The following is a 51,700-nucleotide window of genomic DNA, read 5'->3' on the forward strand; positions in this document are numbered from 1 at the left end:
ACGAATTAAACGAAATCTTGCACTCTTCTTCTTTATGAAGAAAGCGCATCGAGAAAGGGAAGCTTAGGCTTCCCTTTTTTATATCTAAATTATATTTGGTTATAAGTGTTCGTAGGAAATGCGTTAATTTTTTAATTTAAAAACAGAATATTACCGGCTCTATTTTTCAACACCTTTGGTCGTAGCACCTAACTCTCTGATCTTTGACTACTGTCCCCAAATCTATATAACAAAATATTCTGAATAGGCCTATCAATGCGACTGGTAACAAGAACTATTCTTGTTTATATTGGTTGCCACAGGTTAATTTAATAGGTTTTTGAGTATGTACGTTTGTCTTTGCCATGGGGTCTCCGACAAGAAAATTAGGAAGTTGGCGATAGATGAAGGCGTAACGGATATTAAAGGAATCAAAAAATGCACAGCATTGGGTAGCCAATGTGGTAAGTGCATCAGACAGGCCAAGGATATTTTAGCGGAAACCAGTTACACGGTATTCAAACAAGCTAGCTAATTACTGTGAGCATGCAGTAATTAAGTAATTATTTGCCTAGCGTTTTGACACCTTCTCATTTGCTTCTACATTTAAATGAAGCCAAAGAGGAGGTTTTTGTCATGAAAGGCGATCCAATCATCATCCAACATCTCAATAAAGTGCTCGGAAATGAGCTCATCGCTATTAATCAGTATTTTCTTCATGCTCGAATGTATAAGGACTGGGGGTTAAAGCACCTAGCAGATAAGGAATATCACGAATCTATCGATGAGATGAAACATGCCGATCATCTGATTGAGCGTATTTTGTTTCTTGAGGGCTTACCTAATCTACAAGATTTAGGCAAGTTGATGATAGGTGAAGACACTAAAGAAATGCTCGAGTGTGACTTAAAGCTTGAAATGGCCGCCATTCCAGATTTAAAAGATGCGATTGCTTATGCTGAAGACATTCGAGACTATGTGTCTCGCGATCTGTTTCAAGATATTCTTGAAGATGAAGAAGAGCATGTTGATTGGCTAGAGACGCAACTTGGCTTGATTGAAATGTCTGGCATTGAGAACTACCTCCAAGCGCAATACGTAGACGAAGAGTAATAGCGTCCAGGATTTTGCGCACTTCAATTGTAAGAAGAAAAGAGCACCTGACTCGAAAATCAGGTGCTTATCCCCGCTATCTGGTCTAATCTCTTTTATTATCGGCTTTTTAAGGATATTGCTCGCAATCTTGCCTATGAAGTTTGATTTCTATCCGATAGAATTTATCCCCCCTTACCTAAAAATAAAAAAGAGAAACGTCCATGTCTGAAGACAATCGCCAAGCAGCCACTCCAGAAGAAGAACATCGCCAAAAAGCATTGGATTACCATGCTTATCCAACTCCAGGGAAGATTGCTGTCGAATTGACAAAACCTGCGGAAACGGCGGGTGATCTTGCCCTTGCTTACAGCCCAGGTGTTGCAGAACCAGTGCGTGAAATCGCACAAAACCCTGATAACGTGTACAAGTACACAGCGAAAGGCAACATGGTTGCTGTTATTTCTAACGGTACCGCTATCCTGGGTTTAGGTAACCTAGGTCCACTTGCATCTAAGCCAGTGATGGAAGGTAAAGCGTTACTGTTTAAACGTTTTGCTGGCCTTGACTCGATTGATATTGAAGTTAAGCACCGCACGATCGATGAATTTGTTGATACTGTTGCAAGCATTGCAGACACTTTTGGTGGTATCAACCTTGAAGATATTAAAGCACCAGATTGTTTTGAGATTGAAAAGCGTCTAATTGAGCGTTGTGATGTACCAGTATTCCACGATGATCAGCACGGTACTGCGATTGTAACAGCGGCAGGCATGCTGAACGCGATCGAACTTCAAGGTAAGAAGCTTGAAGACTCAACGATCGTTTGTCTTGGCGCCGGCGCTGCAGCCGTTGCGTGTATGGAGCTGCTGATTAAATGTGGTGCAATGCGCGAAAAAATTTACATGCTGGATCGTAAAGGTGTAATCCACACTCGTCGTGATGATCTTAATGAATACAAGCAGCTATTCGCAAACAACACGGACAAACGCACATTAGAAGACGTGATTGAAGGCGCGGATCTGTTCCTAGGTGTATCTGGTCCAAACCTATTGCCAGCGGAAGCGTTGAAGCTGATGGCAGATAAGCCAATCGTATTTGCATGTTCGAATCCAGATCCTGAAATTAAGCCTGAACTTGCCCACGCTGTTCGTGATGATTTGATCATGGGTACTGGCCGTAGTGATTACCCGAACCAAGTAAATAACGTATTGTGTTTCCCATTCATCTTCCGTGGTGCTCTTGATGTGCGCGCAAGTGAAATCAATGATGAAATGAAACTTGCAGCCGTTGAGGCGATTCGTGAGCTAGCAAAAGAGCCTGTACCTGAAACTGTATTGAAGGCCGCAGGCGTCGATAAGCTTGAGTTTGGTGCAGACTACATCATTCCAAAACCAATGGACTCACGTTTACTACCACGTGTTGCAAAAGCTGTGGCTCAGGCGGCAGTTGATTCAGGTGTTGCTCGTATCGAGATGCCTGAAAACTACATGGCAGAGTAATATATCTATTAGATGTGATGTACAAAAAATGGGACGCAATCGCGTCCCATTTTTTATATCATTCTTTTGGCTCGAGATAAGAATTGCTATCTGAAGCCTCCAGCCTCGCTTTTTTACTCTTCGTCAAACGACTCAAATTCGATGCCCATTTCCGTCATCAGTGCTTTTACTTCTGTTGGAATATCATCTGGACGGTCTTTACGAAGGTCTTCATCTGTTGGAAGTGGCTGACCTGTGTACGCGTGCAAAAATGCTTCGCATAGTAATTCACTATTGGTTGCATGGCGTAAGTTATTGATCTGACGGCGAGTACGCTCATCAGTTAGCACTTTTAAAACTTTTAGCGGGATAGAGACGGTAATTTTTTTTACTTGTTCGCTTTTTTTGCCGTGCTCTGCATATGGGCTAATGTATTCGCCATTCCAGTCAGCCATTGCACACCTTCATTTATGTAATCGGTTAAAAATAATTTAGGTGCTGATTTTAGCTGCATTTACCGCCATAAGCAAAGACATATAGACGTCTAGAAGTGTTGACGTCTCATTTTTTGACGAGTAAAGTGAACAGAACAGCAAAGGAAGCGTGTTGATCACTTTATTTTACTCATTAGATATAGCGCATTCCTATTTAGAAGTCATTACCCGTGAAAGGATACACCCATGAGCTCTCGCAAACCTGCGACCATTGCAGTACGCACTGGTATTGAATCAGACAGCCAATATCACGCTGTCGTTCCACCTATTTATCTTTCCACTAACTATGGTTTTCCTGCTTTTGGTGAAGTACCTAAGTATGATTACACGCGATCTGGAAATCCAAACCGCGGACTGTTGGAAAGTGCGTTATCTGAACTCGAGTCTGGAAAAGGAGCGGTTGTCACGAACTGCGGTACGTCGGCATTAAATTTATGGGTGTCCGCTTTTCTTGGCCCTGATGATCTCATTATTGCTCCTCACGATTGTTATGGCGGCACCTATCGTCTTTTTAATACCCGAGCCAACAAAGGCGATTTTAAGGTTCAGTTTGTCGATCAATCAGACGAGCAAGCTTTGGATGCAGCATTAGCACAAAAACCAAAACTCATTTTGCTAGAAACTCCGTCAAACCCTCTGGTTCGCGTAGTGGATATTGCAGCTACCTGTGAAAAAGCGAAACAAGTCGGCGCGTTAGTTGCGGTGGACAATACCTTTTTGACACCCGTGTACCAAAAACCTTTAGAGCTAGGTGCGGATTTTGTTATCCACTCCACAACGAAGTACATCAACGGTCATTCAGACGTGATTGGTGGCGTGATCATCACCAAAACAGAAGCGCATGCAGAAGAGCTTGCATGGTGGGGAAATTGCATTGGTGCGACTGGCACACCTTTCGATAGTTATATGACGTTGCGAGGCATTCGTACACTTGGTGCTCGCATGCGAGTGCATGAAGAGAGTTCACAGCAGGTACTGGCTTATCTCCAGAAGCAAGCGTTAGTTAAAACCATTTATCATCCAAGCCTGCCGGAGCACCCAGGTCATGACATTGCTAAAAAGCAGCAAACTGGTTTTGGCTCTATGTTGAGCTTTGAGTTTGCCGGTTCGTTTGAGCAGTTAAAAGTGTTCGTTAAAGAGCTCCAACTGTTTTCATTGGCTGAGTCATTAGGTGGAGTTGAAAGCTTGATTTGTCATCCGGCATCCATGACGCATCGCGCTATGGGAGAGGAAGCACTTGCAGAAGCGGGGGTGTCGCATCAACTATTGCGTTTGTCTGTCGGCTTGGAAGATGCACAAGATCTCATCACAGATTTAGAGCAAGCATTCGCTAAAGCTGCCCAACAATAGGAGACGATAATAATGACTTTACAACGTCAGCTGCATAAGTTTGGTGGCAGTAGCTTAGCAAACCCAGAATGCTATTTACGCGTTGTGGATATTCTTAAGGAGTATTCGACGGAAAATGATCTTGTGGTCGTCTCGGCGGCAGGAAAAACCACTAACCGCTTGATTGAGTTCCTGGAAGGGCTAGACAAAGATGGCCGAATCGCGCATGAAGCACTTCAAAGCCTAAGGCAGTTCCAAACGGAGCTAATAGAAAACTTGTTGGAAAATGAAGTACAAGAAGAACTATTAGCGTTACTGCATGATGAGTTCAGTACCTTATCTGAGCTGACAGCACCACTCACTGGCGCGCAAAAAGCCGCGGTACTAGGACACGGAGAAGTTTGGTCTGCTCGCCTATTGGCCGCGTTATTATCTCAACGTTCTATCCCCGCTGTTGCACAAGATGCACGAGCGTTTTTACGTGCGGAAGCCGGGACTCAACCTGAAGTTGATCGCGCTCGTTCATATCCTTTGATAAAAGAAGTTCTCGCGCAACACAATCATAAACGTGTGGTAATTACTGGCTTTATGGCTCAGAACGAGGCGGGCGAAACCATTTTACTTGGTCGTAATGGCTCTGACTATTCTGCAACTGTCATTGGTGCTCTGGCTGAAGTGAGCACAGTCACCATTTGGAGTGACGTTGCCGGTGTCTATAGTGCCGATCCGCGTTTGGTGGCAGACGCGTGTCTGTTACCGTTACTTCGATTGGATGAAGCCAGCGAACTCGCCCGTTTAGCCGCCCCAGTCCTACACAGTCGTACACTTCAGCCTGTGGCGCAAAGTACTATGGATCTCAACCTCAAGTGTAGCTATCTGCCGGAATCGGGCTCTACTCGTATTGAGCGTGTCTTAGCGTCTGGCCGTGGCGCTAAAATTATTACCTCGCTGGATGATGTTTTATTGGTGCAGCTGTCTTTCATGCATGGGCACGACTTCGAAAAAACACAGAATGATGTATTACAAGCGTTGCAGCGAGCGCAATTGGAGCCATTGGCATTTGAGGCACAGCCCGATCAACACACGTTGCGCTTGGCGTATACCGCAGAAATTGCCGGTGGCGCACTGAAACACTTACAAGAGCTTGCGGTTGAAGCGGAGATTAAGCTCAAAGAAGGCTACTCTCTCTTAGCGGCGGTAGGCGCTGGCGTTACGAAAAACGCCAACCATTGTTTTGGTTTTTATCAGAAGTTAAAACACTCTCCGGTTGAATTTATTTCTGAAACTGAGTCGGGGCTGAGTTTAGTCGCCGTTTTGCGTCGTACTGATACCGAAGTGTTGGTTCAAACGATTCATAGCCAGTTGTTCCAAGCGCAAAAGCGCGTGGCGGTGGCTTTATGTGGCAAGGGCAACATTGGTTCTAGTTGGTTAAATTTATTTGCAACTCAAAAAGGTGAGCTCGAAAAACGTCATGGCATGAGCTTCGACCTTGTCGCGGTCGTGGATAGTCAAACCTACTGGTTCGATGAGCAAGGTATTGATGCAGCAAGTGTTGCTGAACGATTTGATGATGAAAGCCTAGCAAACGATGGGTCTTGGTTGACTCAATTAGGAGCGCTAAAAAATTACGATGAAGCCGTAGTGCTTGATGTGACAGCGAGTAAAGACTTAGCTCAGCGCTATGTAGAAATTGCGCAGCAGGGCATTCATTTGATTTCCGCTAACAAAGTGGCGGGTTCGGCAGATAGCCAGTATTACCATCAGGTTCAAGATGCATTCGCTAAAATTGGTCGTTATTGGCTGTACAACGCGACGGTTGGTGCAGGGTTACCAATAAACCATACCGTGCGAGATCTACGTGAAAGTGGGGATGAGATCGTTGCTCTATCGGGTATTTTCTCAGGGACGTTATCATGGTTATTCCAACAATTTGACGGCTCAGTACCATTTAATGATTTAGTCGACCTCGCTTGGCAGCAAGGTTTAACAGAGCCTGATCCTCGTTCTGATTTAGATGGTTCAGATGTGATGCGTAAGCTGGTTATCTTAGCTCGAGAGTCTGGTCTCGATATTGAGCCGGGCAGCGTTAAGGTTGAATCTCTGGTACCAGAAGAATTAAGAAAACTTAGCATCGATGACTTCTTCGATAACGGAGGGCTGTTGAGTGAAATACTGCAAGAGCGCCTGACAAAAGCACAGAGAAACGACCAAGTGCTTCGCTACGTTGCTCGTTTAGAAAAAAATGGTAAAGCGACGGTGGGAGTAGAAGCGTTATCTCGTGAACATGCGCTCGCCAACCTACTGCCGTGCGACAACATTTTTGCCATTGAAAGTAAGTGGTACAAAGATAACCCACTCGTTATTCGAGGGCCTGGCGCAGGAAGAGAAGTGACAGCCGGCGCGATTCAATCCGACCTCAACCGATTAGCCGGTTTATTCTAAAGTTGCGAGATACCTAAAACCCTGGAACCCGACCAGGGTTTTTTATTTTGCCTTCAGTGCCATACTGAAGTATCGGCTTGTGATAAGTGGTGAAATAACGTTCAAGTAATAACTTGAACTATCCTCATTATTAACTTGAGAAAAATTCATAATTACAAGGTTGACATTAAATCGTATTCAATACATTCTGTAGACATATAGACGTCTAAACGTCGATTTAAGGAATTTGTTTTCGTGGCGGAGTGCCACAGGGAGAGTAAGATGGGATACACGCACGCAGGCCATATTGACGCCTTGAACCAGAATATTGCTGAGTTGTCAGACAACATCAATGTATCATTTGAGTTTTTTCCACCAAGCAGCGCTAAGATGGAAGAGACACTCTGGAATTCAGTGCACCGTCTTAAAACGCTCCAACCTAAATTTGTTTCTGTGACTTACGGCGCTAACTCTGGCGAGCGTGACAGAACGCACTCCATCATTAAAGAAATCAAAGCAACAACCGGATTGGTTGCTGCTCCTCACCTCACTTGTATTGATGCGACTCGCGAAGAGTTGATTAATATTGCCGATGATTACTGGAATAATGGCATTGAAAATATCGTTGCTCTGCGTGGTGATATTCCTCCTGGTGGCGGTGCGCCTGACATGTATGCCTCGGATCTGGTTGAGCTGCTGAAATCACGTCACGATTTTGATATCTCAGTAGCCGCATTTCCTGAGGTTCACCCTGAAGCTAAAAGTGCGCAGTCTGACTTATTGAACCTAAAACGTAAGGTAGATGCAGGTGCAAACCGTGCAATTACTCAGTTCTTTTTTGATGTTGAGTCTTATCTGCGATTCCGTGACCGTTGTGTAGCGGCAGGAATTGACGTAGAAATTGTGCCAGGAATTTTGCCTGTATCGAACTTTAAGCAAGCGTCTCGCTTTGCTGCGCAGAACAATGTGAAAGTACCAGGCTGGATGAGTAAACAGTTCGAAGGCTTGGATGATGATCCGGTGACTCGTCAGCTTGTAGGAGCTAGCCAAGCTATTGATATGGTGCGCGTACTTAGTCGTGAAGGCGTTAAGGATTTCCACTTCTACACCCTAAACCGTGCAGAGATGACTTACGCTTTATGTCATACGCTAGGCGTTCGTCCTCGCGTTGCAGTAGGTGCATAAATCGACCGGGTTTCAAAAAGACAAAAGGCTTGCCGAGTGGCAAGCCTTTTTCGTTGTATCAAAGTAAAAGGAAATTAACCAATCACTTCAAGTTCTGTTAGGACTTCTTCAGCCCAAGTGATCCACGTTTCACGTAACAGTAGGTTACGACGAAGCGTTAAACGCTCTAGGCGAGCTTGTTTGTCTAAAGTTGACGGCGTTGCGTAGTAAGCCGCTTCAATTTCTTTGTAGTGAGAAACCAGTTTGCGAGACTCTTCAACCAGTTCGGCGAGTTGATCACGGAAAGGTGTTGATGGTTGAACGGCACATGCCATCAATTTCGCTGAAAATTCATCACGAACAGTCGGGTGTGCAGTTGGTTGATCAAACCATTCTCCTAAAGCGCTGCGACCAGCATCTGTGATGGAGTAAACCTTACGGTCTGGTTTGCCTTCTTGGGGTTCTAATACGCAAGTAACCAGCTCTTTCTCGGCCATTTTATTGAGTTCACGGTACACTTGTTGGTGGCTTGCTTTCCAGAAGTAACCGATGCTAGCAGAGAATTCTTTAGTGATATCGTAACCGGTTGCGTCGCGAGTGCTAAGAACAGTTAAGATTACGTGTGGTAATGACATGTCTTCAATCCAAATGGTCAATAAACTTGTAAACAAGCTACTTATACTTTCAGCTGTGCTCTTTCTGGCACTTGAGTTTTTTAATGTATAAGTAGCACCAACAATGTTGGTCCTGTCACCTTAAAGCCGTTTATCACCTAGAGAGATGGGGAGTCCCATCATGGCTGGAGCAGGTATGATTGGATTTATGAGCTCTCAGCAGGCAAGTAGTATATAAATAATAAGCATGAAGTGGAATAGTAGGACAAAATTACCCTAAAAAACTAACATAATAATCAATAGTGTTAACTTGTGGTTTTTTATTCTTTTTGTGTGGTAATTTTTGGGTTTTTTATAGTTTATTAAACTGCCTTTTGGTTGTGCAATTATCCAGCGCCAAAAAAAGCTGAGCACTTGCTCAGCTTTTTTATTACAAATGAAGCGATTAGCCTGTGTTGCGCATGCCAGCTGCAATACCAGCAATTGTCACCATTAGCGCTTCTTCTAGGTTTGCAGATGCTTCTTCGGTTTGGCGTGTACGGTATAGCAACTCGGCTTGTAGCATGTTCAATGGCTCAACGTAGATGTTGCGCAAGCGAATCGATTCGAGTCCCCAAGGGTCATGCTGCATCAAGTTTTCGTTGTTCTCTACATTCAGTACTGCTTTGATATCTTCTTGAAGCTGAGCGCGAAGCTTTTCACCGAGTGGACGGAGTGATTCATCCACCAATCGCTCATCGTAATAGCGAGAAATATCGATATTACACTTCGAGTACACCATTTCTAACATGCCAAGGCGAGTCGAGAAGAACGGCCATTCACGACACATCTCTTCGAGCAGCGCTTGGTGACCTTTATCGATGGAGTATTGAATCGCTTCACCCGCACCTAACCATGCTGGAAGTACCAAACGATTTTGGCTCCACGAGAAGATCCATGGGATTGCACGTAAGCTTTCCACTCCGCCCTTCGGATTACGTTTTGCAGGACGAGAGCCAAGTGGCAACTTACCGAGCTCGAGTTCTGGTGTCGCTTGACGGAAGTAAGGCACAAAATCAGGCTCGCCGCGAACTACGTTGCGATAAGACTCGCAGCTAACTTCTGATAGCACTTCCATTAAGTCGCGCCATTCTTGTTTTGGCTCTGGTGGTGGCAATAGGTTGGCTTCTAGAATCGCGCTCGCGTAAAGGTTAAAACTGTTTACGGCGACATCTGGAAGGCCCAGTTTAAAGCGGATCATCTCGCCCTGTTCTGTTACGCGCAAACCACCTTTCAAGCTTTTTGGTGGTTGAGACAGAAGTGCTGCGTGTGCTGGCGCGCCGCCGCGGCCTACTGTACCGCCACGACCGTGGAATAGAGTCAGTTCAACACCTTCTTCTTCCGCCACTTTTACTAACGATTCCATCGCATGGTACTGAGCCCAGCCTGCAGACATGACACCCGCATCTTTCGCTGAGTCAGAGTAACCAATCATGACCATTTGGTGGTTTTGGATAAAGCCACGGTATAGGTCGATACCCATCAGCTGTTTGATGACCGATTCTGCATTGTTCAAGTCGTCTAGAGTCTCGAATAACGGGCAAACATCCATACGATATGGGCAGCCAGCTTCTTGCAGAAGTAGGTGGACTGCTAACACATCCGATGCAGTGCGTGCCATAGAAATTACGTAGGCACCGAATGCTTCACGCGGTTGTGCTGCAATAATCTTACAGGTGTCCAAAACCTCTTTGACAGGTTCTGATGGTTCCCAATCACGAGGCAGAAGAGGACGCTTAGATGCGAGTTCGTTGGTTAGGAAAGCAATCTTATCTTGCTCGCTCCATTGTTCGTAATCACCAATGCCTAAGTAGCGGGTTAATTCAGACAATACGTCTGAATGACGCGTGCTCTCTTGGCGGATATCAAGTCGAACAAGATGAATACCAAATGCTTTTACGCGGCGCAATGTATCTAGTAGAGAGCCATTTGCGATCACACCCATGCCACATTCATTTAGCGACTGGTAACAGGCATACAGAGGTTCCCAAAGTTGCTCGACTTTTTGCAACGGAGCTTTAACGGCCAGTTTTTGACCATGGATCTTAGCATCGAGAATATCTTTGGTTTCGTTCAATAGTGAGCGAAGTTGTTTCAGGATCGCACGATATGGTTCGTGCTGATCTTCGCCAGCAAGCTCACGAACTTGGTCGTTTGAAACCGTCATAGACAGTTCACTGATCAACTCGTTGATGTCATTGAGATAAAGATCTGCGGCTTTCCAACGAGACAGAAGCAATACTTCACGTGTCACGCTATGAGTGACGAACGGGTTACCGTCGCGGTCGCCCCCCATCCAAGAAGAGAAGTGCACAGGGCGCGCATCAATTGGTAAACCTTCACCCAAGTAAGACTGCAGACGATCATTCATTTCACGTAAGAAGTCTGGCACCGCTTCCCATAGTGAGTTTTCAACGACTGCAAAACCCCATTTTGCTTCATCCAGCGGAGTAGGGCGCTGTTGTCGAATTACGTCTGAATGCCAGCTTTGCGCGATCAGTTGCTCTAAACGACGCTCGGTTTTCTTGCGCTCTTTAGAAGAAAGATCACTCAGTTCCAACTTTGATAAGCACTCGTTGATCTTGACCAACTTGTTGATCATCGTGCGACGCGTGATTTCCGTTGGGTGAGCCGTCAATACCAATTCAATATTCAGATCACGAACCGCTTGCGCAGTGTCCAGTTTGCTCACATCGTTTTGTACCAGTTTAGAAAACAGCGAGTTAATCGCGTCTGGTTCACAAATGTGCTCTTCACAATGGCGTGAAATCGTGTGGTATTGCTCAGCAATATTGGTGAGATTTAGAAATTGGTTAAACGCACGGGTAACGGGCGTTAGCTGCTCATCAGGTAAATGTTTGATTTCTTCGATCAAGCTGTCCCTGTCTGCTTGATTTCCTGCTTGAGCTGATTTGGATAATTTACGAATGGTTTCCACTTTCTCGAAGATTTCTTCGCCATGGGCATCGCGAATGGTGTTACCCAATAAGTGGCCTAACATGCGCACATTACTTTTGAGTGCGGCGTATTTCTCGTTCATTGTCGTCCTGCCTCGTAAAAAAACTACATCCATTGTCCTTGTTAAGACTCCAATCTAGCGAAAAGCACCAGTTATAGTCAAATAAAGCAGACTAAGTTTGCAATTATTCCGCTGTCTCCTGATTTAGAGCAAATTTACGGCAGCTGTAGAATAAGAAGTGAAAATTAATTACAAAATAACAAGTTAAAGAAGTGTTAAGACTAGTGCTAAATTGTGAAGATAAAAAGATGCAGCTCAATCGAGCTGCACTGACTTTTGAGTTTATTCGCGTATTAACAGCAATACTTGACCATTGCCTTTGAAAGCACATCAATTGTGGGATCGATAAAATCAAATGAGAGAAACTCATCCGGTTGGTGCGCTTGGTCAATTGAACCCGGGCCAAGAACTAAGGTTGGACAGAGCTGTTGTAAGAAGGGCGCCTCAGTACAGTAGTTCACGGTTTCTGAACTGGTTTGGCAGATCTCTTCAACACCACCGATAAATGGGTGGTCATGTTGGCATTCGTAACCCGGAATTGGTTCATGTAACGGAATTATCTCCAAGCGTCCAGGCCACTTTGCTTCGACTTCTTTTAATGCTCCGCGCAGCATATTTTCTAGGCCATCCAGGCTGATCCCTGGTAGTGGGCGAACATCATAGTGCAGCTCACAGCAACCACAAATACGGTTAGCGCTGTCACCGCCGTGAATGTGTCCAAGGTTTAGGGTAGGGCTTGGAATGGCAAAACCCGGATGGTGGTATTCTTTCACCAATTTATCGCGCAGTTGCATCATGGCAAACATCACTTCATGCATGATCTCAATCGCGTTAACGCCTAAGGCAGGATCGGATGAATGGCCTGACTTACCCGTGACCCGAATTGCATTCGCCACATGACCTTTGTGGCCGCGAATAGGAACGAGGCTGGTAGGCTCACCAATAATGCAGTAATCCGGCTTAAAAGGGGCGTTTACGGTGAAATGTCGTGCACCCAACATTGTGGTTTCTTCGTCACAAGTGGCTAATACGTATAGCGGCTTGCTCTGCTTGCTCCAGTCGACTTTTTTGACGGCTTCGTAAATAAAGGCAAAAAAGCCTTTCATGTCTGCCGTGCCTAAACCGTAAAAGCGGTTGTCTTTTTCAGTCAGCTTATGTGGATCAAAGTTCCATCGCCCTTGATCGAATGGCACGGTATCACTATGGCCAGCAAGTAAAAGGCCGCCTTCACCCTCTCCCATACGTGCGATCATATTGTGCTTGCCTGGCTCGACTTCGATCACTTCAACGCTAAAACCCAGATCTTTAAACCAAGATGCGAGTTTTTCGATGACTTTTGCATTGCCCTGATCCCAGCTCGGATCCGTGGAGCTGATAGAAGAGGTGCTGATGAGTCCTTCATAGACCTCTAGAAAAGTTGGTAATTGCATGGATTCTTCAAATCTCCTGTTGACAGACAGACCACAAAAATGTAAAACACATATTAAATCATATTTAATGAATAAAAAATCAAAATAAAGCAAAAGTTAAATATGAATAGTCATTTAAGCCTTTAAGTATATGGATGTCACACAATGCTAAAAACCACGATTATTGGAGCCAGCGGTTACACCGGCGCAGAGTTAGCGTTAATGGTTAATAAACACCCACAACTCACGCTATCAGGTTTATACGTTTCCGCCAACAGTGTTGATGCAGGAAAGAATATTGCGCAGCTGCACGGTAAGTTAGCAGGCATCATTGCTATGCCGGTTTCGCCACTAACGGATCCACTGCAAATCGCTCAAGAATCGGATGTGGTGTTTTTAGCAACGGCTCATGAGGTGAGCCACGATCTAGCCCCAACTTTCTTGGAGGCCGGCTGTCAGGTATTCGATTTATCGGGGGCATTCCGCGTCCAAAGTGAAGGTTTTTACACCACCTTTTATGGCTTCGAGCATCAACATAATAACTGGCTAGATAAAGCTGCATACGGCTTAGCAGAGTGGAATCAGGAATCAATTAAAACTGCTCCCTTAGTTGCTGTAGCAGGTTGCTACCCGACTGCTTCGCAGTTAGCCATCAAACCTCTACTCGAAAATGCATTAGTGGATACCAATCAATGGCCTGTCATTAACGCGATCAGCGGTGTGTCCGGAGCTGGGCGTAAAGCTTCTATGGTGAACAGTTTCTGTGAAGTGAGCTTGCAACCTTATGGTGTATTTACTCATCGTCACCAACCAGAAATTGCTCAGCACTTAGGTTGCGATGTGATTTTTACTCCGCACCTAGGCAACTTTAAACGCGGCATTCTTGCCACTATCACCATGAAGCTTGCGCAAGGTGTGACAGAAGCACAAGTGGCACAGGCGTTTGAACAAGCTTATCAAGGCAAGCCTGCGGTGCGTCTTAAAGGCGACGGTATTCCACGTATTCAGGATGTCGAAAATACCCCTTTCTGTGATATCGGCTGGAAGGTACAAGGCGAACACATCATTGTGATTTCGGCTATCGACAATCTACTTAAAGGTGCATCGAGTCAAGCGATGCAATGTCTCAATATTCATTACGGTTACCCAGAACTGACAGCGTTGCTGTAGTCGTTGAAAGAGGGAAATGCGATGACGCAAACCAATCAAGCTCCTTTAGTCATTAAGCTAGGCGGTGCTGCTCTATCTTGCACTCAAACCTTAAGCCAACTGTTTGGTGCCATTGCGGCTTACCAAAAATCGGCACAGCGACAAATCGCCATCGTTCATGGCGGTGGCTACCTAGTTGATGAGTTGATGGCAAAGCTTCAGCTTGAAACCGTAAAGAAAAACGGTTTACGCGTAACGCCTTACGATCAAATTCCGGTGATTGCAGGTGCGCTTGCAGGTACCGCAAATAAGTTGCTTCAAGGTCAAGCGATTGCGGACGGTCTTAACGCTGTGGGTCTTAGCCTTGCGGATGGTGGTTTGTGTCTTGTTGAAGAACTTGACCCAGAACTCGGCGCGGTAGGTAAAGCATCACCGGGTGATTCAACGCTATTACAAGAGGTACTAAACACAGGTGCATTGCCGATCATCAGTTCAATTGGCTTAACCACAGATGGCCAGATGATGAATGTGAATGCTGACCAAGCCGCAGTCGCGGTGGCAGGTGCTCTCGATGCTGAATTAGTCCTGTTGTCAGATGTGAGTGGCGTACTCGATGGCAAAGGGCATTTGATCAAAACGCTATCTGAGCAAGAAGCCGATGCATTGATCAAAGGGCAGGTGATCACAGACGGCATGATCGTCAAAGTTAAAGCTGCTTTGGAGGCGGCCAATGATCTTGGTCGTCCTATCGAAGTCGCGACCTGGCGTTACCCAGAAAAATTAGTACAGCTATTCGCTGGTGAAAGTATTGGAACGCAATTTTTGCCTCAATAAGCATCAGCAAAAGAATTCAATATTAGGAAGTAGTAGTTGGCACTGACCGCCGAGCGCAGCGCCAGTTAAGTTTGGAGAATAAAGATGAGCAAAGTGAACGTAAATAAAGTGGTAGTCGCATACTCAGGCGGTCTAGATACCTCAGTAATTATCCCGTGGCTAAAAGAGAACTACGATTGTGAAGTCGTTGCTTTCGTTGCCGATGTTGGTCAAGGCGCAGAAGAGCTAGAAGGTATTGAAGAGAAAGCAAAAGCCTCAGGTGCTTCTGAGTGTTACATCGCTGATCTGAAAGAAGAGATGGTGGCGGATTACATTTACCCAACGCTAAAAACCGGCGCGTACTACGAAGGTAAGTACCTGCTGGGAACATCAATGGCGCGTCCAATTATTGCTAAAGCACAGGTTGAAGTCGCACGTAAAGTGGGCGCGGACGCATTGTGTCACGGCTGTACAGGTAAAGGTAATGACCAAGTTCGTTTCGAAGGCGCATTCGCAGCACTAGCACCAGATCTACAGGTGATTGCCCCTTGGCGTGAATGGGACCTAGTGAGCCGTGAAGAATGTTTAGATTACCTAGCTGAGCGTAACATTCCTTGTTCAGCGTCTCTTACTAAGATCTACTCACGTGATGCAAATGCATGGCATATTTCCACTGAAGGTGGCGTCCTAGAAGATACGTGGAACGCACCAAACGAAGATTGCTGGGTATGGACTGTAGACCCAGAGCAAGCACCAAACGAAGCGGAATACGTCACGCTGAAAGTAGAAAAAGGTGAAGTGGTCGAAGTTGATGGTGAAGCGATGACACCATACAACGCGTTGGTGTATCTAAACGAAAAAGGTGCGAAGCACGGTGTTGGTCGTATCGATATCGTTGAAAACCGTCTAGTAGGAATGAAATCTCGTGGCTGCTACGAAACACCGGGAGGCACCATCATGATGGAAGCGCTGCGTGCCGTTGAACAGCTAGTGCTAGACAAATCATCATTCGAATTCCGTGAAGAGCTGGGTCTAAAAGCGTCTCACCTTGTATACGATGGCCGTTGGTTTACGCCGCTATGTAAGTCGATCCTTGCCGCTTCTGAAGAGTTAGCGCAAGACGTGAATGGCGAAGTGGTTGTTAAGCTCTACAAAGGCCAAGCCACGGTAACGCAAAAACGTTCTGACAACAGCTTGTACTCAGAAGAGTTCGCGACTTTTGGTGAAGATGAGGTTTACGACCAAAGCCATGCGGGTGGTTTCATCCGTCTTTACTCGCTATCAAGCCGTATCCGTGCGTTGAACAGCCAGAAGAAATAATCTCTCCACATCTCGGATTGAGTAAAGACCTGCTATTGGATAGCAGGTCTTTTTTGTTGGCTTACGTCTACGAGCACAAAGATGCAAATGCATTCCGTTTGAATATATATGTAAAAATATTGAATTTATACTTTATTTTTTGTCGAAATTGCCGTAACGTTGACCCATAAGAAAAAGTGAGCAAATGACCATCAAATTGGTTACTACTCATTCGAGAACGTTAGAGTAAGCAATAGTCATCAGGAGAAACGCAATGGCATTATGGGGCGGAAGATTTACCCAAGCGGCAGACACTAGATTTAAAGAGTTTAACGATTCGTTGCGTTTTGACTACCGATTGGCTGAGCAAGACATCGTAGGTTCAATCGCATGGTCTAAAGCTCTGCTTTCTGTAGATGTTCTATCTGCAGAAGAACAGCAAAAGCTGGAACTTGCTTTAAACGAGCTGAAGTTAGAAGTGATGGAAGATCCTCATCAAATTCTTCGCTCAGATGCAGAAGATATCCACTCTTGGGTTGAACAGCAGCTGATTAGTAAAGTGGGAGATTTAGGTAAAAAACTCCACACTGGGCGTTCTCGTAATGACCAAGTAGCGACAGACCTAAAACTTTGGTGTCGTCAGCAAGGCCAGCAACTGTTGATTGCTTTAGATCGTCTGCAAGCACAAATGGTTCATGTTGCTAAGCAGCACCAAGGTACTGTATTGCCTGGCTATACTCATCTTCAGCGCGCTCAACCTGTCACCTTTGCTCACTGGTGTTTGGCTTATGTTGAAATGTTCGAGCGTGACTACTCTCGTCTGAATGATGCCTTACAGCGTCTCGACACTTGTCCACTTGGCTCGGGTGCTTTAGCTGGCACGGCTTATCCGATTGATCGTGAACAATTAGCTCATAACCTTGGTTTCCACCGCGCTACGCGTAATTCACTCGATTCGGTTTCGGATCGTGATCATGTGATGGAACTGATGTCGGTGGCCTCGATTTCTATGTTGCACCTTTCTCGTCTTGCAGAAGATATGATCTTCTACAACTCAGGGGAGTCTAACTTTATTGAGTTAGCGGATACGGTGACGTCTGGTTCGTCATTAATGCCACAGAAGAAAAATCCGGATGCACTTGAGTTGATCCGTGGTAAGACAGGGCGTGTCTATGGCGCATTATCGAGCATGATGATGACAGTGAAAGCCCTACCATTGGCGTACAACAAAGACATGCAAGAAGATAAAGAAGGGTTGTTTGATGCGTTAGACACATGGAATGATTGCATGGAAATGGCAGCGCTGTGTTTTGATGGCATTAAAGTGAATGGTGAGCGTACGCTTGAAGCTGCGAAGCAAGGGTATGCGAACGCGACGGAGTTAGCTGATTACTTAGTGGCGAAAGGCATCCCATTCCGTGAGGCGCACCATATTGTGGGCGTAGCGGTGGTAGGGGCAATTGACAAAGGCTGCGCGCTGGAAGAATTGTCTCTGCAAGAGCTAAAAGCCTTCTCTGAGGTGATTGAAGATGATGTGTATGACATTCTGACAATAGAGTCTTGTTTGGAAAAACGTTGTGCGCTGGGTGGCGTTTCGCCTCACCAAGTCGCTTATGCGGTAGAGCAAGCGGATAAACGTCTGAGCCAGCGTGACAGCTCGGCAGTGAAAGTGCGTCCTGCACGTTTGACGGACATTGAAACACTAGAGGGCATGGTGGCTTATTGGGCGAACCTCGGTGAGAATCTACCCCGCTCTCGAAATGAGCTCGTGAGAGATATAGGCTCCTTCGCGGTGGCTGAGCATCATGGTGAAGTGACAGGTTGCGCTTCTCTATATGTGTATGACTCAGGGTTGGCTGAAATACGCTCTCTTGGTATCGAAGCGGGCTGGCAAGGCCAAGGGCAGGGCAGTGCAATCGTAAATCACTTGGTTGAGAAAGCACGTCAAATGGCGATAAAGAAGGTCTTTGTCCTCACTCGAACGCCAGAGTTCTTTATGAAGCAGAGCTTCTTACCAACATCGAAGTCGCTGTTGCCGGAAAAAGTCTTGAAAGATTGCGATCAGTGTCCACGTCAGCACGCGTGTGATGAAGTGGCGCTAGAGATCAATTTAATGGAGCAAGTGATCCAAAAATCGCATGTGGCATGAGCTGAAATTTCGGAGTGATTTTATTAGCATTCAATGACATAGTTATTTTCTGATTCACTTACATCAGTATTTGCTAAAAAAATCGAAAAAATTTGGAACCTTTGAGAGGAAGCTCGGTCTATTAAAGTACCACTGCTTTTTCTTAGAAGAATCTAAGAGAGCCCCAGAGCTGATATTGGTTTTGGGGCTTTTTTCTATCTGCCACTTTACTCTTTTTTATCCGTCTCTTTTCGTCCTCGCCGACGTTGCCACGGCAAGATGACAAAACGCATCCATAAGTGCAAAAACAATAAAATATTGAAAGCGAAACCAGCAAAGATCAAAGCGATCGACTCGATGCTTTGTGGATCATCTTTGAACGCAAACCACCACACAATCCAGCACAGTACCGAAAGCACCGTTAACTGATCCAAGCATCGTTGGCAACGCCCAAGCTTTTTCCAAAACCAATGTTCCTCGCAACGGCGACAAGTCATAGTGTTTTCCAAGGCATCAGTGTTGCTTCAGATTATATACCCAACACAAAGAGAGAAAGCGTTTTTTGTCGCAGCTTAGAGTGCAGGAACACAACCAAAAATGGAAAGTTAGCTTTGTAGAGCTTATGTGGCACGTGATTGATGTATGGTGCGCTGTCAGTCTTTAATAGGAAAAATAATCATGTCGACAGAATTGAAATTTGCGCTGAGTATCGCTGGTGGCTTTTTTACGATCGGTGTAGTCGCGATCATCATGGTAAGTCGTTACGCAATGATGGCAGTGTAGTACTTATGTAATCGCCTCAAAGTAGTCAACAGAAAGCCTCGTTAATCACGAGGCTTTCTGTTTTGTTTGGTATGTAAAGACTGGCTCGATTGAGTATGAAAGCGTTAGCAACCAGGCCCACAGTCAAGGCAATGTTTCACCATTTCTGGCCCTAAGTGTAGTTTTGCATTCAAATCACGTAGAGCGGTGCGGACACCCTCTTCGATCACTGGATGGTAGAAGGGCATATCTAGCATCTCAGAAACCGTCATTCTATTTTGGTGTGCCCAAGCCAAAAGATGCGCGAGGTGTTCTGCGTTCGGCCCCATCATCTCTGCACCTAAAAAGCGTCCAGTACCTTGCTCGCCATAGACATGTAACATCCCTTTGTTTCGTAGCATGACACGTGAACGTCCTTGATTCTCAAACGAGACTTCGCCAGTAACAAAACAACCACAGCTTCCTAAGCGAGTTTCCAGTTGTTTGAAAGTTTCACCGACCATAGCTATTTGCGGATCGGAGAATACAGCTGAAATTGGCGAACGACGCAGACCTGCACGAATATCCGGGAAGCGAGCAGCATTATCACCAGCAATGCGACCTTGGTCAGCGGCTTCGTGCAGCAGTGGAACTTGGTTACTTGCATCACCCGCAATAAAAATACTCTCTACGGAGGTTTGCAATGTGTAGTGATCTGCGGTTGGTACACCGCGTTCATCTAATGCCACATTGGTGTTCTCGATCGCTAGCTTATCTACGTTTGGACGTCGTCCAGTGGCTGCTAAAACGTAATCAACAATAAAGGTTTCTAATTCACCGTCGTGGTTAATGAATTTGATTTCAACTTTATCTGCGCCTGCTGCATTCGATGATGGTATGCGCTTCATGCTTTCTACTTTTACATCGGCATCAAGATAGAACTCTTCTTTAAAAGTTTTATCTGCATAAGCCATCACTTCTGGATCTGTCAGTGGACCAACTTGACCACCAAGACCAAAGAGCTTCACTTTCACCCCTAGGCGGTGCAATGCTTGACCGAGTTCAAGACCGATCACTCCAGGGCCAAATACCGCAACGGACTCAGGCAAATCATCCCAATCAAAGACATCATCATTAATTACGAGACGGTCACCCAACTCATTCCAAGCTGCTGGATAAGCAGGACGAGAGCCCGTCGCGATCACAATCCGTTTTGCGGTGACCTGAGTATGATCATCTATGATGAGAGTGTGGTCATCGGCAAACTTCGCGTAGCCCGATAGTTTGTCTTCAGCGGGAATATCATCGACACTTTCAAGCACAAAGCCAACAAAACGATCGCGTTCGCGCTTTACACGATCCATAACTTCTTGTCCGTTAATGCGTATTTCACCTTGCGGATGGATCCCAAATCCAGGCGCTTTTTCGATTTGGTGGGCACTTTCTGCGGCCGCAATCAACAGCTTAGAGGGCATGCAACCGACGCGAGCACAGGTTGTTCCGTAAGGGCCGCCTTCAATCATTACTACGCTATTAGTATGAGCTTTTGCTGCTCGATAAGCGCCAAGACCAGCAGTACCACCACCAATAATCGCTACGTCGACATTAACTTGTTTCATCGTGAACTCTCGCTTTTTGTTTTTAAGCCAAGCTAGCTACATTGAGCTTGGAGAGTGAATTGGGTCGTTGAATCTGTATAAGGAGTCACCTTATCGGTAGACGACTACTTATCTAGACTGGTAGAAGAAGTGAGTTAGGGTTGGCCTCCGAGCCAAAGGCACCGGAGACCGAGGGTGTAGGCTATGGACAGCTTAGCCTAGATACGCTTCTAGCTCTTCGCTACCGCCGATGTGCTTGCCACCGATAAAGACTTGTGGAACAGTCGTGCGACCAGATATAGCTCGTAGACTAACTGTCGTTGCGTCTTTACCCAGAATCACTTCTTCATATTGAAGACCGTGGTCAATCAGGTTTTGTTTCGCTTTCATACAGAAAGGGCAGCCTGGTTTAGTGAACACCGTGATGGATTCTTGCGTTTTGTAGTCAGGCGCTATGTAATTCAGCATCGTATCTGCGTCTGACACCTTGAATGGGTCGCCTGGTTCGTTTGGCTCAATGAACATTTTTTCTACTACGCCATCTTTTACTAGCATGCTGTAACGCCATGAGCGTTTACCAAAGCCGATGTCGTTTTTATCCACTAACATGCCCATGCCATCGGTGAACTCACCATTACCGTCAGGAATGAAGGTGATGTTTTCTGCTTCTTGGTCTTGTTTCCATGCATTCATCACGAACGTATCATTGACTGAGACACAAATAATCTCATCCACTCCGTGCTCTTTAAATACAGGGAACAACTCGTTGTAACGAGGTAGATGGCTTGATGAACAGGTTGGAGTAAATGCACCTGGTAAGCTAAATACGATAACGGTCTTACCTTTAAATAGCTCATCAGTCGTTACATTCATCCAAGAGTCACCTTGACGAACTGGAAAAGTAACTTGAGGGACTTTTTGACCTTCTTTAGATACAAACATAATGATTTCCTTTAACTATTTTAAATTATGCGTATAGAGCTTAGCGTTTTTCTTTGCTCTGTTTCGTTCTGTTGAGCCCATTATTGTAAAAATTCCTTTGATAGCTCTAATCGTTTGGTGTTATGGTTTTGATAGGTATTAGCTATTGTTAAAAGAAGCGAATTGTGAGTTATGAATATTCGAGATTTTGAGTACTTAGTTGCACTTGCGGAACATAAGCACTTTCGCAAAGCGGCAGAAGCATGTTTTGTTAGCCAACCAACATTGAGTGGACAAATTCGTAAGCTAGAGGATGAACTCGGTACCACGCTTTTAGAGCGAAGCAGCCGTCGCGTTTTGTTTACCGATTCAGGGTTGCAGTTGGTGGAGCAAGCTAAGCGTATCTTAAGTGAAGTGAAAACTTTTAAAGATATGGCGAGTGGTCAGAGCGGAGCAATGACTGGGCCTATGCATATCGGTTTCATCCCGACGGTAGGTCCGTATCTACTACCCAAAATTCTGCCGCAGATAAAAGAAGCATTTCCTGAACTGGAGCTGTTCCTGCACGAAGCTCAAACACATCAGTTGGTGCGTCAATTAGAAGAAGGTAAATTGGACTGCTTAGTCTTGGCTTCGGTTGATGAAACGGCACCTTTTAAAGAAATCGAAGTGTATAACGAGCCGTTAAGCGTTGCGGTGCCATGTGATCATGAGTGGGCCTCTCTCGACCATGTTGATATGTTGGAGTTGAATGGTAAAACCGTTTTAGCGCTAGGAGACGGTCACTGTCTGCGTGATCAAGCGTTAGGTTTCTGTTTTGCTGCCGGAGCGAAAGACGATGAACGCTTTAAGGCAACCAGTTTGGAGACACTGCGGAATATGGTCGCTGCTGGTGCTGGGATTACGTTATTGCCTCAGCTTTCTATCCCCAATGAGAAGCAAAAAGATGGCGTGTGCTATGTACCAGCCGTTAACCCTACGCCTTCGCGCAATATAGTCCTTGTATATCGCCCGGGCTCACCACTGCGTGCAAGGTTTGAAGCTTTGGCGGCGAAGATTAAAGAAGTATTGGCTTCTTATCCTTCATTGAACGCCGCGGCGTAAAAGCCGACATAAAAAAGGGAGAGCGAATGCTCTCCCTTTTGCTTTAGTGATTTAGAACAGCTCTTCTGCGCCAGAGCCGGAAGAATAAATACTGTCTTCCAAACGGTCTCCAGCGTATTCGGTAGGCTCAGTGCCTTTTTCAAAGTATTCGAACATCGATGTGCTGTCTACTTTGTGCGTTAGCATGCCAGTGTTGCGATCAATACGAACACGAATGATGTTATCTGGAATATTTTTACCTTGCTCAGGTGTTTCTTCTAGTGCAACGCGCATAAAGTCAATCCAAGCGGGTTCTGCGGTTTTCGCACCCGATTCGGCACCGGAAATTTGGCCTTTGCCTAGGTTACTATTAACCGTTGTGCGACCAAGGGCGCGTGAGTGATCATCAAAACCAACCCAAGCAATGGCAACAACACCAGGACCATAGCCGTTGTACCAAGCATCTTTGGAGTCATTCGTTGTACCCGTTTTACCACCGATATCACGACGCCCCAGTTTTTGTGCACGCCAGCCAGTACCGTTCCACCCCGTACCTTCACGCCAGTTACCACCACCCCAAATGTTGCTGTACATCATCTCACGCATCAAGAATGCGTTTTGCTCAGAGATAACTTGTGGAGCATATTGAGGTTCATCATTTTCCAGTGCGTTGTCTGTTGCCAAACCATCAATCGCGACGTCTTGTTCGCCAAACTCATCGGCATAGCGATTGTCTGGCTCATCGCTCATTTGTGGGCAATCCTTATGACAAACGCTTTTTGGATTCGCTTTAAACAGCACTTCACCGAATGCATCTTCCACGCGTTCTACGTAGAACGGTTCGACGTAATAACCTCCGTTCGCAAATACAGAGTAGCCTTGTGCCACTTTCATTGGTGTTAAGCTGCCAGCTCCGAGCGCGATGGTCTCTGAACGTGGTACTTGGTTAATATCAAAGCCAAAACGAGTAAGGTACTGACGTGTTTCATCAAGGCCTACTTCACGCAGCGTACGCACTGCCATCACGTTCTTTGACTGAGCTAAGCCGAGACGAAGGCGAGTTGGACCGCCATAGGTTGGTGGTGAGTTTTTAGGTCGCCAAGCCGAACCAGAACCTGCGTCCCATTTGTTAATCGGCGCATCGTTGATCAGAGTGGCTAAGGTAAGTCCCTTGTCAATTGCTGCTGAGTAGATAAATGGTTTGATACTTGAGCCAACCTGACGCACTGACATAGTGGCACGGTTAAACTTACTATGAACAAAGTTAAAACCACCCACTAACGATAATATCGCACCATTTTCCGGGTTCATCGCGACAAACGCGGTGTTCGCTGTTGGCACTTGGCTCAGTTTCCAGCTTTGTGTCGTGTTGTCATCTTCATTGGCTTCGCTCACTTCGCGAACCCAAACTTGTTGACCCGTCGCTAGAACATCATGCGCTGATTTTGGCGTTGAGCCTTGGCGGTTTTCGGTTATGTATTTACGTGCCCAATGCATTCCAGTCCAAGGAATGGTCTGCTCTTCATGGTTTTTAACCCAAACTTGCGCAGTTTTATCATCGACTTTTGTCACGACGGCAGGGTAAAGGTCACCATAAGTTGGTTGCTTCTTAAGGTGCTTTTCTATTTGCTCGCTGTTCCAAGCGGTTTCACCTTCTTTCCAAAGCACTTTCTCCGCACCGCGGTAGCCGTGACGTTCATCGTATGACAGCAGATTATTTACCACGGATGTATTCGCGGCATCTTGCAGTTTAGAGTCCACCGTCATGTAGATATTCAAGCCAGAGGTATAGGCTTCTTCTTCACCATACTCTTTCACGGCCCATGCACGAGCTAGTTCCGCCACATAAGGAGCGGAAAGTTCAATTTCAGCACTGTGGTAACGCGCCACGATAGGTTCGTTGCGTGCATCGTCATACTGTTCTTGCGTGATGTATTTTTCATCAAGCATTCGCATTAACACGACGTTACGGCGTTTTGTCGCACGCTCAAGAGAGTAAATTGGGTTCATCGTTGATGGCGCTTTTGGCATCCCTGCGAGTGTCGCAAGTTCGCTTAACGTCAATTCATTAAGGCTCTTACCAAAGTAAACTTGAGCGGCCGCACCAAAACCATATGAGCGGTAACCAAGGAAGATTTTATTGACATAAAGTTCCATTATTTCTTGCTTACTCAGAAGCTGCTCAATGTGGATAGCAATGAAAATCTCTTTAATCTTACGCATGATCTTCTTCTCATTAGATAAGAAGAAGTTACGCGCTAGCTGTTGCGTAATGGTACTTGCGCCCTGCTTAGCTGAACCTGAAATCGCAACTACAACGGCTGCACGAGTGATGCCGATAGGATCGATACCTGGGTGTTCGTAAAAACGGCTATCTTCGGTTGCGATCAGCGCATGAATTAAGTCTTGAGGAATTTCATCATAAGTAACAGGAATACGACGCTTTTCACCGAACTGTGCGATCAGCTTCCCGTCTTGACTAAACACCTGCATAGGTGTTTGTAATTCAACGTCTTTTAGAGTTGCAACATCTGGCAATTCAGGCTTCACGTACTGATAGAAGCCAAATATTGTGGTGACTCCAAGAATTATGCAAATCAATGTTAAAAATAATAAACGCTTTATGAACTTCACCGGAGAATCCCTGATTGGTTGAGGCTGTGTAACGGCAAACCCTTGTACTCTTAGGTCAAAAATTTAGCACATAGAGATATTAACTCTTATTTGGGTGCTAATAACAACCTTTGCACGAAGAAATTTCGGAGCGAGAGTAAGAGATGGATAAGCTAATCGTTACCGGCATCGATATAGGCCATAACAGCCTCAAAGCCGTAGTACTTAAACCCACAGGCAACAATTACGCTCTGTTGGGTTACAAAGAAATATTACTAAAGGAAGGTATTGTCGCTGAAAATAACACTATAAATCATCAAGAAATTGTAAAGACCCTAAAGCTGATTAAAAAAGAACTGCCTTTTGGTGCTAAAAAGGTCGCAATTTCAGTGCCTGATAATTCGGTGATCAGTAAAAAATTGCAAATAGAACAAAACCTTGAAGATAGCGAGGTTGAGTTTGCTGTGATTCAGGCATTTTCTCATCAATCGCCATTCCCTGTCGAAGAGCTGAGTTTAGACTTCGTCCGTCTTCGTGCAGAAGATGGGTTGCGTGGGACTGATAACTATCAAGTGTTTGCGACAAGAAAAGATGTGGTCGATAGTCGCGTGGATGCATTACAAAAATCCGGACTAAAACCCGTTTTAGTGGACGTGCATTCACAAAGTCTTGGTCATATCTGGAAGCTCACTGCCGATCGCTTTCCTGACAAAAATAAGTACTGCTTACTCGATATTGGCACCTCATCGAGCTCCTTTACCATGTTTACCGAACAAGGTGAGCTGTTTCACAAAGAGTTTGCTTGCGGCACACGCGGAGCAAACAGCCCTGTTCAAGATGATTTGATGTCCGATGATGCTCAGGAGAAAACAGAGCTGTTTAATCGCCAAATTGTGGAACGGGTGAAACGTCAGATGCAGCTCTACACTTCAATTAATGGCTCGCAAAATATCAAAGGTATCTGGTTATCAGGGGAAGGAGCTTCGACACCAATGCTCGCGGAAGAGTTATCTCAGCAACTGTCACTAGAGTGTGAATTGCTAAACCCGCTAGGGCTATTTGAGATGAAGGTGTCCAAACGTAAACGTCGTGCCGCGGATTGGCAGCATTTCTCTACAGCCGCAGGACTCGCGATTCGTGGCATTCATTGGCTAGGAGGTGCGCGTGCTTTATCGCATTAATTTACTTCCTTGGCGAGAGAACCAAAGAGAAGAGCACCGACGTCGTTTCATTAGCTTGGTCGCGTTAGGCATGTTGGTCGCCATTGGTATTCAATGGGGTATTGGAAAGTTTTTTGAGTACCAACAAGATCAGCAGCAGGAGCGGCTTGATTACCTTACTCACTACATTGCTGAGCTCGACCAGCGTATTGAAGCAATGAAAATCGCCGAGCAAGAGCACAGCAAAATCCTCGAACGTTTAAAAGTGGTTGAAGGGTTACAAAACGGTCGAAACAAAACGACCGAGTTTATGAACTTGATGCCAGCCGTCATTCCTGAAGGTGTATATGTCGACAAGATCAAAATGAATGATCTGGAAATTGAGATCTCGGGGATCTCTGATAGCACTCCAAAACTTGCCACGATGCTGGACAACATGGAGCGTTCGGCCAAGTTGAATGATGTAGAAATGCACTCCATCGTTCACGGAAAAGCGCGTTTTGGAAAAGAGTTCCAAACGTTCAAAGTGTCTTTCATGTTCAAAGTGCCGGAGAAGAAAGTGGAGGCCCAGCATGGTTGATTGGCAGGATCTCGAAATAGATGAAATGGCAGAGTGGCCATTGTTGCCTCAGCTTGTGGTTATCGCGCTGCTGATTTTCCTCATTCAAGGTTTTGGCTATTGGTTTTACCTTAAGCCAAAAGAAGAGCAATTGAATAACTTGGTCCAGCAGGAGCAGACGCTCAAGGTAGCACTGAAGATCAAAGCGAACAAAGTAGCTGCATTGCCTCAGCTTCAATCTCAATTGGATGAACTCACCACGCGTTACGAGTTATTGCTACAACAACTGCCCGCGCAAAAAGAGTTGGCTACGATGCTCGCTTCGGTGAATGAACTCGGTATCGACAATAAGTTGACCTTTACCCGTATCGACTGGGGTGAGAAGCAATCAGAGCATTTCCTCTATCGTCTTCCTTTAAACATTGAGTTAACGGGAGATTTTCATGACATCGGACATTTTTCTCAGGCGATAGCAACGCTACCTCGAATCATCACGTTTAAAGATGTGACTTGGCAGCGTGTCAGCCAAGAAAGTGAAACTCTGCACTTTAGGGTACGAGCCAATACCTATCAGTTTAAGCCAGAGGAGACGAACAATGACAAGTAAGCACTTGTTACTGGTACTGATGGGGTCTCTGCTACTTGGATGTCAGGCGAATGATGAGTCATTAACGGATTTTATTCGAGGGGTGGAGAGTCAGGCGCGTCGAGATGTCGAGAAACTTAAGCCTGCAGATAAGTATGTTGCCGTCACGTACGCACCTGAAGTACAGCGTGCGCCCTTTGAGTTACCAAAAGAAGCCACGATCGCCACTCAGCCCGTTGCAAGAAAAGATTGCTGGCAACCGCCTTCAAGAAGGCGCACTGGCAAATTAGAAAAATTCCCACTAAGCCAATTACGTTTGAAAGGAGTTATGGGCATGGGTAATACGGTTTCTGGTCTCGTTCAGGCACCCAACGGCACCGTTTATAAAGTGAAGCCGGGGCAATACCTCGGACGCAACAATGGCAAAGTGACCCATGTCAGCCATTCCTATTTGTTAATTAATGAAACGTTGCCCGACGGCTTAGGGTGTTGGCAGAAGCGTAAAGTTAAGTTGGCTTTGAGATAGCCCCATTTATTTTTGATATTGAGTAATGAAAATGAGACAAGGATTAACACGTACACCAAGGATACTAACTGGGCTCTTCTCCTTATGGTTGTTTGTATTTTTAGCCCCTTTAGTGGCAGCAGAAGAAGTATCGTCTAATGCCTTAAAGAGTATCGATTTTCGCACTAATAAAGATAAAGACGCCGTTATTGTCGTTGAACTGGCGTCACCTGCCGCGATTGTTGATGTCAAACGCGTACAGGAAGGGTTAAGTATCGATTTGCTTAATACTTCGGTAAAAGACGAGCAACTGTATCTCCTAGACGTAAAAGATTTCTCGACTGTGGTTGAAAGTGTAGAGGTGTTTCGCGATACCTCAACTACGCGCTTGGTTGCGCACATTAATGAAGAATATACGCATGATTACCGTTTAACGGGGCGATTCTTGGAAATCAAAGTGGCTAAGATCAAACCCAATGAGAAAGCCCCGGATAAAAGCATTCTAGAAAAAGAAGGCAAGCTCATTTCAATTAACTTCCAAGATATTCCTGTACGTAACGTGTTACAGCTGATTGCTGACTACAACCAGTTCAACTTGGTTGTCTCAGACTCCGTAGAAGGTAACCTCACACTTCGTCTTGATGGTGTTCCGTGGCAGCAAGTGTTGGATATTATTTTGCAAGTTAAGGGGTTAGATAAGCGTGTTGATGGCAACGTGATTCTGGTTGCTCCAACAGATGAGCTTGATCTGCGCGAAAAACAGCAACTCGAAAAGCAGCAGCTAGAACAAACGATGGGAGAGCTTTCGTCTGAAATCATCAAGGTAAACTTCGCCAAAGCTTCAGACATTGCAGAGATGATCAACGGAGAGGGGAACATCAGTATGTTGTCTGAGCGAGGCAGTATGACCATTGATGAGCGGACTAACTCGTTATTGATTCGTGAGCTACCTGAAAACATTGAAGTGATTCGAGAAATTATTGAATCTTTGGATATCCCGGTGAAGCAGGTTCAAATTGAAGCGCGTATTGTGACCATTAATGAAGGCAACATGGACGAGTTGGGAATTCGCTGGGGCTTTACCTCTATTAATGGCAATAACACGGTTGGAGGCTCTATAGAAAACAACCTTGCCACGATCGGTTTATATAACGGTGGTGGTGAAGGAGAAGACGGTGGTGACGGTGATGGAGTAGGTATCGATGACTTCCTAAACGTAAACTTAGCTGCAACCAGTCCAAACGCGACCAGCATTGCTTTTCAGGTTGCAAAATTAGGCTCAGACACCTTGTTAGACCTCGAGCTTTCTGCGCTGCAACAAGAGTCCAAAGCTGAGATTATCTCAAGCCCACGTTTGATCACTACCAATAAGAAGCCTGCCTATATTGAGCAGGGTACCGAGATACCTTATTTAGAGTCCTCATCAAGTGGTGCTACGACGGTAACGTTCAAAAAAGCAGTATTGAGTTTGAAGGTGACGCCACAAATTACACCGGATAACCGTCTTGTGTTGGACTTAAGCGTTACGCAAGATAGACCTGGACAAGTCGTGAAAACAGGCACTGGTGAAGCCGTTGCGATTGATACTCAGCGTATCGGGACGCAAGTGTTAGTAAATAACGGTGAAACCGTCGTTCTTGGTGGTATTTTCCAGCACAGCATTACTAACTCGGTGGACAAAGTGCCTTTGTTAGGCGATCTGCCACTATTAGGTGCGCTTTTCCGTCGAAGTTATGAAAATGTTGGCAAAAGTGAGCTGTTAATTTTCGTCACCCCTAAGGTGGTGATTCAGTAGTTCTACCTCGTGAAAAACTGATTAAATCAAAAATAAAGTTGCAATAGTGGCACCATGCTTGGATAATTTCGGGTCTTATCACGAATTATCTGTGAGGAACTGGTGCCACAAGCCTTGTAGAACAGCGATTTAGCTGTGTTTTCTTGTGGCGATCTTATTGAATCAATGTTGTAAATTACTGCTAAACATGGCTGAGAAACGTAATATTTTCCTTGTTGGCCCAATGGGCGCCGGCAAAAGTACAATTGGTAGACATCTAGCACAGCAACTGCATATGGAGTTTGTTGACTCCGATACAGTGATCGAAGAACGCACTGGTGCAGACATCTCTTGGGTTTTTGATGTAGAAGGTGAAGAAGGCTTCCGCAAGCGTGAAGAAGCGGTACTTGAAGACCTAACACAAGAGCAAGGCATCGTGCTTGCGACTGGCGGTGGCTCTGTTAAGAGCAAAGAAAACCGTAATCGTCTTTCGGCACGTGGTGTTGTTGTTTACTTAGAAACGACGATTGAAAAGCAACTTGCGCGCACAAACCGTGACAAGAAGCGTCCTCTACTTCAAACGGACAACCCTCGCGAAGTATTGGAGCAATTAGCTGAAGAACGTAATCCTCTGTATGAAGAAGTAGCGGATTACACTGTTCGCACTGACGATCAGAGTGCAAAAGTGGTAGCCAACCAGATCGTAAAAATGCTAGAAGAGAGATAAGTTTTTATCTTTTTTTTAATTGGAGCAAACCGATGGAACGGATTACGGTCAACCTAGCTGAGCGTAGCTACCCAATCTCTATTGGCGCCGGGTTATTTGAGGACCCGGCGTACCTCTCTCAAGTTCTCTCAAACAAAAATGCAAAACAAAAAGTTGTTGTGATCAGTAATGTCACAGTGGCGCCTTTGTATGCTGACAAAATTTTAAAGCAGCTCGAGCAGCTCGGTTGTAGTGCATCCTTGTTAGAATTGCCTGACGGCGAACAGTACAAAAACTTGGATGTGTTTAACCAAGTGATGAACTTCCTCCTCGAGGGGAATTACGCTCGTGATGTTGTGATCATCGCGTTAGGTGGTGGCGTTATTGGCGACCTTGTGGGTTTTGCTTCTGCCTGTTACCAGCGTGGGGTCGACTTTATTCAAATACCAACGACATTACTATCTCAAGTGGACTCTTCGGTGGGGGGAAAAACCGCGGTTAACCATCCGTTGGGTAAGAACATGATAGGTGCGTTTTACCAACCTAAAGCCGTGATCATCGATACCAACTGTTTATCGACGTTGCCTGAGCGTGAATTCGCAGCAGGTATCGCAGAAGTCATTAAGTACGGCATCATTTACGATGCAGACTTTTTTGTATGGTTGGAAGAAAACCTTGAACGCTTGTACGCGTTGGATGAAGAAGCGCTAACTTATGCCATTGCACGTTGCTGTGAAATAAAAGCGGAAGTGGTGGCTCAGGATGAGAAAGAATCGGGCATCCGCGCTCTGCTCAACTTAGGTCACACCTTTGGTCATGCGATTGAAGCTGAGCTTGGCTACGGCAATTGGCTGCATGGTGAAGCGGTTTCTGCTGGCACGGTTATGGCGGCCAAAACTTCGCATCTGCGCGGTCTTATCTCAGCAGAGCAATTTGAGCGTATTGTTGCGATTTTACGTCGTGCCAAACTGCCTGTTCATACTCCAGAAAGTATGAGCTTCGATGACTTCCTCAAACATATGATGCGAGATAAAAAAGTCCTCTCTGGTCAATTAAGATTAGTTCTACCTACAGGCATTGGTAGTGCCGAGGTCATTGCTGATACGACACAAGACGTACTCAAACAGGCGATAGACTTCGGTCGCGATATTTAACCTTGTAATGGCGCCTTTGGGCGTCATTCTTGTAGTGTATTAAGGTTATTAGATGAGTGTTGCTCACGTTCTGGAATTAGATTCTCAAATCGAGTTGCTTGATAGGTTAGGATTGCTGACTAATTTTGGTTCCAATTTCATTGCGATTAATGGTCATGATGGTTATGGAAAATCTTGGTTAGCGCAGCGATACCTTGAAGTGGGTGCCAGTAACAAGAATCAATGTTTGTTACTTTGTCATTCTAATCAAGATGATGTGCAGCGCCGCATCCTTATTTTGAGTCAACTGGTTTCGGACGCATTGTTTAATCAGCAAGAGCCTTTACTTGATAGCCTCGAAAGACTATTGGGTGATGAGCCTTGTGATATCGCGATTGTGGTTGATGATGCGCATTTATTAAGTGAGACGCTCGTTTCTGAGCTTTGGATGCTGGTTTTAGAGGCGCATCATAAGCCGAATTGGACCATCAATGTCTTATTATTTACGCAGTCTGGGCGCTTAGAAGGATTGCTGTCACGTCTCAGTTACGGACAAGAGATAAAGCCTGTTGAGCTTGATATTGATATGTTGTCCGAAGTGGAAGCCCGTCGTTTCTTTGAATCACTTGTTGCGCGCTATGTTGATGATGAGGCGGAGAAGCGGGTTCGAGATGCATTTAAAAAAGTTGACCCAGTACCGGGTGACATCATGGCGTTAGGAGAGATGAAAGTGGAAAAAAGGATCATTATCCGCTCGATTGTCGGTTCACCGCTGAATATTGCGTTAGTGGTATTAGCATTACTGTTGCTTGCTGCTGGTGGCTATTGGTGGATGTATAATCAACCAAGCCCTGATGATAAAGCGCAGCAAATTGCTGGTAGTTTAGAGCAAACGGCTATTCCAACTTTTGAAGGTTCAGGAATCAGTGCTGCGCAGTCTTCACTACAATCTGTGACTGATGACACTAGCAGTGGTCTTGATGGCTCTGGCGCGATTGATGATTCTGATTCATTACCGCCAGCAGTAACGGAAGAAGTGGCGAGCGTTGGCAGTGATGACAATCAACAGAGAGTGGTGATTGAGTCGAATGTGGTCGATGCATTGCTTGAAGGTAAAGCTGATTCAGCAGACACAAAAGCGATTGATGATATCGTAGGTACTGATAAAGCAGAAACTGCTGATGAAACTGACTCTCCTTTGATTAAAGTCGTAAAACCAAATCAAGGTATGACGCAAACTTCTGCTCAGTCAGGAGAAGACGGTGCGAAGCAGCCTGTGGTTAAGTTTTCATTTGCTCGCGAAGAATTAAAAGCACTATCACCAAGAGCCTATACACTGCAGCTTGCTGCTATGACGTCAATGGAGGATGTACAAGCCTTCCTCGATGAGCATCGGCTGAATGATCAAGTACGAATTTATCCTACCGTTCGCAATGGCACCGAGTGGTATATCATCACATACCAAGATTATCCGACAATTCAAATGGCTCGCGATGCCGTTGCAAGCTTGCCTGATTCGGTTAAGTCGGTGAGTCCTTGGGCAAAATCACTCCGTCAGGTTCATCGCGAAATTGATCGAGTGAAATAAACCTGAGCTTCGCTGAAAAATATGTTACATTCCGCAGCCTTAATTTTTGGTCGATAGATAGAGCAGTAGATGAAAAAGCAACGAGCCTTTCTTAAATGGGCAGGAGGAAAATACGGACTGGTTGAAGACATCCAACGTCATTTACCGCCGGCTCGAAAGCTAGTTGAACCTTTTGTTGGCGCGGGCTCAGTGTTTCTGAATACCGACTATGACCATTACCTACTGGCAGATATCAATCCAGATCTGATCAATCTGTACAACCTACTAAAAGAGCGCCCTGAAGAGTATATCTCTGAAGCGAAGCGTTGGTTTGTTGCCGAGAATAACCGTAAAGAAGCCTACTTACACATTCGCGCTGAGTTTAATAAAACAGATGACGTGATGTACCGCTCTTTGGCGTTTTTGTACATGAACCGCTTTGGTTTTAATGGCCTATGCCGTTACAACAAAAAAGGCGGCTTTAACGTTCCGTTTGGTTCATATAAAAAACCTTACTTCCCAGAGGCGGAATTGGAGTTTTTTGCCGAAAAAGCCAAGAAAGCCACGTTCGCTTGTGAAGGTTATCCAGAAACTTTTCGCCGAGCACGTAAGGGGAGTGTGGTGTATTGCGATCCTCCTTATGCACCGCTTTCAAACACGGCAAATTTCACCTCATACGCAGGTAATGGTTTCACGTTGGATGACCAGGCTGCATTAGCCGACATTGCTGAAAGAACGGCGACTGAGCGTGGTATTCCGGTTCTGATTTCTAACCACGACACTACGTTGACGCGTCGGTTGTATCACGGTGCAGATCTCAATGTAGTAAAAGTAAAGCGCACCATTAGCCGCAATGGCAGTGGTCGTAATAAAGTCGATGAGCTGCTTGCGCTTTTTCATGCCCCTGAGATGGATCAACCAAGCTCTTAGTTCTCACACTATTAAATCTAAATAGTGGATCTCCCCACTGGCTTCGGTAGAATTGCGCGCAGATTGTTTGCTCATTACTACTGAGGTCAGGTATGAAAGATTTTCTTATTGCTCCATCCATTTTATCGGCAGATTTTGCTCGTCTCGGTGAAGATGTCGAGAAAGTACTCGCAGCGGGTGCGGATGTGGTACATTTCGACGTTATGGATAACCACTATGTACCAAACCTGACTTTTGGTGCACCTGTATGTAAAGCACTACGCGATTACGGCATCACAGCGCCAATCGATGTTCACCTAATGGTGAAACCGGTTGACCGCATTATTCCTGATTTCGCAAAAGCGGGTGCGTCGATGATTACATTCCATGTGGAAGCTTCCGATCATGTAGACCGTACACTGCAGTTAATTAAAGAGCACGGCTGTCAGGCTGGTGTGGTACTAAACCCAGCAACGCCACTTGCGAGCCTTGAGTTCATCATGGACAAAGTCGACATGATTCTACTAATGTCGGTTAACCCTGGCTTTGGTGGTCAATCATTCATTCCTCACACGCTAGATAAACTGCGTGCAGTTCGTAAGATGATCGATGAGTCTGGTCGCGATATCCGTTTAGAAATTGATGGCGGTGTGAAGGTTGACAACATTCGTGAAATCGCAGAAGCGGGCGCAGACATGTTTGTTGCAGGCTCGGCGATTTTCGGTCAGCCAGATTACAAACAAGTGATCGACCAAATGCGCACGGAACTGGCTGAAGTGAAATAAGTCCTGATATACGCGCGATAATGCCCTGATTTTAAAGGCTGTCACTTTATTGGCAGCCTTTGTTATTTCTAGCGTTGGATGAAATAAAATATCCCCTGCGTTGAGCAAATAATCACTTGCCTATTTTGCGCCCTTTCTGTACTATTCGTGCTCCTTAAACTCAGTCAATTATCTTTAGTTCCTTGCTTCCTCTGGACGACTGAGCCATTTGTGGAAGCTGAATAATCCGTAAGGAGCAACCAATGCGTCATTACGAAATCGTATTCATGGTGCACCCAGATCAAAGCGAGCAAGTTGCTGGCATGATCGAGCGTTACACTGGTTCAATCACTGAAGCTGGCGGTAAAATCCACCGTCTAGAAGACTGGGGCCGTCGTCAACTGGCTTACCCAATCAACAAGCTTCACAAAGCTCACTACGTTCTTATGAACGTTGAAGCTGACCAAGCTGTAATTGATGAGCTAGAAACTGCTTTCCGTTTCAACGATGCAGTTCTACGTAACATGATCATGCGTACTAAAGCAGCGATCACTGAGCAATCTATCATGCTTAAGCAAAAAGAAGAGCGTGCTCCACGTCGTGAAGAGCGTTCTGAAGCTAAGCCTGAAGCTAAGTCAGAAGCTGCTGAGTAAGTTTTCTTATGGCCAATCGAATGGAGCTGAGCGGCACCATTGCCAAACCGCCCATTCGTAGTAAAAGCCCTGGTGGCATTGAACACTGTCGGTTTTGGCTGGAGCATCGCTCTACTATTATCGAAGCTGACTTACCTCGACAAGTTTATTGTCGTATGCCGGTAGTCGTCAGCGGGCTTGGGTCACAAGCACTAACTCAGAATTTAGTTCAAGGCAGTAACATTAAGGTAAGTGGTTTTGTCACTTATCAAACCGGCCGAAATGGCGTGGGAAAATTAGTGTTACACGCCGACAACATTACTCAAATTTAAGATCAGGAGATAGCCCATGGCTCGTTTCTTCCGTCGTCGTAAATTCTGCCGTTTCACTGCAGAAGGCGTACAAGAGATTGATTACAAAGACGTAGCAACTCTTAAAAACTACATCACTGAAGCTGGTAAAATCGTACCTAGCCGTATCACTGGTACAAGCGCTAAGTACCAGCGTCAACTAGCACGTGCTATCAAGCGTTCACGCTACCTAGCTCTACTACCGTACACTGACAAGCATCAGTAATCGGTTCATTTTATTAAGAAAGAGGATTAAGCAATGCAAGTTATTCTACTTGATAAAATTGGTAACCTAGGTGGTCTTGGCGATACTGCAAACGTTAAATCTGGCTACGCTCGTAACTTCCTTATCCCACAAGGTAAAGCAGTTATGGCAACTAAAGCTAACGTTGAAATGTTTGAAGCTCGTCGTGCTGAACTAGAAGCTAAAGTTGCTGAGCAACTAGCTGCTGCAGAAGCTCGCGCAGAGAAAGTTAACGCTCTAGAAGCTGTAGTTATCGCTTCTAAAGCTGGTGACGAAGGCAAACTATTCGGTTCTATCGGTACTCGTGACATCGCTGACGCTATCACAGCTGCAGGCGTTGAAGTTGCTAAGAGCGAAGTTCGCCTTCCTGAAGGTGCTCTACGTACAACTGGTGAGTTCGAGATCAGCGTTCAACTTCACTCTGAAGTTTTCGCAACTGTGAACCTACAAGTTGTTGCTGCTGAGTAATTCAGTATCAAGACGAAATACTAAAAAGCACCTCTTCGGAGGTGCTTTTTTTATTTCTAAAACTGGGAGAAAAAACGGGTTAAAAAGCGAAGAGTAAATTAACGGAAAATACGCTATCCGCTTTGCTTAAGCCTTCAGGCACTTTATCGTGATACTGACGAGAGTGTGCCAGTTTTAGTGCGATATCTTCAGTAATATCATTGGTCACGCTGAGCTCACTATCGGCCCGAGTGTTACTTTTACCTGTTACCAACGTAATATCAGCCGCGAAACTCAAATTATCTAGTGCGTGCCAAGTCGTATTGATATTCCCTCGAAAAATGCCTTCTCGAACGATATCGGGAAAGACAATGTCGTCATCATCGATCTCATCTAAATTTGGTTCTTGATAACGAAAACCAGGACCAACTTCTACCTCTAAAATGAAGTTTTCAGTGTAGGAAAACTGGTAACCCAAACCACCTGATAAGGTGTAGTCTTTAAAATAGGCACTGTAACGAGAATCCACCCCTTTAAAGCTGCCATACAAATACGTTTTAGGACCTAACTTGTAGTCACTCTGTAGGGCGTAGGTGGATGAGCGTTTGTCTTCTTCACCGTCTTTGTACAAGTTGTAGTACTTCCATTCACCATTAGAACGGTGTCGACCTGACGTATATTCAGCACTCAAACGAGCATTCAGGGAACGAGAGTCCGTGTTACCTGTGTGAGCTTGATAGCCGAACTCCACCTCGGTTTTTAATGGGTCGGGCACATCAATATTTTGCTCTGGCTGTACTGATTCGTCAGCATACGATGCACTAGCGCATAGTAAGCTAAAGCTAAGTAACCAGTATCGGGACACATCAACCTCGAACGTAATTAAAAAGGAGGGCATGATACTGATACAGATATTTTGTTGGGTCAATGGTAGGTTAATTTTTATTAGAGCTGGGCGGAAGAACCAGGCTATTACTTGTGCGGTTCGCATGTTGATTTCTTAACAAGTAATTGTCGCTTCGGGGAAGCATCTCAGTTAGGTTAAGGTTATAATCGTGGGTCAATAGTAGTTATCGAGCAAAGTCATGGCGGAAAACAGAAATCGCAAACCTTCAGACAGTCAGGTCGACGCAATCAAAGTGCCACCTCACTCACTAGAAGCCGAGCAATCAGTAATTGGTGGTCTTTTACTGGACAATGAACGTTGGGACACCGTTGCCGAACGTGTTGTAAGCAGTGATTTCTATAGTCGTCCGCATCGCCTAATTTTTGAAGGTGTAAAAACCATTCTTGAAGCGGGCAAGCCTCTCGATCTTATTACTTTATCGGAATACCTGGAGCGTCACGAGCAATTAGAAGATGTGGGCGGTTTTGCTTACCTTGCAGATTTGGCGAAAAACACGCCAAGCGCCGCTAACATTAATGCGTACGCTGATATTGTTGCTGAACGTGCGATCGTCCGTGGTTTGATCGGTGTCGCGAATGAGATTGCGGATGCGGGTTACGATCCTCAAGGTCGAAGTTCGGAAGATCTGATTGATATGGCGGAGAGTAAAGTTTTCGCCATCGCTGAGTCACGAACCAGTGAAAACGAAGGGCCACAAAATGTTGATAACATCCTCGAAAAGACGTTAGAACGTATCGAGTTGTTATATAAAACACCGCAAGATGGTGTAACGGGTGTCGACACAGGTTTCACTGACCTCAATAAGAAAACCGCAGGTTTGCAAGGTTCTGATTTGGTGATTGTCGCGGCGCGTCCATCGATGGGTAAAACGACCTTTGCGATGAACTTGTGTGAAAATGCGGCCATGCAACAAGAGAAACCTGTTCTTATTTTCTCGCTAGAGATGCCGGCCGAGCAGTTGATGATGCGTATGTTGGCCTCTTTGTCTCGCGTTGACCAAACCAAGATCCGTACGGGTCAGTTGGATGACGAAGACTGGGCGCGTATTTCTTCTACTATGGGTATCTTGATGCAGAAGAAAAACATGTACATTGATGACAGCTCCGGTCTAACTCCGACCGAAGTGCGTTCACGCGCTCGCCGTATCGCACGTGAACATGGCGGTCTGTCGATGATCATGGTCGACTACCTTCAGCTTATGCGCGTGCCTGCACTCTCTGATAACCGTACGCTGGAAATTGCGGAGATATCGCGCTCTCTGAAAGCGCTGGCAAAAGAGCTGAATGTGCCCGTCGTGGCGCTGTCTCAGCTTAACCGTTCCCTAGAGCAACGTTCAGATAAACGCCCAGTAAACTCGGACTTGCGTGAGTCGGGCTCTATCGAGCAGGATGCCGACTTGATCATGTTCATCTACCGTGACGAGGTGTATCACCCAGATAGCCCATACAAAGGTACGGCAGAAATCATCATTGGTAAGCAACGTAACGGCCCTATCGGCTCTGTGCGTCTCACCTTCCAAGGTCAACACTCGCGCTTTGACAACTACGCGGGTCCTGCATTCGATATTGATGATGAGTAACCCCATGAGCTATATGAAAGCGGCCAAGGCGTGCATTGATTTGTCTGCGTTGCAGCACAATTTACAGCGCGTGAAAGCGCAAGCGCCCCAAAGTAAAGTGATGGCTGTAGTGAAGGCCAATGGCTATGGTCACGGATTACGTCACGTTGCAAAACATGCCAACCATGCGGATGCCTTTGGTGTTGCGCGCATTGAAGAAGCGTTGCAACTGCGCGCTTGTGGCGTGGTAAAGCCGATTCTATTGCTAGAAGGTTTTTACTCTCCAGGTGACTTACCTGTTCTTGTGACGAACAACATTCAAACCGTGGTGCATTGTGAAGAGCAGCTTATCGCTTTGGAGCAAGCCGACCTTGAAACTCCGGTTGTCGTGTGGCTTAAGATTGACAGTGGGATGCACCGTCTTGGCGTTCGCCCTGAGCAATATGATGAGTTTGTCACACGGTTGAAAGAGTGTCCAAACGTAGCCAAGCCGTTACGTTACATGAGTCACTTTGGCTGTGCAGATGAGCTGGATAGCCATATCACTCCCCAACAGGTTGAGCTGTTTAAGTCGTTGACCTCTGGTTGTCAGGGGGAGCGTTCACTTGCGGCATCTGCGGGGTTGTTGGCATGGCCTCAAAGCCATTTGGATTGGGTTCGTCCGGGCATCATCATGTATGGTGTATCGCCATTTGATGACAAGACCGCACAAGATCTGGGGTATCAACCCGTGATGACACTTAAATCCCATCTTATTGCGGTACGTGAAGTTAAGAAGGGCGAAAGTGTTGGCTACGGCGGTATGTGGACCAGTAAACGAGATACAAAAGTCGGTGTCATCGCAGTAGGGTATGGCGACGGTTACCCAAGAAGTGCCCCGAACGGCACTCCGGTTTGGGTAAATGGTCGTAAAGTACCTATCGCAGGTCGAGTTTCTATGGATATGCTGACGGTCGATTTGGGACCAGATGCAACGGATAAAGTCAGCGACGAAGCAATTCTTTGGGGGAAAGAGCTCCCAGTAGAAGAAGTGGCGGGTCACATTGGTACCATTGCGTATGAACTCGTGACTAAGCTAACGCCTCGCGTCGAGATGGAGTACTCAAAATAAACAGCGAAAGGCTAACCTAAGGTTAGCCTTTGTTTTATCTACTCACCGTTAATCGTAGCAATAACGCGGCGGCCGCCGCCAAAGTCTCGGTGCTCACCCAAGTAAATGCCCTGCCATGTCCCTAAAGCTAATCGACCATTTTGGATTGGTATCGTCACACTACTGCCAAGTAGGGATGCTTTAATGTGTGCTGGCATGTCGTCATCACCTTCATAGGTGTGCTGATAATAAGGAGCACGCTCTGGTACAAACTTGTTGAAATGCGCTTCCATGTCCATACGCACGGTTGGATCAGCATTCTCATTTAAGGTCAAACTGGCGGAGGTATGCTGAATAAATAGGTGTAATAAACCTACTGAAAGCTCGTTTATTTGTGGTAATTGTTGTTCAATTTCATCAGTTATTAGGTGAAAACCGCGGCTTCTCGCTTTTAATTGCAGTGTTTTTTGTGCCCACATACGTGTTCCTTTGGAAATTTATAAATTGGCGTCTATCCTATTCCAATTAGAGCCTGTCATTAGTAAGTGATATGATTCTTGTCATCGTAAATGAATTGTTCATTTTCAGGGCAGGGAACGTGACCTAACTCAATGTGAGTGTAAATACTCTCAGTCATAATTGGCACCTGAAAAAAAATTACAAAGACTTGTTTTGTGGCAATTCGCCCAAACATCTAATTAATATTCTATTTGCTAAATCGGGGATTCCACAGTTTTCGCTAGACTGTAAGGAATGGAACCTACTGTAACATCGGGATAAAGACCATGTTGAAAAATATCAATCCAACGCAAACACAAGCTTGGAAAGCGCTAACTGCGCATTTCGAATCTGCACAAGATATGGATCTTAAAGAGTTATTTGCTCAAGACGCAGCGCGTTTCGACAAATACTCTGCACGTTTCGGCTCAGACATCCTAGTCGATTACTCAAAGAACCTCATCAATGAGGAAACTCTGAAGCACCTGTTCGCTCTTGCGAACGAGACTGAGCTGAAATCTGCAATTGAAGCGATGTTCAGTGGCGAAGCGATCAACCAAACAGAAGGTCGCGCTGTTCTTCACACTGCACTACGTAACCGCGCGAATACACCAGTAATGGTAGACGGCGAAGACGTAATGCCAGCAGTGAACGCGGTTCTAGAAAAAATGAAATCATTCACTGAACGCGTTATCGGCGGTGAGTGGAAAGGTTACACAGGTAAAGCAATTACAGATATCGTGAACATCGGTATCGGTGGTTCTGACCTTGGTCCTTACATGGTGACGGAAGCTCTAGCACCATACAAAAATCATCTAAACCTTCACTTCGTATCTAACGTTGATGGTACTCACATCGTTGAAACGTTGAAGAAAGTTAACCCAGAAACGACGCTATTCTTGATCGCGTCTAAGACGTTCACAACGCAAGAAACCATGACTAACGCGCACACTGCTCGTGATTGGTTCCTAGAGTCTGCGGGTGATCAAGCTCACGTGGCTAAGCATTTTGCTGCGCTTTCAACGAACGCGACAGCCGTGTCTGAGTTCGGTATTGATACCGCGAACATGTTCGAATTCTGGGACTGGGTTGGTGGTCGTTACTCACTATGGTCTGCAATCGGTCTATCAATCGCATTAGCGGTAGGTTACGACAACTTCGTTGAGCTGCTTGAAGGTGCTCACGAGATGGACAAGCACTTCGTATCAACAGACCTAGAAAGCAACATCCCTGTGATCCTTGCGCTTATCGGTATTTGGTACAACAACTTCCACGGTGCGGAATCAGAAGCTATCTTACCTTACGATCAGTACATGCACCGTTTCGCGGCGTACTTCCAACAAGGTAACATGGAATCAAACGGTAAATACGTTGACCGTGAAGGCAATGCTGTGACTTACCAAACGGGCCCTATTATTTGGGGTGAACCAGGTACCAACGGTCAGCACGCGTTCTACCAACTGATTCACCAAGGCACTAAGCTGATCCCATGTGACTTCATTGCACCTGCAATCAGCCACAACCCAGCTAGCGATCATCACCAAAAACTGATGTCCAACTTCTTTGCGCAAACTGAAGCACTAGCGTTTGGTAAGAGTGAAGAAACAGTGAAAGAAGAGTTGGTGAAAGCAGGTAAGAACGCTGAAGAAGTGGCAGCGATCGCGCCATTCAAAGTGTTTGAAGGTAACCGTCCAACAAACTCTATCCTAGTGAAGCAAATCACGCCTCGTACGCTGGGTAACTTGATCGCAATGTACGAACACAAAATTTTCGTACAAGGTGTTATCTGGAATATCTTCAGCTTTGACCAATGGGGCGTGGAGCTAGGTAAACAACTGGCTAACCAAATCCTACCTGAGCTTGCAGACGAGTCTCAAATCGGCTCGCATGACAGCTCAACAAATGGTCTAATCAACGCATTTAAAGCGTTCAAAGCTTAATGTTTGGTTTGAATAGATAAAGAAAAGGTCAGCAAATGCTGACCTTTTTTATTGCCTGAGGCAAAAACAAAATAGGTTGGCCAGTGCCAACCTATTTTTTCTCTTTTATTCGAAGCAAATTTCGATAAAGGCATTTCCCCATTGGGAAGAGAAAGGCATGATGATGATTGAGCCCTCACACTTGTGGCGAATCGTATGGCCTCGGCCAGAAACCACTACCGGTGTTGCCATATCAAAATCAAAACCACTTTCCGCCAGAATGCGTTTCGCACCACCAGTCACCATGTTGGTGATCTCACCCACCATATCGGTGACCTCTTCATTGAGTCCATTTGGACGCTCACCAAGCATGTTCTGCATGATTTCTAGAGCTAGCGCTTCATCAAAGGTAATCGACATTGAACCACGAGTTTGTGGACCTACCATGCCAATCAGACCAGAAACGTCACCTCGTGCGATCTCATCTTTTTTGATTCGCGGTTTTTGTGGCTTCAGCTCAAGAGAAGCCATGGTTTTTAGCACGTTCATTAAAGAAGCTAAAAACGGGTTTACAAATTCAGCGCGCATAACGTTCTTCTATACTTTTTCTTTCGTCTCGGAGGAACAGGCCTGGCATTCACCATGAGTTTCAATAACTTGGTTGGTCAGTTTGAATCCATGCTTCTCGGCGTTTTCGGCTAACAAGGATATCAGCGTCTCATCTTCGAGTTCAACGACATCACCACATTTATCGCAAATTAGTAATTGGAAAAAGTGCTGCTGAGTATTGAAAGAACAACAAGTAATAAAGCTATTTGTCGATTCCACTCGGTGGATGAAGCCTTGCTCTAGGAGAAAATCTAATGCTCGATAAACAGTGGGAGGCTTAGCCTGAGGCTCACTCTCTTTTAGTTGCTCCAATAGCTCATACGCACTTGAGGCGCGGCGATTAGAACAAATGAGTTCAAATACGCGTCGGCGTTGCGGAGTCAAACGTACTCCACGCTCTGCGCAGATACTTTCAATTTGTTCAATGATTGTTGGGTTCAAACCTTTCACCATAACTATCGGACGTGCTCTATGATAAATCATTTCTATACGAAGTTCGTTTAGAAATGCTTCATTTTACCCACTATCAGAACGAAAATCATGAATTAAAGCAAGTCGGTGGTGGTGTGAAGTCGGAATAGTCATCACAGAATGAATCAACGAGTGACAGATTCGTATTACTGCTGCGCATTCCTAAGCATTTGGCTAGCCAGACAACCAAATCATTCTCGCTGAAACTAGCACCTAGAAGTGCTTGGGTATACAATACCCGACTTATTTTTTGAGCGTACTGCTGCGCTCGACCTTGGCAACATAAAAACGGGTGTTTATATCATGACTCATTCTTGCAGGCTCTCCGTAGCACCAATGCTCGACTGGACCGATCGTCATTGTCGCTACTTCCATCGCTTAATGACCAAAGAAACCCTGCTGTACACTGAAATGGTGACGACAGGTGCGATCATTCATGGAAAAGGAGATTTCCTGGCTTACAACGAAGAAGAGCATCCGTTGGCCCTTCAGTTGGGTGGTTCAAACCCAGAAGACTTGGCAAAGTGTGCCAAACTGGCTCAAGAGCGTGGCTACGATGAGGTTAACCTCAATGTGGGTTGCCCGTCTGACCGTGTACAAAACGGTCGCTTTGGTGCTTGCCTAATGGCGGAACCACAGTTGGTTTCGGATTGTGTCGCTGCAATGAAGGACGTGGTTGATATTCCTGTGACAGTCAAGACTCGTATTGGTATTGATGATCATGATTCTTACGAGTTCCTAACGGATTTTGTTTCTATTGTCTCAGAAAAGGGGGGCTGTGAGCAGTTCACTATCCACGCGCGTAAAGCTTGGTTAAGTGGTCTTAGTCCGAAAGAAAACCGTGAGATCCCACCATTGGATTACCCACGAGCTTACCAATTGAAGCAAGATTTTTCTCACTTAACCATTGCTATTAACGGTGGTGTAAAGTCACTAGAAGAAGCCAAAGAACATCTTCAGCATCTTGATGGTGTGATGATTGGTCGTGAGGCTTACCAAAGCCCATATCTGCTGGCATCGGTAGATCAAGAGTTATTTGGCTCTAATGCTCCAGTGAAGAAACGCAGCGAAATTGTTGAAGAAATGTACCCATACATTGAAGCGCAATTAGCGAAAGGTGCGTACCTTGGTCATATTACCCGTCATATGTTAGGTTTATTCCAAAGCATGCCAGGTGCTCGTCAATGGCGTCGTCATATCAGTGAAAATGCGCACAAGCCGGGTTCTGGTTTAGAAGTGCTGCAAGACGCGTTAGCGAAGATTCCAAAAGAATTGAATGTGTAAAATTCACCAGTGGTTGGCTAAAATTACCAACTAAAGAACAAGTAAGCCAGAGTGCAGAAATGCCTCTGGCTTTATTTTTGAATAAAAATCATTGTGTTATCGTCATCTTGGTAAGTTGGTATGGAAACTGCTCTGTTTATTAAAAACAAATGGAGAAGTGATTATGTTGGAGCTAATCTTTATTTTAGTCTTTGCGGCGACCCTATTGGTTACCGGTATCACAATGATGACCGTATTCGCAGCAACCGGTATTGCGTTAGTTGTGATGTTTTTACTGGGAATGGTCGGAGCGGTACTCAAACTATTGCCATGGTTAATCGTGATTGCATTGGGTGTTTGGTTCTTCAAGAATTACGTTGCCCAGCCCCGCTATAAATAACGAGTGACATGATTTAGTTGATAGAGAGACGTGAGAGTATGGTATATTTCCTCTCACGTCTTCAACGTGAACATCAGCTATCTCGGAGTACACACTACATGACAAATAAAGCGACCATCGCTTTAACAGCATTATCGTTGGCAGTATCTTTTCCTGTTTTTGCAGATTATTCTGTATCGACGAAAGTCGGCGCAGAGATCTGGGCTGCTGACACTAAAGTAAATGAAGTAAGACGAGATAGCAGCACAACAGGCGCATTTTACGCGGCGATTGAACATGATGTTAAATACGTTCCTAATGCGCGCCTTCGCTACTCAAGTGTTGATGCGGATTACATGGGGTTCGATAAGCTCGATTTCACCATGTACTACCAAGTTCTGGAGCATGATTTATTGCATTTTGATGCGGGTGTTACATTCAGTAATTTAAGTGACACTAAATACATTGATGCTGGCTCAAACAAGCGTATAGAAGAGTTTGATGAGCTGATTTGGGCTTGGTACGGTTACGCAGAGATTCAAGTTCCGGACACAAATTTTGATGTGATTGGTGAGATAAACTTTGGTGACAACAAAGGTATCAAAAGCACTGATTTCATGGCCGGTGTTCAATACCATGTACCGCTCGAAAAAGCTCAACTGGCTTTTCGTGGTGGTTACCGCGTGATTGATTTGGAGTCCGAGAAATTCATGTCGGATCTAGGGAAAGAGTTTATTTTTGCTAACGGCTTTTTTGTGAGTGCAGAATACGCATTCTAAATGCAGCCAGATTAGATACTCGATTTTTTTAAAACGTCGCTTTATAAGCGGCGTTTTTTATATCACTTCATTATATCCAATCGAATTTTCTGCCTATTTTGCTGACTTAGACCATGCTTACCTAGGAGCAATGTGAAAGTTAAAGCAGGGATAGCGATGACAATAAACGAACTAAGACATCTATTCCGTGAAAATCAGCTTGTCGAAGCGATTATTGAACCTGCAATCCAAGAGGGTGGCTGGGTTGTGGAGTTCAGACATGCGCGCGGTGGTTTTGTTTTTCTGACGGACAGTCATGGTGAAGAATGTCTTTATGAAGATTTGGATGCAGCGTCAAAATCGGCAATGGCAGTAGGCTTTCAACAAGTCCGCATTGAAGATCGATGAGCAAAAAGTAAGCCGTTCTTACTTCCAAAAAGTTATAAAACATTCACTTCTATTCTTTCTTGTTATTAAGGAGAGTGGGTACTCTATCGTCACGCAATGAATAGGGATGTCGTGATAATGTCTTTTCAAAAGAATGAGTATTCTCACAAGAATGTGTCTGAAGATAATAATGGGCAAGGAGGAAATCCTCCAGTCGCAAGCCCTCTGAATGACAAACAAATTAGCTCACTCCAACAAACTGTCTCTGAGTTGTCTTCACAGCAACTTGCTTGGGTCAGTGGGTATTTTTGGGGATTAGCTCAAAATCAACCAAATACAGCGGTAACGCCAATTGCACAAGCGACGGCAGCCGTATCAGCGAAGCCAGCAGGTAAGTTGAGTATTATTTTTGCTTCCCAAACTGGCAACGCTAAAGGCGTTGCTGAAGCTTTAGAGCAGGAAGCAAAAGCAGAAGGAATTGCTGTCGAACTTTTTGATGCAAGTGATTACAAAGGTAAAAACTTAGCCAAAGAAACACATGTCATTATTGTGGCATCGACGAATGGCGAAGGCGAAGCACCAGATAACGCTATAGAGCTACACGAGTTTTTGCAATCTAAGAAAGCTCCTAAGCTGTCAAACCTTCAATATGGCGTTATTGCTCTGGGTGACTCGAGCTACGAATTCTTCTGTCAAACCGGTAAAGACTTCGACGCTTACCTATCAAAGTTAGGCGCGACCCCATTTATCGATCGTCTTGATTGCGATGTGGATTATGAAGCACCAGCAGCTGAATGGCGTAAGAATGCGTTAGGTAAGGTAAAAGATACGCTTTCTTCTGGCACTGAAGCGGATGTGGTTCAACTTCCTGTGGGTCAAGCTGCGACTGCGCACTCTCCTTACAATAAACAAAACCCATACACAGCGACGTTACTGACCAGTCAAAAAATCACGGGTCGTGATTCTGGAAAGGATGTTCGTCATATAGAAATTGACTTGGAAGGTTCGGGGTTAACGTATCAGCCTGGTGATGCGCTAGGTGTGTGGTTTGAAAATAGTTCAGAACTTGCTAATGCCATTCTTGGTAAGGTCGGTTTGTCTGGGGTTGAAACCGTTGATGTTGATGGCGAAAGCTTGTCAATTCATAGTGCTCTCGTGAGTAAATATGAAATCACAACATCTAACCCACAGCTCATTACAAAGTTTGCCGAGTTATCCGGTAGCAAGAAGCTACAAAAGCTGGTTGACGATAAAGATAAACTTCGCGAGTACTCTGCAAATACTCAAATTGTTGATGTATTGGCAGAGAAGAAAACCAAGTTAACCGCAGATGAGTTGATTAGTTTGCTTCGTCGTCTTACTCCTCGCCTTTACTCTATTGCATCAAGCCAAGAAGAGGTCGATGAAGAAGTACACCTAACGGTTGCTTTGGTTGAGTACGAACAAAACGACGAAAAACGATATGGTGGTGCGTCGAGCTTCTTAGCACAGCGTCTCGAAGAGGGAGATGAAGTTAAAGTATTTGTTGAGCATAACAACAACTTTAAACTGCCGGAAGATGATAGCACTCCAATTATCATGGTTGGTCCAGGCACAGGGATCGCACCATTCCGTAGCTTTATTCAGGAACGTGAAAACCGCGATGCTGAAGGCAAAAACTGGTTGTTCTTTGGTGATCGTACTTTCACTCAAGACTTCTTATACCAAGTTGAATGGCAAAAGTACCTCAAGTCAGGAGTACTAAGCCGATTGGATGTTGCTTTTAGTCGTGATCAAGTAGAAAAAGTTTACGTACAGCACCGCATCTTAGAAAACGCAGCTCAAGTGTGGCAGTGGATCCAAGAAGGCGCTTATATCTATGTCTGCGGTGATGCAACGCGTATGGCAAAAGATGTGCACGACGCACTGGTTATCGTTGCTGAACAAGAAGGCAAGATGCCGCGTGACGATGCAGAACAATTTATTAATGACCTACGTAAAGCGAAACGTTATCAGAGGGATGTGTACTAATGACTTTTTCTACTGAAAATAACAAGCAGATTGTATTAGGCGAAGAGCTAGGGCCGCTATCTGATAACGAGCGCCTGAAGCGAGAAAGTAACTTATTACGTGGCACCATTGAGCAAGATTTACAGGACCGTATTACTGGTGGCTTTACTGCCGACAACTTCCAGTTAATTCGTTTCCACGGTATGTATCAGCAAGACGATCGTGATATCCGCAATGAACGCACAAAGCAAAAGCTAGAGCCATTGCATAACGTGATGCTTCGTGCTCGCATGCCTGGAGGCATCATCACGCCAACGCAATGGTTAGCTATCGACAAGTTCGCAACGGAGCACTCTTTATATGGAAGTATTCGTCTGACGACTCGCCAAACGTTCCAGTTTCATGGGGTATTAAAACCGAATATTAAGTTGATGCATCAAACGCTCAACAGTATTGGCATTGATTCGATTGCAACCGCGGGTGATGTAAACCGAAACGTGTTGTGTACCACGAACCCGGTGGAATCAGAACTTCATCAAGAAGCTTACGAATGGGCGAAGAAGATCAGTGAACACCTGCTTCCGAAAACACGTGCTTACGCTGAGATTTGGCTAGACGGTGAAAAAGTAGAAAGCACGGAAGAAGACGAACCGATTCTAGGCAAGAACTACTTACCACGTAAGTTTAAAACCACAGTGGTTATCCCACCGCAAAATGACGTAGATGTACACGCTAACGATCTCAACTTCGTAGCGATTGCAGATAACGGCAAGCTGGTTGGTTTTAACGTCCTGGTCGGCGGCGGCTTAGCGATGACGCATGGCGATACGTCAACCTACCCACGCCGTGCGGACGATTTCGGTTTCATCCCACTAGAAAAAACACTTGATGTGGCGGCTGCAGTTGTCACAACTCAGCGCGACTGGGGTAACCGTTCAAACCGTAAGAACGCAAAAACCAAATACACATTGGATCGTGTAGGTAGCGATGTCTTTAAAGCGGAAGTCGAGAAACGTGCTGGTGTTAAGTTTGAGCAAAGCCGTCCATATGAATTCACAGAACGTGGTGACCGTATTGGCTGGGTAGAAGGAATTGATGGTAAATATCATTTAGCGCTTTTCATCGAAAACGGTCGCTTATTAGACTTTCCAGGTAAACCACTTAAGACGGGTGTTGCTGAAATTGCCAAAATCCACAAAGGCGATTTCCGCATGACAGCAAACCAAAACCTAATTGTTGCGGGTGTACCTAAAAACGAAAAAGCGAAGATTGAAAAGATCGCTCGTGAACATGGCTTAATGGACGACGGCGTAAGTGAACAGCGTAAGAATTCAATGGCTTGTGTTGCTTTTCCAACTTGTCCGCTAGCGATGGCAGAAGCTGAACGTTTCCTTCCTCAGTTTGTTACAGATGTGGAGGGGATTCTGGAGAAGCACAACCTACCAGAAAATGACAACATCATTTTGCGTGTAACTGGGTGTCCAAATGGTTGTGGTCGCGCCATGTTGGCTGAAATTGGTCTAGTTGGTAAAGCGCCGGGTCGTTACAATTTACACCTAGGTGGTAACCGTGCCGGTACTCGAGTACCAAAAATGTATAAAGAGAACATCACGGATAAGCAAATCTTAGAAGAGATTGATCTGCTGGTGGCTCGATGGTCGAAAGAGCGTGAAGAAGGCGAAGCCTTTGGCGATTTCACTATTCGTGCTGGCATTATCCAAGAAGTGCTCGTATCAAAGAGGGACTTTCATGCTTGATTCTGTAGCGTCCAGGCTTGAGCTCACAGAGTTACTGACATTAACAAAGACGGAGCAAATCCTCCGTCTTGCTCAAATTAATGTCGAGCTCGAAAAGCTTTCAGCACAAGAGAGAGTAGCGTGGGCTTTAGATAATCTAGAAGGCGAGTTCGCGGTTTCTTCTAGTTTTGGTATTCAAGCCGCGGTTATGCTTCATTTAGTTACTCGCGCCAAAACGGACATCCCCGTCATTCTAACCGATACTGGTTACCTGTTTGCTGAGACGTACCGATTTATCGATGAGCTGACAGATGCTCTCAACCTAAATTTAAAAGTTTATCGAGCCAAAGAAAGTGCGAATTGGCAAGAAGCTCGATATGGAAAATTATGGGAGCAGGGCGTAGAGGGAATTGAAAAATACAACAAGCTCAATAAAGTTGAGCCGATGCGTCGAGCGTTAAAAGAGCTTAATGTTGGAACGTGGTTCTCTGGACTGCGTCGAGAGCAAAGTAAATCTCGTGCAGGTTTACCGATTCTATCAATTCAGAACGGTGTGTTTAAATTTCTACCAGTAATTGATTGGACTAATAAAGACGTTCATTACTACTTAGAACAACACGGCCTTAAATACCACCCATTGTGGGATGAAGGTTACCTTTCAGTTGGTGATACACATACCACTCGTAAATGGGAGCCGGGAATGTCAGAGGAAGAAACTCGATTCTTTGGCTTAAAGCGAGAATGTGGCCTACACGAAGATGATGGCTCTGAACAAGATGGGTCTGGCATATAGCCATAATGCTCTTTAAATAGAGTTTAGGTTAAGTTTAATAAAGATAGCTGCAATAAAGCAGCTATCTTTATTTATGGTACTTGAAAAACACGTCTCAAAGAACAACTCTGTGGATAAGTTGTGTGAGAGTTTGGGGTAAAGTTGAATAAATGAAGCTTTGATCGAAAACTCATCGTTTAACCATTATTTTTGCAATTTTTGAAAAATAACACTTGCCAATGTGAGCGCGATCTCTATAATGCCTCCTCGTCGACAGGGCAAGGCCTCACAAGGGTTTAAGCGAAGTTGATAAGGCTGAAAAGAAAAACGAAATAATTTGAAGAAAGTGTTTGACACAATAAATTATCTCGCTAGAATGGCCGCCTCTTCCGAAGTGATGTCAATCACAAAGAAGAGTTGCTCTTTAACAATATAGACCTATCAATCTGTGTGGGCACTCGTTGATGATAATCCAATTAGATACTTCGGTATCAAATTAGGTTTCAATGATACGAAGTGACCATTCGAATTGGGAAGCAGCCTTGAGCTGTTTTGTTTTACTTTTCTAAAGTGAAAACCAATAAGAGCACAGTCAATTCAAACATTACTTTATGTAATGTTCAGTATTCATTGAGCCGAACA

The 51,700-nt window shown here is 45.2% G+C and carries 47 protein-coding genes; 35 read left to right on the top strand and 12 right to left on the bottom strand.

Annotation, left to right across the window (positions count from 1 at the left end; genetic code table 11):
- The first annotated feature begins 325 nt into the window (after window positions 1-325).
- The 3 genes from EX191_RS20085 to EX191_RS20095 all read left to right on the top strand — a co-directional run bounded on the left by EX191_RS20085 (window position 326) and on the right by EX191_RS20095 (window position 2,573).
- Complete coding sequence (locus EX191_RS20085; protein ID WP_031780493.1) at window positions 326-514, top strand: (2Fe-2S)-binding protein; 189 nt, start codon at window positions 326-328, stop codon at window positions 512-514.
- 101 nt (window positions 515-615) lie between these two features.
- Window positions 616-1,092: a bacterioferritin gene (gene bfr / locus EX191_RS20090; RefSeq protein ID WP_005395745.1), complete on the top strand. Its 477-nt coding sequence runs from the start codon at window positions 616-618 to the stop codon at window positions 1,090-1,092.
- A gap of 203 nt (window positions 1,093-1,295) precedes the next feature.
- Window positions 1,296-2,573 carry a malic enzyme-like NAD(P)-binding protein gene (locus EX191_RS20095; protein ID WP_006742766.1) on the top strand — a complete coding sequence of 426 codons (1,278 nt, stop codon included), beginning with the start codon at window positions 1,296-1,298 and terminating at the stop codon, window positions 2,571-2,573.
- A gap of 113 nt (window positions 2,574-2,686) precedes the next feature.
- On the opposite strand, the gene metJ is transcribed toward EX191_RS20095, so the two are convergent.
- Window positions 2,687-3,007 (bottom strand): met regulon transcriptional regulator MetJ, encoded by a 321-nt coding sequence (gene metJ, locus EX191_RS20100; protein WP_005381353.1) that lies wholly within the window; start codon window positions 3,005-3,007, stop codon window positions 2,687-2,689.
- A 225-nt stretch (window positions 3,008-3,232) separates the two neighbouring features.
- On the opposite strand from metJ, the gene EX191_RS20105 reads away from it, so the two are divergent.
- The 3 genes from EX191_RS20105 to metF all read left to right on the top strand — a co-directional run bounded on the left by EX191_RS20105 (window position 3,233) and on the right by metF (window position 7,981).
- Complete coding sequence (locus EX191_RS20105) at window positions 3,233-4,396, top strand: O-succinylhomoserine (thiol)-lyase (protein WP_114324092.1); 1,164 nt, start codon at window positions 3,233-3,235, stop codon at window positions 4,394-4,396.
- A gap of 12 nt (window positions 4,397-4,408) precedes the next feature.
- Window positions 4,409-6,817, top strand: a complete 2,409-nt coding sequence (locus EX191_RS20110; RefSeq protein ID WP_164667092.1) for a bifunctional aspartate kinase/homoserine dehydrogenase II — start codon at window positions 4,409-4,411, stop codon at window positions 6,815-6,817.
- Window positions 6,818-7,078: 261 nt separating this feature from the next.
- Entirely contained in the window at window positions 7,079-7,981 is a 903-nt protein-coding gene (metF, locus tag EX191_RS20115; protein ID WP_012841345.1) for a methylenetetrahydrofolate reductase, read from the top strand.
- 74 nt (window positions 7,982-8,055) lie between these two features.
- On the opposite strand, the gene EX191_RS20120 is transcribed toward metF, so the two are convergent.
- The 3 genes from EX191_RS20120 to argE all read right to left on the bottom strand — a co-directional run bounded on the left by EX191_RS20120 (window position 8,056) and on the right by argE (window position 13,062).
- A complete protein-coding gene (locus EX191_RS20120) occupies window positions 8,056-8,595 on the bottom strand; it encodes a PadR family transcriptional regulator (protein ID WP_005395734.1) in 540 nt (179 codons plus the stop codon).
- A 424-nt stretch (window positions 8,596-9,019) separates the two neighbouring features.
- Window positions 9,020-11,653, bottom strand: a complete 2,634-nt coding sequence (gene ppc, locus EX191_RS20125; protein ID WP_193448356.1) for a phosphoenolpyruvate carboxylase — start codon at window positions 11,651-11,653, stop codon at window positions 9,020-9,022.
- A gap of 272 nt (window positions 11,654-11,925) precedes the next feature.
- Window positions 11,926-13,062, bottom strand: coding sequence for an acetylornithine deacetylase (gene argE, locus EX191_RS20130; protein WP_193448357.1), 1,137 nt, complete (start codon window positions 13,060-13,062; stop codon window positions 11,926-11,928).
- A gap of 144 nt (window positions 13,063-13,206) precedes the next feature.
- On the opposite strand from argE, the gene argC reads away from it, so the two are divergent.
- From argC to argH, 4 genes are all read left to right on the top strand, one after another.
- Window positions 13,207-14,211 (top strand): N-acetyl-gamma-glutamyl-phosphate reductase, encoded by a 1,005-nt coding sequence (gene argC / locus EX191_RS20135; RefSeq protein WP_193448358.1) that lies wholly within the window; start codon window positions 13,207-13,209, stop codon window positions 14,209-14,211.
- Window positions 14,212-14,232: 21 nt separating this feature from the next.
- Window positions 14,233-15,024 carry an acetylglutamate kinase gene (argB, locus tag EX191_RS20140; protein WP_012841348.1) on the top strand — a complete coding sequence of 264 codons (792 nt, stop codon included), beginning with the start codon at window positions 14,233-14,235 and terminating at the stop codon, window positions 15,022-15,024.
- Window positions 15,025-15,108: 84 nt separating this feature from the next.
- Window positions 15,109-16,323, top strand: a complete 1,215-nt coding sequence (locus EX191_RS20145) for an argininosuccinate synthase (RefSeq protein ID WP_065645889.1) — start codon at window positions 15,109-15,111, stop codon at window positions 16,321-16,323.
- A gap of 253 nt (window positions 16,324-16,576) precedes the next feature.
- Complete coding sequence (argH, locus tag EX191_RS20150) at window positions 16,577-18,451, top strand: argininosuccinate lyase (protein WP_104971008.1); 1,875 nt, start codon at window positions 16,577-16,579, stop codon at window positions 18,449-18,451.
- A 206-nt stretch (window positions 18,452-18,657) separates the two neighbouring features.
- Here the strand turns inward: argH and EX191_RS20155 are convergent, their stop codons facing one another.
- From EX191_RS20155 to EX191_RS20165, 3 genes are all read right to left on the bottom strand, one after another.
- Window positions 18,658-18,927 carry a DUF3624 domain-containing protein gene (locus EX191_RS20155; protein WP_012841349.1) on the bottom strand — a complete coding sequence of 90 codons (270 nt, stop codon included), beginning with the start codon at window positions 18,925-18,927 and terminating at the stop codon, window positions 18,658-18,660.
- Between the two features lie 390 nt (window positions 18,928-19,317).
- Complete coding sequence (locus tag EX191_RS20160; RefSeq protein ID WP_193448359.1) at window positions 19,318-20,790, bottom strand: dihydrolipoyl dehydrogenase; 1,473 nt, start codon at window positions 20,788-20,790, stop codon at window positions 19,318-19,320.
- 192 nt (window positions 20,791-20,982) lie between these two features.
- Window positions 20,983-21,711, bottom strand: coding sequence for a redoxin family protein (locus EX191_RS20165; protein WP_193448360.1), 729 nt, complete (start codon window positions 21,709-21,711; stop codon window positions 20,983-20,985).
- Window positions 21,712-21,882: 171 nt separating this feature from the next.
- Between EX191_RS20165 and oxyR the strand changes: the two genes are divergently transcribed.
- On the top strand, window positions 21,883-22,794 hold the full coding sequence (oxyR, locus tag EX191_RS20170) for a DNA-binding transcriptional regulator OxyR (protein ID WP_005395720.1): 912 nt from the start codon (window positions 21,883-21,885) through the stop codon (window positions 22,792-22,794).
- Window positions 22,795-22,845: 51 nt separating this feature from the next.
- On the opposite strand, the gene EX191_RS20175 is transcribed toward oxyR, so the two are convergent.
- Window positions 22,846-25,407, bottom strand: a complete 2,562-nt coding sequence (locus tag EX191_RS20175; RefSeq protein ID WP_193448361.1) for a PBP1A family penicillin-binding protein — start codon at window positions 25,405-25,407, stop codon at window positions 22,846-22,848.
- A gap of 143 nt (window positions 25,408-25,550) precedes the next feature.
- Here EX191_RS20175 and pilM point away from each other — a divergent pair, with 143 nt between their 5' ends.
- The 14 genes from pilM (at window position 25,551) to rplI (ending at window position 36,743) form a co-directional block, all read left to right on the top strand.
- Window positions 25,551-26,567, top strand: coding sequence for a type IV pilus biogenesis protein PilM (gene pilM / locus EX191_RS20180; RefSeq protein ID WP_005395718.1), 1,017 nt, complete (start codon window positions 25,551-25,553; stop codon window positions 26,565-26,567).
- Window positions 26,551-27,126 (top strand): PilN domain-containing protein, encoded by a 576-nt coding sequence (locus EX191_RS20185; RefSeq protein WP_046874634.1) that lies wholly within the window; start codon window positions 26,551-26,553, stop codon window positions 27,124-27,126. Before pilM ends, EX191_RS20185 begins: the two co-directional genes overlap by 17 nt.
- Window positions 27,119-27,712, top strand: a complete 594-nt coding sequence (locus EX191_RS20190) for a type IV pilus inner membrane component PilO (protein ID WP_012841351.1) — start codon at window positions 27,119-27,121, stop codon at window positions 27,710-27,712. Before EX191_RS20185 ends, EX191_RS20190 begins: the two co-directional genes overlap by 8 nt.
- A complete protein-coding gene (locus EX191_RS20195; RefSeq protein ID WP_005395715.1) occupies window positions 27,702-28,217 on the top strand; it encodes a pilus assembly protein PilP in 516 nt (171 codons plus the stop codon). Before EX191_RS20190 ends, EX191_RS20195 begins: the two co-directional genes overlap by 11 nt.
- A gap of 25 nt (window positions 28,218-28,242) precedes the next feature.
- Complete coding sequence (locus EX191_RS20200; protein WP_006742777.1) at window positions 28,243-29,991, top strand: type IV pilus secretin PilQ; 1,749 nt, start codon at window positions 28,243-28,245, stop codon at window positions 29,989-29,991.
- Between the two features lie 187 nt (window positions 29,992-30,178).
- On the top strand, window positions 30,179-30,697 hold the full coding sequence (gene aroK, locus EX191_RS20205) for a shikimate kinase AroK (protein ID WP_005381319.1): 519 nt from the start codon (window positions 30,179-30,181) through the stop codon (window positions 30,695-30,697).
- A gap of 32 nt (window positions 30,698-30,729) precedes the next feature.
- Window positions 30,730-31,830: a 3-dehydroquinate synthase gene (gene aroB, locus EX191_RS20210; RefSeq protein WP_046874636.1), complete on the top strand. Its 1,101-nt coding sequence runs from the start codon at window positions 30,730-30,732 to the stop codon at window positions 31,828-31,830.
- A 52-nt stretch (window positions 31,831-31,882) separates the two neighbouring features.
- Window positions 31,883-33,397: an SPOR domain-containing protein gene (locus EX191_RS20215; RefSeq protein WP_193448362.1), complete on the top strand. Its 1,515-nt coding sequence runs from the start codon at window positions 31,883-31,885 to the stop codon at window positions 33,395-33,397.
- Between the two features lie 69 nt (window positions 33,398-33,466).
- Window positions 33,467-34,306: a Dam family site-specific DNA-(adenine-N6)-methyltransferase gene (locus EX191_RS20220; RefSeq protein ID WP_193448363.1), complete on the top strand. Its 840-nt coding sequence runs from the start codon at window positions 33,467-33,469 to the stop codon at window positions 34,304-34,306.
- 92 nt (window positions 34,307-34,398) lie between these two features.
- Window positions 34,399-35,070: a ribulose-phosphate 3-epimerase gene (gene rpe, locus EX191_RS20225; protein WP_005395709.1), complete on the top strand. Its 672-nt coding sequence runs from the start codon at window positions 34,399-34,401 to the stop codon at window positions 35,068-35,070.
- A gap of 242 nt (window positions 35,071-35,312) precedes the next feature.
- Window positions 35,313-35,702 (top strand): 30S ribosomal protein S6, encoded by a 390-nt coding sequence (rpsF, locus tag EX191_RS20230; protein ID WP_005381299.1) that lies wholly within the window; start codon window positions 35,313-35,315, stop codon window positions 35,700-35,702.
- Between the two features lie 8 nt (window positions 35,703-35,710).
- On the top strand, window positions 35,711-36,013 hold the full coding sequence (gene priB, locus EX191_RS20235; RefSeq protein WP_005381298.1) for a primosomal replication protein N: 303 nt from the start codon (window positions 35,711-35,713) through the stop codon (window positions 36,011-36,013).
- Window positions 36,014-36,029: 16 nt separating this feature from the next.
- A complete protein-coding gene (gene rpsR / locus EX191_RS20240) occupies window positions 36,030-36,257 on the top strand; it encodes a 30S ribosomal protein S18 (protein WP_000090472.1) in 228 nt (75 codons plus the stop codon).
- Between the two features lie 33 nt (window positions 36,258-36,290).
- Entirely contained in the window at window positions 36,291-36,743 is a 453-nt protein-coding gene (gene rplI, locus EX191_RS20245) for a 50S ribosomal protein L9 (protein ID WP_005381278.1), read from the top strand.
- A 79-nt stretch (window positions 36,744-36,822) separates the two neighbouring features.
- Here the strand turns inward: rplI and EX191_RS20250 are convergent, their stop codons facing one another.
- The gene (locus EX191_RS20250; protein WP_006743223.1) at window positions 36,823-37,587 is read right to left on the bottom strand and encodes a DUF481 domain-containing protein; all 765 of its coding nucleotides are present in this window, start codon (window positions 37,585-37,587) and stop codon (window positions 36,823-36,825) included.
- A gap of 220 nt (window positions 37,588-37,807) precedes the next feature.
- Here EX191_RS20250 and EX191_RS20255 point away from each other — a divergent pair, with 220 nt between their 5' ends.
- Window positions 37,808-39,208, top strand: coding sequence for a replicative DNA helicase (locus EX191_RS20255; RefSeq protein ID WP_005395704.1), 1,401 nt, complete (start codon window positions 37,808-37,810; stop codon window positions 39,206-39,208).
- Window positions 39,209-39,221: 13 nt separating this feature from the next.
- Window positions 39,222-40,298 carry an alanine racemase gene (alr, locus tag EX191_RS20260; protein ID WP_206677676.1) on the top strand — a complete coding sequence of 359 codons (1,077 nt, stop codon included), beginning with the start codon at window positions 39,222-39,224 and terminating at the stop codon, window positions 40,296-40,298.
- Window positions 40,299-40,336: 38 nt separating this feature from the next.
- On the opposite strand, the gene EX191_RS20265 is transcribed toward alr, so the two are convergent.
- Window positions 40,337-40,756, bottom strand: coding sequence for a secondary thiamine-phosphate synthase enzyme YjbQ (locus EX191_RS20265; protein ID WP_046874640.1), 420 nt, complete (start codon window positions 40,754-40,756; stop codon window positions 40,337-40,339).
- Between the two features lie 306 nt (window positions 40,757-41,062).
- Between EX191_RS20265 and pgi the strand changes: the two genes are divergently transcribed.
- On the top strand, window positions 41,063-42,715 hold the full coding sequence (gene pgi / locus EX191_RS20270) for a glucose-6-phosphate isomerase (RefSeq protein WP_139059620.1): 1,653 nt from the start codon (window positions 41,063-41,065) through the stop codon (window positions 42,713-42,715).
- Window positions 42,716-42,820: 105 nt separating this feature from the next.
- Here pgi and EX191_RS20275 read toward each other — a convergent pair whose 3' ends face one another.
- On the bottom strand, window positions 42,821-43,282 hold the full coding sequence (locus EX191_RS20275; protein ID WP_005381269.1) for a chemotaxis protein CheX: 462 nt from the start codon (window positions 43,280-43,282) through the stop codon (window positions 42,821-42,823).
- A 9-nt stretch (window positions 43,283-43,291) separates the two neighbouring features.
- Window positions 43,292-43,756: a zinc uptake transcriptional repressor Zur gene (gene zur, locus EX191_RS20280; protein ID WP_005381268.1), complete on the bottom strand. Its 465-nt coding sequence runs from the start codon at window positions 43,754-43,756 to the stop codon at window positions 43,292-43,294.
- 321 nt (window positions 43,757-44,077) lie between these two features.
- On the opposite strand from zur, the gene dusA reads away from it, so the two are divergent.
- From dusA to EX191_RS20315, 7 genes are all read left to right on the top strand, one after another.
- Entirely contained in the window at window positions 44,078-45,058 is a 981-nt protein-coding gene (gene dusA, locus EX191_RS20285) for a tRNA dihydrouridine(20/20a) synthase DusA (protein WP_139059619.1), read from the top strand.
- Between the two features lie 163 nt (window positions 45,059-45,221).
- Entirely contained in the window at window positions 45,222-45,437 is a 216-nt protein-coding gene (gene pspG, locus EX191_RS20290; protein ID WP_005398086.1) for an envelope stress response protein PspG, read from the top strand.
- Window positions 45,438-45,535: 98 nt separating this feature from the next.
- Window positions 45,536-46,195, top strand: a complete 660-nt coding sequence (locus EX191_RS20295; RefSeq protein ID WP_193448365.1) for a TIGR04219 family outer membrane beta-barrel protein — start codon at window positions 45,536-45,538, stop codon at window positions 46,193-46,195.
- Window positions 46,196-46,351: 156 nt separating this feature from the next.
- The gene (locus tag EX191_RS20300; protein ID WP_005455817.1) at window positions 46,352-46,582 is read left to right on the top strand and encodes a hypothetical protein; all 231 of its coding nucleotides are present in this window, start codon (window positions 46,352-46,354) and stop codon (window positions 46,580-46,582) included.
- A 117-nt stretch (window positions 46,583-46,699) separates the two neighbouring features.
- Window positions 46,700-48,571: an assimilatory sulfite reductase (NADPH) flavoprotein subunit gene (locus tag EX191_RS20305; protein WP_193448366.1), complete on the top strand. Its 1,872-nt coding sequence runs from the start codon at window positions 46,700-46,702 to the stop codon at window positions 48,569-48,571.
- Window positions 48,571-50,307, top strand: coding sequence for an assimilatory sulfite reductase (NADPH) hemoprotein subunit (gene cysI, locus EX191_RS20310; RefSeq protein ID WP_193448367.1), 1,737 nt, complete (start codon window positions 48,571-48,573; stop codon window positions 50,305-50,307). The genes EX191_RS20305 and cysI overlap by 1 nt, the downstream gene beginning before the upstream one ends.
- Window positions 50,300-51,079, top strand: a complete 780-nt coding sequence (locus EX191_RS20315) for a phosphoadenylyl-sulfate reductase (protein WP_193448368.1) — start codon at window positions 50,300-50,302, stop codon at window positions 51,077-51,079. Before cysI ends, EX191_RS20315 begins: the two co-directional genes overlap by 8 nt.
- Window positions 51,080-51,700: the final 621 nt, after the last annotated feature.

Source organism: Vibrio chemaguriensis (genome assembly GCF_012275705.1).
Lineage (GTDB): Bacteria > Pseudomonadota > Gammaproteobacteria > Enterobacterales > Vibrionaceae > Vibrio > Vibrio diabolicus.

Coding starts and splice junctions, on each gene's coding strand:
- EX191_RS20085 (WP_031780493.1), top strand. CDS start 326: ATGTACGTTTGTCTTTGCCATGGGGTCTCCGACAAGAAAATTAGGAAG.
- bfr (WP_005395745.1), top strand. CDS start 616: ATGAAAGGCGATCCAATCATCATCCAACATCTCAATAAAGTGCTCGGA.
- EX191_RS20095 (WP_006742766.1), top strand. CDS start 1,296: ATGTCTGAAGACAATCGCCAAGCAGCCACTCCAGAAGAAGAACATCGC.
- metJ (WP_005381353.1), bottom strand. CDS start 3,007: ATGGCTGACTGGAATGGCGAATACATTAGCCCATATGCAGAGCACGGC.
- EX191_RS20105 (WP_114324092.1), top strand. CDS start 3,233: ATGAGCTCTCGCAAACCTGCGACCATTGCAGTACGCACTGGTATTGAA.
- EX191_RS20110 (WP_164667092.1), top strand. CDS start 4,409: ATGACTTTACAACGTCAGCTGCATAAGTTTGGTGGCAGTAGCTTAGCA.
- metF (WP_012841345.1), top strand. CDS start 7,079: ATGGGATACACGCACGCAGGCCATATTGACGCCTTGAACCAGAATATT.
- EX191_RS20120 (WP_005395734.1), bottom strand. CDS start 8,595: ATGTCATTACCACACGTAATCTTAACTGTTCTTAGCACTCGCGACGCA.
- ppc (WP_193448356.1), bottom strand. CDS start 11,653: ATGAACGAGAAATACGCCGCACTCAAAAGTAATGTGCGCATGTTAGGC.
- argE (WP_193448357.1), bottom strand. CDS start 13,062: ATGCAATTACCAACTTTTCTAGAGGTCTATGAAGGACTCATCAGCACC.
- argC (WP_193448358.1), top strand. CDS start 13,207: ATGCTAAAAACCACGATTATTGGAGCCAGCGGTTACACCGGCGCAGAG.
- argB (WP_012841348.1), top strand. CDS start 14,233: ATGACGCAAACCAATCAAGCTCCTTTAGTCATTAAGCTAGGCGGTGCT.
- EX191_RS20145 (WP_065645889.1), top strand. CDS start 15,109: ATGAGCAAAGTGAACGTAAATAAAGTGGTAGTCGCATACTCAGGCGGT.
- argH (WP_104971008.1), top strand. CDS start 16,577: ATGGCATTATGGGGCGGAAGATTTACCCAAGCGGCAGACACTAGATTT.
- EX191_RS20155 (WP_012841349.1), bottom strand. CDS start 18,927: ATGACTTGTCGCCGTTGCGAGGAACATTGGTTTTGGAAAAAGCTTGGG.
- EX191_RS20160 (WP_193448359.1), bottom strand. CDS start 20,790: ATGAAACAAGTTAATGTCGACGTAGCGATTATTGGTGGTGGTACTGCT.
- EX191_RS20165 (WP_193448360.1), bottom strand. CDS start 21,711: ATGTTTGTATCTAAAGAAGGTCAAAAAGTCCCTCAAGTTACTTTTCCA.
- oxyR (WP_005395720.1), top strand. CDS start 21,883: ATGAATATTCGAGATTTTGAGTACTTAGTTGCACTTGCGGAACATAAG.
- pilM (WP_005395718.1), top strand. CDS start 25,551: ATGGATAAGCTAATCGTTACCGGCATCGATATAGGCCATAACAGCCTC.
- EX191_RS20190 (WP_012841351.1), top strand. CDS start 27,119: ATGGTTGATTGGCAGGATCTCGAAATAGATGAAATGGCAGAGTGGCCA.
- EX191_RS20195 (WP_005395715.1), top strand. CDS start 27,702: ATGACAAGTAAGCACTTGTTACTGGTACTGATGGGGTCTCTGCTACTT.
- EX191_RS20200 (WP_006742777.1), top strand. CDS start 28,243: ATGAAAATGAGACAAGGATTAACACGTACACCAAGGATACTAACTGGG.
- aroK (WP_005381319.1), top strand. CDS start 30,179: ATGGCTGAGAAACGTAATATTTTCCTTGTTGGCCCAATGGGCGCCGGC.
- aroB (WP_046874636.1), top strand. CDS start 30,730: ATGGAACGGATTACGGTCAACCTAGCTGAGCGTAGCTACCCAATCTCT.
- EX191_RS20215 (WP_193448362.1), top strand. CDS start 31,883: ATGAGTGTTGCTCACGTTCTGGAATTAGATTCTCAAATCGAGTTGCTT.
- EX191_RS20220 (WP_193448363.1), top strand. CDS start 33,467: ATGAAAAAGCAACGAGCCTTTCTTAAATGGGCAGGAGGAAAATACGGA.
- rpe (WP_005395709.1), top strand. CDS start 34,399: ATGAAAGATTTTCTTATTGCTCCATCCATTTTATCGGCAGATTTTGCT.
- rpsF (WP_005381299.1), top strand. CDS start 35,313: ATGCGTCATTACGAAATCGTATTCATGGTGCACCCAGATCAAAGCGAG.
- priB (WP_005381298.1), top strand. CDS start 35,711: ATGGCCAATCGAATGGAGCTGAGCGGCACCATTGCCAAACCGCCCATT.
- rpsR (WP_000090472.1), top strand. CDS start 36,030: ATGGCTCGTTTCTTCCGTCGTCGTAAATTCTGCCGTTTCACTGCAGAA.
- rplI (WP_005381278.1), top strand. CDS start 36,291: ATGCAAGTTATTCTACTTGATAAAATTGGTAACCTAGGTGGTCTTGGC.
- EX191_RS20255 (WP_005395704.1), top strand. CDS start 37,808: ATGGCGGAAAACAGAAATCGCAAACCTTCAGACAGTCAGGTCGACGCA.
- alr (WP_206677676.1), top strand. CDS start 39,222: ATGAAAGCGGCCAAGGCGTGCATTGATTTGTCTGCGTTGCAGCACAAT.
- EX191_RS20265 (WP_046874640.1), bottom strand. CDS start 40,756: ATGTGGGCACAAAAAACACTGCAATTAAAAGCGAGAAGCCGCGGTTTT.
- pgi (WP_139059620.1), top strand. CDS start 41,063: ATGTTGAAAAATATCAATCCAACGCAAACACAAGCTTGGAAAGCGCTA.
- EX191_RS20275 (WP_005381269.1), bottom strand. CDS start 43,282: ATGCGCGCTGAATTTGTAAACCCGTTTTTAGCTTCTTTAATGAACGTG.
- zur (WP_005381268.1), bottom strand. CDS start 43,756: ATGGTGAAAGGTTTGAACCCAACAATCATTGAACAAATTGAAAGTATC.
- dusA (WP_139059619.1), top strand. CDS start 44,078: ATGACTCATTCTTGCAGGCTCTCCGTAGCACCAATGCTCGACTGGACC.
- pspG (WP_005398086.1), top strand. CDS start 45,222: ATGTTGGAGCTAATCTTTATTTTAGTCTTTGCGGCGACCCTATTGGTT.
- EX191_RS20295 (WP_193448365.1), top strand. CDS start 45,536: ATGACAAATAAAGCGACCATCGCTTTAACAGCATTATCGTTGGCAGTA.
- EX191_RS20300 (WP_005455817.1), top strand. CDS start 46,352: ATGACAATAAACGAACTAAGACATCTATTCCGTGAAAATCAGCTTGTC.
- EX191_RS20305 (WP_193448366.1), top strand. CDS start 46,700: ATGTCTTTTCAAAAGAATGAGTATTCTCACAAGAATGTGTCTGAAGAT.
- cysI (WP_193448367.1), top strand. CDS start 48,571: ATGACTTTTTCTACTGAAAATAACAAGCAGATTGTATTAGGCGAAGAG.
- EX191_RS20315 (WP_193448368.1), top strand. CDS start 50,300: ATGCTTGATTCTGTAGCGTCCAGGCTTGAGCTCACAGAGTTACTGACA.